The sequence below is a fragment of the Priestia sp. ST2 genome (genome assembly GCF_055810735.1).
Genome location: NZ_JBVVNT010000008.1, coordinates 115,343 through 158,169 on the forward strand (window position 1 = coordinate 115,343; position 42,827 = coordinate 158,169).

Annotated in this window: 45 protein-coding genes and 1 riboswitch (1 of these 46 cut by a window edge); of the genes, 29 read left to right on the plus strand and 16 right to left on the minus strand. The window is 38.0% G+C overall.

Annotated elements, in window-relative coordinates:
• Together AC0KUU_RS26085 and AC0KUU_RS26090 are read right to left on the minus strand one after the other, a co-directional pair.
• Positions 1 to 1,128 carry the 5' portion of a heavy metal translocating P-type ATPase gene (locus tag AC0KUU_RS26085; protein ID WP_043975683.1) on the minus strand. Its footprint begins 792 nt before the window's first position, so only the first 1,128 of its 1,920 coding nucleotides appear in the window; the start codon lies at positions 1,126 to 1,128; the stop codon falls past the left edge of the window.
• A 224-nt stretch (positions 1,129 to 1,352) separates the two neighbouring features.
• Entirely contained in the window at positions 1,353 to 1,502 is a 150-nt protein-coding gene (locus tag AC0KUU_RS26090; RefSeq protein WP_013055132.1) for a BH0509 family protein, read from the minus strand.
• Positions 1,503 to 1,710: 208 nt separating this feature from the next.
• Between AC0KUU_RS26090 and AC0KUU_RS26095 the strand changes: the two genes are divergently transcribed.
• The gene (locus AC0KUU_RS26095; protein WP_097824770.1) at positions 1,711 to 2,028 is read left to right on the plus strand and encodes an ArsR/SmtB family transcription factor; all 318 of its coding nucleotides are present in this window, start codon (positions 1,711 to 1,713) and stop codon (positions 2,026 to 2,028) included.
• A gap of 15 nt (positions 2,029 to 2,043) precedes the next feature.
• On the plus strand, positions 2,044 to 2,967 hold the full coding sequence (locus tag AC0KUU_RS26100) for a cation diffusion facilitator family transporter (RefSeq protein WP_043975671.1): 924 nt from the start codon (positions 2,044 to 2,046) through the stop codon (positions 2,965 to 2,967).
• Positions 2,968 to 2,982: 15 nt separating this feature from the next.
• On the opposite strand, the gene AC0KUU_RS26105 is transcribed toward AC0KUU_RS26100, so the two are convergent.
• Positions 2,983 to 4,167 (minus strand): MFS transporter, encoded by a 1,185-nt coding sequence (locus AC0KUU_RS26105; RefSeq protein ID WP_013081525.1) that lies wholly within the window; start codon positions 4,165 to 4,167, stop codon positions 2,983 to 2,985.
• Between the two features lie 375 nt (positions 4,168 to 4,542).
• Between AC0KUU_RS26105 and AC0KUU_RS26110 the strand changes: the two genes are divergently transcribed.
• Both AC0KUU_RS26110 and AC0KUU_RS26115 read left to right on the plus strand, forming a co-directional pair.
• A complete protein-coding gene (locus tag AC0KUU_RS26110; RefSeq protein ID WP_043975666.1) occupies positions 4,543 to 5,031 on the plus strand; it encodes a phenolic acid decarboxylase in 489 nt (162 codons plus the stop codon).
• A 189-nt stretch (positions 5,032 to 5,220) separates the two neighbouring features.
• A complete protein-coding gene (locus AC0KUU_RS26115; RefSeq protein ID WP_016762854.1) occupies positions 5,221 to 5,604 on the plus strand; it encodes an OsmC family protein in 384 nt (127 codons plus the stop codon).
• Between the two features lie 146 nt (positions 5,605 to 5,750).
• Here the strand turns inward: AC0KUU_RS26115 and AC0KUU_RS26120 are convergent, their stop codons facing one another.
• Positions 5,751 to 6,167 carry a pyridoxamine 5'-phosphate oxidase family protein gene (locus AC0KUU_RS26120; protein WP_237075123.1) on the minus strand — a complete coding sequence of 139 codons (417 nt, stop codon included), beginning with the start codon at positions 6,165 to 6,167 and terminating at the stop codon, positions 5,751 to 5,753.
• A 200-nt stretch (positions 6,168 to 6,367) separates the two neighbouring features.
• Here AC0KUU_RS26120 and cax point away from each other — a divergent pair, with 200 nt between their 5' ends.
• Together cax and AC0KUU_RS26130 are read left to right on the plus strand one after the other, a co-directional pair.
• Positions 6,368 to 7,423, plus strand: a complete 1,056-nt coding sequence (cax, locus tag AC0KUU_RS26125) for a calcium/proton exchanger (protein ID WP_016762856.1) — start codon at positions 6,368 to 6,370, stop codon at positions 7,421 to 7,423.
• Positions 7,424 to 7,601: 178 nt separating this feature from the next.
• Entirely contained in the window at positions 7,602 to 8,402 is an 801-nt protein-coding gene (locus AC0KUU_RS26130; protein ID WP_043977853.1) for a YfkD famly protein, read from the plus strand.
• Positions 8,403 to 8,438: 36 nt separating this feature from the next.
• Here the strand turns inward: AC0KUU_RS26130 and yfkAB are convergent, their stop codons facing one another.
• Entirely contained in the window at positions 8,439 to 9,557 is a 1,119-nt protein-coding gene (gene yfkAB / locus AC0KUU_RS26135; RefSeq protein ID WP_322551681.1) for a radical SAM/CxCxxxxC motif protein YfkAB, read from the minus strand.
• 203 nt (positions 9,558 to 9,760) lie between these two features.
• On the opposite strand from yfkAB, the gene AC0KUU_RS26140 reads away from it, so the two are divergent.
• The 7 genes from AC0KUU_RS26140 (at position 9,761) to AC0KUU_RS26170 (ending at position 20,074) form a co-directional block, all read left to right on the plus strand.
• Complete coding sequence (locus AC0KUU_RS26140; protein WP_013081532.1) at positions 9,761 to 9,946, plus strand: SE1561 family protein; 186 nt, start codon at positions 9,761 to 9,763, stop codon at positions 9,944 to 9,946.
• 163 nt (positions 9,947 to 10,109) lie between these two features.
• Positions 10,110 to 11,651 carry a fumarate hydratase gene (locus AC0KUU_RS26145; protein WP_165575621.1) on the plus strand — a complete coding sequence of 514 codons (1,542 nt, stop codon included), beginning with the start codon at positions 10,110 to 10,112 and terminating at the stop codon, positions 11,649 to 11,651.
• Between the two features lie 94 nt (positions 11,652 to 11,745).
• Complete coding sequence (gene pdaA, locus AC0KUU_RS26150; RefSeq protein ID WP_043977856.1) at positions 11,746 to 12,555, plus strand: delta-lactam-biosynthetic de-N-acetylase; 810 nt, start codon at positions 11,746 to 11,748, stop codon at positions 12,553 to 12,555.
• Between the two features lie 162 nt (positions 12,556 to 12,717).
• Positions 12,718 to 14,103, plus strand: coding sequence for a 23S rRNA (uracil(1939)-C(5))-methyltransferase RlmD (gene rlmD, locus AC0KUU_RS26155; RefSeq protein ID WP_322551682.1), 1,386 nt, complete (start codon positions 12,718 to 12,720; stop codon positions 14,101 to 14,103).
• Positions 14,104 to 14,459: 356 nt separating this feature from the next.
• Positions 14,460 to 15,809: an FAD-binding oxidoreductase gene (locus tag AC0KUU_RS26160; RefSeq protein ID WP_322551683.1), complete on the plus strand. Its 1,350-nt coding sequence runs from the start codon at positions 14,460 to 14,462 to the stop codon at positions 15,807 to 15,809.
• Positions 15,810 to 16,008: 199 nt separating this feature from the next.
• Positions 16,009 to 16,089, plus strand: a riboswitch (glycine riboswitch).
• A 158-nt stretch (positions 16,090 to 16,247) separates the two neighbouring features.
• On the plus strand, positions 16,248 to 17,600 hold the full coding sequence (locus tag AC0KUU_RS26165; protein ID WP_043977862.1) for an amino acid permease: 1,353 nt from the start codon (positions 16,248 to 16,250) through the stop codon (positions 17,598 to 17,600).
• A 332-nt stretch (positions 17,601 to 17,932) separates the two neighbouring features.
• Positions 17,933 to 20,074 carry a PAS domain-containing sensor histidine kinase gene (locus tag AC0KUU_RS26170; RefSeq protein ID WP_043977864.1) on the plus strand — a complete coding sequence of 714 codons (2,142 nt, stop codon included), beginning with the start codon at positions 17,933 to 17,935 and terminating at the stop codon, positions 20,072 to 20,074.
• Between the two features lie 425 nt (positions 20,075 to 20,499).
• Here AC0KUU_RS26170 and AC0KUU_RS26175 read toward each other — a convergent pair whose 3' ends face one another.
• The 4 genes from AC0KUU_RS26175 to AC0KUU_RS26190 form a co-directional block, all read right to left on the minus strand.
• Positions 20,500 to 20,616 carry a YfhE family protein gene (locus AC0KUU_RS26175; protein ID WP_013055148.1) on the minus strand — a complete coding sequence of 39 codons (117 nt, stop codon included), beginning with the start codon at positions 20,614 to 20,616 and terminating at the stop codon, positions 20,500 to 20,502.
• 102 nt (positions 20,617 to 20,718) lie between these two features.
• Positions 20,719 to 21,279 (minus strand): GNAT family N-acetyltransferase, encoded by a 561-nt coding sequence (locus AC0KUU_RS26180; RefSeq protein ID WP_013055149.1) that lies wholly within the window; start codon positions 21,277 to 21,279, stop codon positions 20,719 to 20,721.
• 255 nt (positions 21,280 to 21,534) lie between these two features.
• The gene (locus AC0KUU_RS26185; protein ID WP_043977865.1) at positions 21,535 to 22,662 is read right to left on the minus strand and encodes an amidohydrolase; all 1,128 of its coding nucleotides are present in this window, start codon (positions 22,660 to 22,662) and stop codon (positions 21,535 to 21,537) included.
• A 61-nt stretch (positions 22,663 to 22,723) separates the two neighbouring features.
• Positions 22,724 to 23,626 (minus strand): TIGR01777 family oxidoreductase, encoded by a 903-nt coding sequence (locus AC0KUU_RS26190; RefSeq protein WP_043977868.1) that lies wholly within the window; start codon positions 23,624 to 23,626, stop codon positions 22,724 to 22,726.
• Positions 23,627 to 23,723: 97 nt separating this feature from the next.
• Here AC0KUU_RS26190 and recX point away from each other — a divergent pair, with 97 nt between their 5' ends.
• Positions 23,724 to 24,533: a recombination regulator RecX gene (gene recX, locus AC0KUU_RS26195; RefSeq protein WP_028410123.1), complete on the plus strand. Its 810-nt coding sequence runs from the start codon at positions 23,724 to 23,726 to the stop codon at positions 24,531 to 24,533.
• Positions 24,534 to 24,815: 282 nt separating this feature from the next.
• On the opposite strand, the gene AC0KUU_RS26200 is transcribed toward recX, so the two are convergent.
• On the minus strand, positions 24,816 to 25,469 hold the full coding sequence (locus AC0KUU_RS26200) for an SDR family NAD(P)-dependent oxidoreductase (RefSeq protein ID WP_043977869.1): 654 nt from the start codon (positions 25,467 to 25,469) through the stop codon (positions 24,816 to 24,818).
• Positions 25,470 to 25,551: 82 nt separating this feature from the next.
• Here AC0KUU_RS26200 and AC0KUU_RS26205 point away from each other — a divergent pair, with 82 nt between their 5' ends.
• Positions 25,552 to 25,866 carry a YfhH family protein gene (locus AC0KUU_RS26205; RefSeq protein ID WP_013055154.1) on the plus strand — a complete coding sequence of 105 codons (315 nt, stop codon included), beginning with the start codon at positions 25,552 to 25,554 and terminating at the stop codon, positions 25,864 to 25,866.
• A 78-nt stretch (positions 25,867 to 25,944) separates the two neighbouring features.
• On the opposite strand, the gene AC0KUU_RS26210 is transcribed toward AC0KUU_RS26205, so the two are convergent.
• Complete coding sequence (locus AC0KUU_RS26210; protein WP_016762865.1) at positions 25,945 to 26,100, minus strand: small, acid-soluble spore protein K; 156 nt, start codon at positions 26,098 to 26,100, stop codon at positions 25,945 to 25,947.
• Between the two features lie 135 nt (positions 26,101 to 26,235).
• Here AC0KUU_RS26210 and AC0KUU_RS26215 point away from each other — a divergent pair, with 135 nt between their 5' ends.
• Positions 26,236 to 26,505, plus strand: a complete 270-nt coding sequence (locus AC0KUU_RS26215; protein ID WP_013055156.1) for a YfhJ family protein — start codon at positions 26,236 to 26,238, stop codon at positions 26,503 to 26,505.
• Between the two features lie 63 nt (positions 26,506 to 26,568).
• Here the strand turns inward: AC0KUU_RS26215 and AC0KUU_RS26220 are convergent, their stop codons facing one another.
• Positions 26,569 to 27,549, minus strand: a complete 981-nt coding sequence (locus AC0KUU_RS26220) for a metal-dependent hydrolase (RefSeq protein WP_080781581.1) — start codon at positions 27,547 to 27,549, stop codon at positions 26,569 to 26,571.
• A 239-nt stretch (positions 27,550 to 27,788) separates the two neighbouring features.
• On the opposite strand from AC0KUU_RS26220, the gene mutY reads away from it, so the two are divergent.
• On the plus strand, positions 27,789 to 28,883 hold the full coding sequence (gene mutY, locus AC0KUU_RS26225) for an A/G-specific adenine glycosylase (RefSeq protein WP_043977872.1): 1,095 nt from the start codon (positions 27,789 to 27,791) through the stop codon (positions 28,881 to 28,883).
• A gap of 34 nt (positions 28,884 to 28,917) precedes the next feature.
• Here the strand turns inward: mutY and AC0KUU_RS26230 are convergent, their stop codons facing one another.
• Entirely contained in the window at positions 28,918 to 29,142 is a 225-nt protein-coding gene (locus AC0KUU_RS26230) for a hypothetical protein (protein ID WP_043977874.1), read from the minus strand.
• 116 nt (positions 29,143 to 29,258) lie between these two features.
• Between AC0KUU_RS26230 and fabL the strand changes: the two genes are divergently transcribed.
• The 5 genes from fabL to AC0KUU_RS26255 all read left to right on the plus strand — a co-directional run bounded on the left by fabL (position 29,259) and on the right by AC0KUU_RS26255 (position 33,502).
• Complete coding sequence (fabL, locus tag AC0KUU_RS26235) at positions 29,259 to 30,008, plus strand: enoyl-[acyl-carrier-protein] reductase FabL (protein ID WP_013055160.1); 750 nt, start codon at positions 29,259 to 29,261, stop codon at positions 30,006 to 30,008.
• 97 nt (positions 30,009 to 30,105) lie between these two features.
• Complete coding sequence (locus tag AC0KUU_RS26240; RefSeq protein WP_013081547.1) at positions 30,106 to 30,399, plus strand: gamma-type small acid-soluble spore protein; 294 nt, start codon at positions 30,106 to 30,108, stop codon at positions 30,397 to 30,399.
• A 189-nt stretch (positions 30,400 to 30,588) separates the two neighbouring features.
• Positions 30,589 to 30,849, plus strand: a complete 261-nt coding sequence (locus AC0KUU_RS26245) for a YgaB family protein (RefSeq protein ID WP_013081548.1) — start codon at positions 30,589 to 30,591, stop codon at positions 30,847 to 30,849.
• A gap of 195 nt (positions 30,850 to 31,044) precedes the next feature.
• Positions 31,045 to 31,581: a nucleoside tri-diphosphate phosphatase gene (gene ntdP / locus AC0KUU_RS26250; RefSeq protein WP_043977877.1), complete on the plus strand. Its 537-nt coding sequence runs from the start codon at positions 31,045 to 31,047 to the stop codon at positions 31,579 to 31,581.
• A 169-nt stretch (positions 31,582 to 31,750) separates the two neighbouring features.
• Positions 31,751 to 33,502, plus strand: coding sequence for an ABC transporter ATP-binding protein (locus AC0KUU_RS26255; RefSeq protein WP_016762869.1), 1,752 nt, complete (start codon positions 31,751 to 31,753; stop codon positions 33,500 to 33,502).
• 35 nt (positions 33,503 to 33,537) lie between these two features.
• Here the strand turns inward: AC0KUU_RS26255 and AC0KUU_RS26260 are convergent, their stop codons facing one another.
• Both AC0KUU_RS26260 and AC0KUU_RS26265 read right to left on the minus strand, forming a co-directional pair.
• The gene (locus AC0KUU_RS26260; RefSeq protein ID WP_013081550.1) at positions 33,538 to 34,626 is read right to left on the minus strand and encodes an FUSC family protein; all 1,089 of its coding nucleotides are present in this window, start codon (positions 34,624 to 34,626) and stop codon (positions 33,538 to 33,540) included.
• A gap of 549 nt (positions 34,627 to 35,175) precedes the next feature.
• A complete protein-coding gene (locus tag AC0KUU_RS26265) occupies positions 35,176 to 36,474 on the minus strand; it encodes a glutamate-1-semialdehyde 2,1-aminomutase (protein WP_114897219.1) in 1,299 nt (432 codons plus the stop codon).
• 202 nt (positions 36,475 to 36,676) lie between these two features.
• Between AC0KUU_RS26265 and AC0KUU_RS26270 the strand changes: the two genes are divergently transcribed.
• From AC0KUU_RS26270 to perR, 6 genes are all read left to right on the plus strand, one after another.
• Positions 36,677 to 37,690, plus strand: coding sequence for an ABC transporter ATP-binding protein (locus AC0KUU_RS26270; RefSeq protein ID WP_043977883.1), 1,014 nt, complete (start codon positions 36,677 to 36,679; stop codon positions 37,688 to 37,690).
• Positions 37,683 to 38,474 carry an ABC transporter permease gene (locus AC0KUU_RS26275; protein ID WP_043977886.1) on the plus strand — a complete coding sequence of 264 codons (792 nt, stop codon included), beginning with the start codon at positions 37,683 to 37,685 and terminating at the stop codon, positions 38,472 to 38,474. Before AC0KUU_RS26270 ends, AC0KUU_RS26275 begins: the two co-directional genes overlap by 8 nt.
• A gap of 9 nt (positions 38,475 to 38,483) precedes the next feature.
• Positions 38,484 to 39,269: an ABC transporter permease gene (locus AC0KUU_RS26280; protein WP_013055169.1), complete on the plus strand. Its 786-nt coding sequence runs from the start codon at positions 38,484 to 38,486 to the stop codon at positions 39,267 to 39,269.
• 93 nt (positions 39,270 to 39,362) lie between these two features.
• The gene (locus AC0KUU_RS26285) at positions 39,363 to 39,755 is read left to right on the plus strand and encodes an ion channel (protein ID WP_013081554.1); all 393 of its coding nucleotides are present in this window, start codon (positions 39,363 to 39,365) and stop codon (positions 39,753 to 39,755) included.
• Positions 39,756 to 39,824: 69 nt separating this feature from the next.
• The gene (bcp, locus tag AC0KUU_RS26290; protein WP_043977888.1) at positions 39,825 to 40,295 is read left to right on the plus strand and encodes a thioredoxin-dependent thiol peroxidase; all 471 of its coding nucleotides are present in this window, start codon (positions 39,825 to 39,827) and stop codon (positions 40,293 to 40,295) included.
• A 254-nt stretch (positions 40,296 to 40,549) separates the two neighbouring features.
• The gene (perR, locus tag AC0KUU_RS26295) at positions 40,550 to 40,984 is read left to right on the plus strand and encodes a peroxide-responsive transcriptional repressor PerR (protein ID WP_013055172.1); all 435 of its coding nucleotides are present in this window, start codon (positions 40,550 to 40,552) and stop codon (positions 40,982 to 40,984) included.
• Between the two features lie 22 nt (positions 40,985 to 41,006).
• On the opposite strand, the gene AC0KUU_RS26300 is transcribed toward perR, so the two are convergent.
• Positions 41,007 to 41,366 (minus strand): YgzB family protein, encoded by a 360-nt coding sequence (locus AC0KUU_RS26300; RefSeq protein ID WP_013055173.1) that lies wholly within the window; start codon positions 41,364 to 41,366, stop codon positions 41,007 to 41,009.
• Between the two features lie 222 nt (positions 41,367 to 41,588).
• On the opposite strand from AC0KUU_RS26300, the gene AC0KUU_RS26305 reads away from it, so the two are divergent.
• Positions 41,589 to 42,455, plus strand: coding sequence for a nucleotidyltransferase-like protein (locus AC0KUU_RS26305; protein ID WP_322551684.1), 867 nt, complete (start codon positions 41,589 to 41,591; stop codon positions 42,453 to 42,455).
• Positions 42,456 to 42,827 lie beyond the last annotated feature (372 nt).

Genomic DNA, 42,827 nt, shown 5'->3' on the forward strand with positions numbered 1-42,827 from the left:
ATGATTGGACTGACGTTCAATTGATGCGATTTTAACAAGAAATTCCTGTTCGTTTATATCAGAACGGACAATGACATTTGTTACTTCTGGCTTTCCTTTTGTTAACGTTCCTGTTTTATCAAAAGCAATTGCGCTTAAATGGCTTAACCTTTCCAAATGCACGCCGCCTTTGAACAAAATTCCTTTTTTTGCTCCGTTTGAAATAGCAGACAGCGAAGCAGGGGTGATAGATGCAACCAGAGCGCAAGGAGACGCTACAACTAAGAGAATCATTGCACGGTAAAATGTCTCGGTCCAGCTCCATCCAAGCACATAGTGTGGGAGAAATAGCATAACTGCCACAACCGATAGAACAATTTTTACGTATGTGCCTTCAAATCGTTCAATAAACAATTGAGAAGGAGACTTTTCACTTTGAGCCGTTTGAACAAGTTGAATGATCTTTTGAAACAGCGTCTCAGCACTTGGCTTTGTCATTTTAATGGTAATGGCGCCTTTCACATTCACCGTGCCCGCGAATACTTCATCATCGAGCTGTTTTAGTACAGGAACAGATTCCCCTGTAATAGCAGCCTGATCAATCGTTGTTTGACCTGAGACAACAATCCCATCGGATGGCACTCGTTCACCCGGCTTAACTAACAGCAAGTCACCGATTTGTAAATCCGAAATGGATACAATTTCTTCTTGATCTCCAATCAGACGCGTTGCTTCTTGCGGCTGTAAATTCATCAAGGCGCTAATTTCTCGGTTGCTTTTATTCATGGTGTACGTTTCTAATGCACCGCTTAATGCAAAAATGAAAATAAGCATAGCACCTTCTGTCCAGTAGCCAATTACAGCCGCTCCAATGGCTGCAATAATCATTAACATTTCGACATTCAATTCTTTATTTTCAATCGTTTCTTCAATGCCTTCTTTTGCTTTAGCAAATCCGCCTATCACGTAAGCTAATACAAAGAGCGTAATAGATACAGCAGTATCCTGCTGTTTTGACAGCAGCCAGCCGGCTAAAATCAGCACGCCGCTTAACAGTGCAGCAATGAGTTCACCATGTGTTTTTAATCCGTTGACAGCAGAAGATGTTTGAGGCGTTTGTTCTTGTTTTTTAGGTAACGCATTTTCCATACAAATCCTCCTTGAACGATAATTGAGAAGAATAATCACAATCATTACCCCTAAAAAAACACGAAAGCTGCCATCTCAGCGATAGCAGCACATTTTTTCAGTTCTTCTCTTTTAAATTGGGATATTTAGTATAGTATAGCACGGAACAAGCAAGGAGGTAACGACTAACGCCTAAAAAATAAAAACAGAATGCAGCTGGACGTCTGCATTCTGTAAAAAACGTACTACATATCTAAATGTTCTTCATAATATTTATAAGCGGAAGTGTAAATGTGCTCGATATCGGCATCCGTCATGTACATTAAGGTTTCACGGTCAATCCCCTTCATCGTTTCAATAAATGTAATCATGTTTTTGCGTTCTTGTCTGCTCATTTATTATTCTCCTCTCCATCTGTTTTAATACAGTTTATTATATTTAATTGTATTATATAACAGAAAAAGTATTTTGTGTGGATTTTTTTTAAAAATAGGCAAAAAAATTTAAAAAGACGTAAATAATTGACTATATAGAAAAAGGTGTTTTATAATTTATATATGAACATATGCTCATATACTTGCATATAATGAACGGAGAGATGTTATGAAAAAAGATGAACATTCGTTTTTATCGCCTCAAACAGTAGAAGAAGCGTCAAGAATACTAAAAGCTATTTCAGATCCTACGAGAATGAAAATTCTTTATTTGCTATTTCAAGAAGAGTGTTCAGTCGGTCATATGGTTGAAGTGCTTGGTGTTTCACAATCAGCTATTTCACATCAGTTAACTCACTTGCGTCATTTACGTTTAGTAAAATATCGCCGTGAAGGGAATACGTATTTCTATACGTACGATGATGAACACGTTGTTGGAATACTGCATCAAGTAATTCAGCACGTAGAATGCTCACATAACGAATAAAAGGAGGGGCTTTGCATGAGTCATGATCATCACCACCATCATGGTCACCATCACCATTTTGATACACAGCGTGAAGGCAACAAAAAAGGTCTGTTAATTGCACTCATTATCACCGCCGGTATTATGGTTCTTGAGTTTGTTGGAGGGCTTTTTACAAATAGTTTAGCGTTATTATCCGATAGCGGACACATGCTTTCTGATACAAGCTCACTTGCTCTTAGCCTTGTAGCGATATGGTTTGCTAACCGAGCTGCATCGGCTAAAAAAACGTACGGTTATTATCGTTTTGAAATATTAGCGGCTCTTTTTAACGGAGTGGCACTGTTTGTAATAGCAGGATTTATCATCTATGAAGCCTATCAGCGCGTATTAGAGCCGCAGTCTGTAGCAAGCGGCAGCATGATGCTGATTGCTACTGTTGGTTTACTCGCTAATTTAATCAGCGCATGGTCACTTATGAGACAAGGCGATGTAAAAGGAAATGTAAATTTACGCAGCGCTTACTTACACGTACTGGGAGATGCTTTAGGATCTATTGGAGCTATTGTAGCTGGACTTCTTATGATGCTGTTTGGATGGTATATTGCTGATCCTATTATTTCTGTAGTTGTGTCTGTATTAATTTTAAAAAGCGCTTGGGCCGTGCTTGCCCATAGCATTCATATTTTGATGGAAGGCTCTCCTGAAGGGGTAGATCACAGTGAAATAAAAAACCTTCTTGAAAACATTGAAGGAGTCAAAGATGTGCATGATTTACACATTTGGACGATTACTTCAGGACTGGACTCATTGAGCTGTCATATGCGCGTAGAAGATGAAAAAGATTGTCAGCAAATTTTGCAAAAAGCCATTGATTTAGTACATGATCACTGCGGCATTGAGCATACCACGATACAAATTGAAAAATCAGCTCTTCAGCATCGAACGCTAAAAGTTTAAAGAACGAGCGAGAACCTATAGGTTCTCGCTCGTTTTTTGTTGCATAGGCATCTTTTGTCCGAATACAAAAAGAATAATAAAAATAAAGCCAAGCATCCCGCTAATAATATTAAAAAAGCTGATATGGTGAAAGAACTGAATAAACGTGCCACCTATGTAAGGGCCGGCAAGGCTTCCGATACTAAAAGCAATGCCGCATAGTAAATTACCTGTAGGCAGTAGACGAGCAGGAATCAAATCCGTCATATAGCTGATTCCTAAACTAAACGTCGAGCCTACAACCATGCCAGCTATAAATAAACAAGCTACTAATGGAATAGCGGTCTCTTCCAAGAGACTTGCTGTAAAAAATGTAACGGCTCCAATGGATAAAATCCATCCTAATACCAATTTCCGTCCAAATTTATCGCTCAATATTCCGAGAGGAAGCTGAAATACAATAGCTCCAACTGCAAAGGAAGTCAGCAGCAGTGAAATAAACTCTACTTGCAAACCAATTCGTAAGCCATATACAGGAAAGCTTCCGTTCAGTGATGATTCTAAAAATCCATATCCAAAAGGCGGCAAAAAAGCAATCCAAGCATACTTAGCCGCCTTAGAAAATCGCTTAGCCGTTTCTTTTAACGAATTAACCTCCACTTCCTGTAGGGGAAATTCATTTTTTATCAAAAATAAAAACACCCATGTTATGAGGCAAAGAGCTGAAGAAATCATAAAAGGAAGCGCTTGGTTAATTTCAATTAACGGCGTCATTAAAGGGCCAACAGCAAAACCAATACCGAAAAAAAGCCCGTACAATGAAATGTTGCGACCTCGTTTATCAGCAGGTGAAGATGATGTAATCCACGTTTGAGTACCAAAGTGCAGCGCGTGATCTCCTATTCCAATAAATAAACGGAGCACAAACCAAAAAACAACAGATTTCCACAGGGGAAACAAAGCTAAAGATACAATAACTAAAAGTCCCCCTGCTGCGATAATTGGTTTATATCCGTATCTGCGAAGCGGCCCTTCCATGAAAGGAGAAATAAATAAAATACCTAGATACAATCCAGTTGCGTTTAATCCGTTTATAGTAGAAGAAAGACCATCTTTCTCAAAAATAATAGCGATTAAAGGCAGCAGCATACCTTGGCTGAATCCAGAAATGGCGACAAGGCTAACTAAAATCCAGAAACGTTGTTTATGAGTAGCACTCACAGCATTCAACCTCTTTTTATCTATATTTTGTCAATCCAACTGTTTAATCGTACAAGGAAAACGCTTTATTGACAAGGATGTAGACGTGCTGTGCTATTAATTTGACATCTTTTTATAAGGAAAGTAGAATAAAACATGTAAATAGTTACATGTTTTAATTTACAATTAAAAGGCGATCGCTAGAATACAAACAGTGCTTAAGAAAATAGCGACATTCACAATCAATGTCGGTACAACGAGTGTCATTGGTCATACAGGAAGTGCAAAATATAAACGCTTACACAACTGCGTTTTTCTAGGCACTGCTGTGAGACACTTAGATCGCGTTGTGTCAGACATATACGAAGTGTTATAAATCAAAGGAGCGATATAAAAATGGAAAAATTTATTGGGAATCATATGATTTACACATACGAAAACGGATGGGAATATGAAATTTATATCAAAAACGAAAATACAATCGATTACCGTATTCATAGCGGAATGGTGGCAGGACGATGGGTTCGCGACCAGAAAGTTGATATTGTGAAATTAACAGAAGGTGTATATAAAGTATCGTGGACTGAACCGACTGGAACAGATGTATCTTTGAACTTTATGCCTGATGAAAAACGGATGCACGGCATTATTTTCTTCCCAAAATGGGTACATGAACATCCTGAAATTACCGTGTGCTATCAAAATGATCATCTTGATTTAATGCATGAATCCCGTGAAAAATACGAAACATATCCTAAATACGTTGTACCCGAATTTGCTGACATTACATTTATCAAAAATGTCGGAGCGAATAATGAGGAAGTTATCGCTCAAGCGCCTTACGAAGGAATGACAAATGATATTCGCGCCGGAAAATTAATTTAACACAGAGTCATAAAAAAGACTGAGACAAAAGTATTTTAGCTGAAGGAAGATCCGAACGATGAATCGAGATTCTTGATGGAGAATCAAATTCGTTCGGATCTTTTTATGGTGATGGTGTAACAAGTATCCGTATTGAGAGTAGTTGGTTATATAAAAAGCGGTTTATAATGAAGTAAAGGAGTGAAGGAAATGGAATTTAACATGAAAAAAGAGGCGGGATTTACAACAAATCTTCCTTATGGAGAGCTACATATCGCCGGAGATGAAGAATATGGCTTTCGTCCGTATCAGCTAATGGTATCGTCCATTGCTGTTTGCAGCGGAGGCGTGTTAAGAAAGATTCTAGAGAAAAAAAGAATTGCTTTTTCTGATTTACGCATCCAAGCTGGCGTGACGCGAAATGATGAAAAAGCGGGGCGAATCGAAAAAATTCATTTGCACTATATCATTACAGGAGAAGAGCTTCCATTAGACAAAATTGAAAAATCAATTGAGCTAGCACGAAAAAATTGTTCAATGCTACAGTCGGTTATTGACAGTATTGAAGTGACAGAAACCTTCGAAATTAAATGAGGTTGGGACAAAAGTATTTTAGCTGAAGAAGTTCCGAACGATGAATCAAACTCGTTCGGATTTTTTATGGTGTTGTTACAAGCGGTTCAGCTCTTTGCTCCCATTTGTTCGTCTTTAGATGGAATGGACTTAGCTACGTCTCAATCTCATATTTCCTTCGGTTTGCTGCCGGCTTTATCAAAATAGCGGATGCGTTCAGGAGTCAGCTGAAGAAGCAAATAATTTGGGTCATCTGGACTTTTAATCCACTCTTTTAACTTTTTATTCCAAAATTTCTTTTTTAACTCTTCGTTTGTTTCTACATTTACTTTGGCTTCTACCTCTACATACGGATCACTCCAACCTTGCCCATCATAGCCTAACAAAATATGAACGTAAGGGTTTTTTTCTAGTTCTTCGACTTTATGGGTATCTTTATTGGTGGCGGTGTAGAGCACAAGATCTTCATGAAAAAACATCATAAAGCGTGAATACGGCTTTCCATCTTGAATTGTAGCTAACGTTCCAATTGTATAGTCATCCAGTACGGATAAAATTTGATTTTTCACATCATTATTGCTCATTTTTTCACTCCTTATTATATCTTTTTACCCTTGGTAGTTTGGCTGATTTTTAACTATCTTAATCAAAAATCAATTAAGGGTTTATCATTTATAAAAATAGGTTAAAAATACTAACATTGACGGTGAGTCTATACAAATTCCATTAATTTGATATGATTGATTTTGTTGTCAAAAAATGAATAAGGTAGGTGTACATATCGATGATCAATCGGATTTTTCTTATAGCGGTTATTCTTGGGGTGCCGCTATCTGTTATTGGGCACATGATGCACTGGTCAGATGTTCTTATGTTTATTATTTACTGTTTAACAATCATTGCCCTCGCAGCTTTTATGGGGAGAGCAACAGAGAGTTTAGCTGTTGTAGCTGGTCCTCGAATAGGCGGACTATTAAACGCTACGTTTGGTAACGCTGTAGAATTAATTATTTCTATTTTTGCTCTAAAAGAAGGTCTTACAGCGGTGGTGCTTGCATCGTTAACCGGTTCTGTATTAGGAAACCTCCTTCTTGTAGGCGGTCTTTCATTCTTCATTGGGGGATTAAAATTTAAGCGTCAAGAATTTAATGTCTATGATGCAAGACATAATTCTGGATTATTGATCTTTGCCGTTATCGTTGCGTTTGTTATTCCTGAAGTGTTTGCTAGTGAAATGGACGAAGCGAAGACCATGTCCCTGAGTGTCGGAATCTCCATTATTCTCATCATCTTGTACTTAGCGGCGTTATTTTTTAAGCTGGTAACGCACCGAGGGGTGTATCAGCATAAAAGTGAAGAAGTGGAAGAACATGAGGAGCCAGAATGGTCAATGTGGAAAGCGATTACTGTTCTCTTTTTGTCTACGTTAGCTGTAGCTTACGTATCCGAAAGCTTGGTTAGTACAATCGAAATTGTATCGGAAAGTTTTGGGTGGAGTGAGCTGTTCATCGGGGTCATCATTGTAGCGATTGTTGGAAACGCAGCAGAGCACGCTTCGGCTATTATTATGGCCGTTAAAAACCGCATGGGTGTAGCTGTTGAAATTGCTGTTGGATCCACTTTACAAGTCGCGATGTTTGTAGCACCGATATTAGTGTTAGTTTCGCTGATGTTCGAAAACCAAATGTCTCTTGTCTTTACTTGGCCTGAGTTGATTGCGATGGTAACGGCCGTATTTTTAACTATTGCTATTTCTAATGACGGAGATACAAACTGGTTCGAAGGTGCAACTCTTTTAGGTGCTTATATTATTATGGGAATTGGTTTTTATCTTATTTAAAAAAGAAGAGGCTGGAACAAACCTGTTTTAGTTGAAGGAAGAATCCGAACGATTAATCGTTCGGATTCTTTTTGTGTAAGTGAATAGAAGAATTTCCCTTTTGGTATTCAGGATAAAACAGGAGATGTTTGAAAAAACTATGGTTGCATTCATTAACGATATTGAAAGGAGTTTCTAGATGTTACGTAAATTGCTTTTATTTGTGTTTACCATCATTATTTCATTTTCATGTTCAACGAAGATCGCCATTGCGAAAACAGCTCAGCCTACCATCAACGTGCCTTCTTCAGCTTTAAATATTTCAAAAGAAAATACGTATCCAAATGCTAGTCAAGATACGCCATATTTGCAGCCGAGTGAGTTTACAAAAGAGCTCATTGAAACATCAAATGTAAAAATTGAAAACCCTGATTTAATTCGTATATTAAATGAATCAAACATTTCTAAAACTCCATGGGCAATTGGTTTTAGAGCAACCGTCTTTTTAGGACAGTGGCCATTAAATTACGAATCAACAGAAACAAACGTTAACTGGCAACACCAGCGAATCAATACAAATCATTATGATAACAGAGCAGGAAAAAATCAGTACAAAATGATGTACAGCCAGGAAAATCAAAGTCATGTAAAAGGCGGATTAACAGCAAAAGTGCCTCAGCCTGATCATGTGAAACAAATGATGCTAATTGAAGCAGCTAAAAAAACAAAGCTCACTTTATCATTTCAAACGTTTGTAGGTGCCGGAACGAAAAAAGACCAGGTCTATAACGTAGCTCCTAAAAAAGTAGGTTATCTGTATGCGTATACGCCTGCTGTAAGTGAAAAGGGAAAAGTAACATATGGAGAAGTGTATGTTACAGTAAAAGGCAGCAAGCGCTCAATTGTGGTGAGAAATGTAACGTCTCAAGGAATTGGAGCATGGATTCCAGTACAAGATTATGTTTCCTTAAGCTTTGGAGCTTATGACCAGCCGAGATAACAAAAAAGAGATTCCATCGTGGGAATCTCTTTTTTGTTATTTTGTAATGCTCGCTTGGAGTTTGCTAAAATCAGTATCTTGATAATAGCTGTTTTTCACCAAAATATTAGGTCCTAAACAAGACACTGCTGAACAATGACAGCTAAGTTCTTTAGAAATCGTGCTTTGCTGCCACGTATCAAAAGCGTCCGTAAGCTTTGTATCTTGAATGTTGCCAAGAGGAGGCGTATCACCAAAATCGGTTACGATAATATCTCCGTCAAAAATATTGACATTTAGGCGAGAGCGCCCGTCTGGATCGTTTCGAACGGTTACATTTTTACTGCTATACAAGCGCTGTAAAAGCGATAAGTCTTCCTCATTATTACTGCATGCATAAAACGGCAGCGTGCCGAATAGCATCCACACATTTTCATCTCGAATATCAAGAAGGTGATGAATAGCTTTACGCATTTCAGGAAGAGATAACGTTTCTAGAGTGCTAGCAAAGTCACTTGGATACATAGGGTGTACTTCGTGACGCTGACAAAGCATTTCATCAACAATTTGACGATGAATCTTTTCCATGTGAGGAAGCGTACGTTTATTTAACATCGTTTCAGCTGATACGGTTACACCCGCTTTTACAAGCGCGCGGCTGTTTTCAATCATACGGTCAAAATATTTGGCGCGCTGCTCATAAGTAGGCTTTCGCTCCATCATTGCAAAGCCAGCTTCCACAAAGTCGTCCATCGTTCCCCAGTTGTGAGAAATATGTAAAACATCTAAATAAGGAATGATTTGTTCGTAACGTGCAAGATCCAATGTTAAATTTGAATTAATCTGTGTACGGACACCTCGTTCATGTGCATACTTTAATAAAGGCACCACATAATTTTTCACAGAAGATAGAGACATCATCGGCTCTCCGCCCGTAATGCTTAAAGCTCGAAGAGTTGGAATTTCATCGAGACGTTTTAAAATTAAATCAAGCGGCAGTGCGTTTGGGTCTTTTGGCTGCAGCGTATATCCAACTGCGCAGTGCTCACATCGCATATTACAAAGCGTCGTTGTGGTAAATTCAACGTTTGTAAGCGTCGGTTTGCCATATTGTTTCATATCTAAATACGCTTCCCACGGATCGAACTCCGGGGTAATTCGTTGTAAAGTGGCCATAAAAAAACTCCTTTTATTTTTCCGTAAAGTGAAATGATGATGAAAACATCTCACGGTCCGTCCTGCTAGACTAAATTATACGTCTCATTCAAAACGGACACCAGTGACTATTATGGATTTTATTGCTTTTAGTTGTCAAATATGAAAGTATTCGTTAGGATATAAAGAAATACGAATGAAAAGCTATATCAGGAGGGTTTAAAATGGGAAACGCCGTTCGAGATAAAGATTCACAAGTACGTTATTTAAAAGATCGTTTAAATATGTTTGTACACGTATTAGACTCCATGGAGCCTGAAAACACAGACCTAGAAGACATTGATCGTTTGATTACAATGATTGATGACCTCGAAGCAAAATGTGAGCAGTTTAAAAAAGATAAAGAATGAACAAAGGAAAAAGCGCTAGAAAAACTAGCGCTTTTTTGCTTGAAGTGGAAATCCTCCTATAAAGGTCTTTCGAAACAATTTTTGAAGGAGTATAATAAATTTTGAAAGTTGTACGACAGATAGATAAATACATACATTAGCGGGATATGGGAGGAATTAAGTGATGATTGAAGCTTTAAAACAAAGCATGTACGATTTAATTGTTGAAACATCTACAAAATTGCCAAAAGACGTTCGACGTGCTATCGCAAAGGCAAAAGCGCGTGAAAATGCAGGAACGCGTGCGGCAATGTCTTTAGCGACCATTACCAATAATATTAAAATGGCGGACGATAACTTGTCGCCAATTTGTCAAGATACGGGTATGCCAACATTTAAAATTAAAACCCCTGTAGGAGTGAATCAGCTTCAAATTAAAGAAGCGATTTATTGGGCAATTGAAGAAGCAACAAAGCACGGAAAGCTTCGCCCTAACTCCGTAGATTCGTTAACGGGAGAAAACAGCGGTAATAATTTAGGCGGCGGCACGCCGGTTATTAAGTTTGAGCAGTGGGAAAATGACTATATTGATGCGCGTCTTATTCTAAAAGGCGGCGGCTGTGAAAATAAAAACATTCAGTACAGCCTGCCTTGTGAAGTAGAAGGTTTAGGTAGAGCTGGCCGTGATTTAGACGGCATTCGTAAATGTGTGATGCACTCTGTGTATCAAGCACAAGGTCAAGGCTGTAGTGCCGGCGTCATTGGTGTTGGAATCGGTGGCGACCGTACAACAGGCTATGAATTAGCAAAAGAGCAGCTGTTCCGAAACTTAGATGACGCAAATCCAAATGCTCAGCTGAAAGAATTAGAAGAGTATGTAATGGAAAATGCTAATAAGTTAGGAATCGGCACGATGGGTTTTGGCGGAGAAACGACATTACTTGGCTGTAAAGTCGGCGTAATCAATCGTATTCCTGCTAGCTTCTATGTGTCAGTTGCGTATAATTGCTGGGCTTACCGCCGCTTAGGTATTAAAATCAACGCCGATACAGGAAGTGTTCAAGAGTGGCTGTATCAAGAAGGCGAAGAAGTAGATTTTAATAAAAATGCAGGCGCCGAAGAGAAGCAAAATGCGGATGAAACAAAAGAAGTTGTATTACAAGCACCTATTACAGAAGAGCAAATTCGTGAATTAAAAGTTGGCGACGTGGTGCGCATCAACGGCATGATGTATACAGGACGCGACGCTATCCATAAACATTTAACAGATCACGATGCACCAATTGATTTAAATGGACAAATCATTTATCACTGTGGTCCGGTTATGTTAAAGGACGAAGACGAAAAATGGCACGTAACCGCTGCAGGACCAACAACAAGTATCCGTGAAGAACCTTACCAAGGGGATATTATGAAGAAATTTGGTATCCGCGCGGTTATCGGTAAAGGCGGTATGGGTCCTAAAACGCTTGCTGCTCTTCAAGAGCATGGCGGTGTATACTTAAATGCGATCGGAGGAGCTGCACAGTACTATGCTGATTGTATCAAGAGCGTAGAAGGCGTTGATTTGATGCAGTTTGGTATTCCTGAAGCAATGTGGCATTTAAAAGTAGAAGGCTTTACAGCTGTAGTGACGATGGATTCACATGGAAACAGCTTGCATGCAGATGTAGATAAGTCTTCATTTGAAAAGCTTGAGCAATTTAAAGAACCGGTATTTAAATAAACATACATCAAAAGCGTATGGTAAAAAGTAACGTTCATGAACGAGAAAATTGAGTGGATACTAAGCGTAAAATGACTTCCGAAAGGAGCTTCTTATGCGCCGGTTCACCTTTTTTCTCGTTTTTTTATTCGTGATGTCAATAGGCATAGCATCTGTTGAAGCACAAATGTATCCAAACAATCCGATCAGCTGGGGATTTCAAAAAAGTAAAAATCACAAGCCTGCATCCGCAGGTACAGCTTATGAACAAATTCTTGCTAAGTATGATGCTTTTTACCTCGGAGATACAAATAAAAAAAATATTTACTTAACGTTTGATAATGGTTATGAAAATGGTTATACACCGCAGGTATTAGACGTGCTCAAAAAAAGAAAGGTTCCTGCCACATTCTTTGTAACAGGACACTATTTAAAAGAAGAGCCTAAGCTTATTAAGCGAATGGTAAAAGAAGGGCATATTGTCGGGAATCATTCATGGCATCACCCTGACTTAACTCAAGTGGATGACGCACGTTTTAAAGAGGAATTGCAAAAAGTAAAAGATGAATACAAGAATATTACTGGTCGTGATGAAATGAAATACCTTCGCTCACCTAGAGGGGTATTTAGTGAACGAACGCTAGCTCTTTCAAAGCAAGAGGGCTATACGAATGTATTTTGGTCACTTGCATTCGTTGACTGGAAAGTGAATGAACAAAAAGGCTGGCGCTACTCATACGACAATATGATGGCTCAAATACATCCAGGTGCGATCATGCTTTTGCATACCGTTTCAAAGGATAACGCAGATGCGTTAGATCAAGCGATTGTGGATTTGAAAAAGCAGGGCTATACGTTTAAAAGTATTGATGATTTAATGAACGAACGCAAACAAATGAAGAAAAGTCCTTCTAAAACGAAATAAAGATAAAAACCGATGGGAATGTTTCTCCTGTCGGTTTTTTGCTGTTGAAGTGTTATAATATGCGTTGATGTCTTTTTTAAAGCGATACGGTCTAATAGGTTTTAAGCAGATAAAGACCGTTAATAACTATATAAAGAATTTAAACTAATCGGAGTTGGTCTCATGAATAAACCAAAAACTGAAATGAAAGTTCAAAAAGGACAAACGTTTCCGTTGACGATAAAAAGACTCGGTATTAATGGAGAAGGCGTAGGATATTTTAAGCGCCAAGTCGTCTTCGTGCCGGGAGCATTACCAAATGAAGAAGTGGTTGTAGAAGCAACAAATGTCCAGCATAAGTTTGCGGAAGGGAAAATCAAGCGAATTCGCAAAAAATCTCCTCATCGCGTAGATGCGCCCTGTCCTATTTACGAACAGTGCGGAGGCTGTCAGCTTCAGCACTTATCCTATGAAGGTCAGCTAGAATCGAAGCGTGATATTGTTCTGCAAGCGTTCGAACGTCACAGTTCATTAAAAAAAGTAGAGGAAAAAACACGCCAAACAATTGGCATGGAAAATCCTTGGGGCTATCGTAATAAATCACAATTCCAAGTAGGTGTGGATAAACAAAAAGTCATCGCTGGTTTGTATGGACTGAACTCTCATCGACTGATTGACATTGAAAACTGTCCTATTCAGCATGGAGCCACGAATCACGTGACAAAAGAAATAAAACGAATTTTACAAGATCTTCAAATTCCTATCTACAATGAACGCAAACGCCGTGGTATTGTACGTACCATCGTATCTCGAGTAGGCTTTGAAACGGGTGAAGTGCAAATTGTCTTGATTACGGCTAAAAAAGACATTCCGAAAAAAGAGCTGCTGATTAAAGAAATTCAGCGCCGCCTACCGGAAGTGAAATCACTTGTACAAAACGTAAACGGTCAAAAAACATCGCTTATTTTTGGAGACGAAACGTTTACACTTGCTGGAAAGTCGGTGATTCAAGAAACGTTAGGAGATATCTCGTTCGAACTTTCAGCGCGTGCATTCTTCCAGTTGAATCCTCTTCAAACCGTGAAGCTATACGACGAAGTAAAAAAAGCAGCTGCGCTAACAGGCAGTGAAAAAATTGTAGATGCTTACTGCGGAGTAGGGACAATTGGCTTATGGCTTGCTAAAGATGCCAAAGAAATTCGCGGAATGGATACGATTGAAGAATCGATTGCAGACGCAAGAAAAAATGCCCAAGATCATGGGTTTGAGCATGCTACGTACGTAACGGGTCCAGCTGAGAAATGGATGCCGCAGTGGGTAAAAGAAGGCTGGAAGCCAGACGTTATCGTCGTTGATCCGCCGCGAACAGGCTGTGATGACAAGCTTCTAAAAACGATTTTACAAGTGAAGCCAAAGAAAGTGGTTTACGTTTCTTGTAATCCATCCACATTAGCCAAAGATGTGCAGCAGCTGTCGAAGGCTTATTATGTTGATTACATTCAGCCTGTTGATATGTTCCCTCATACGGCGCACGTGGAGAATGTGGTGAGTTTGACGTTAAAGAAATGAATAGAAAAAGAGTAAAGGGCAGATTTGATTCTGCTCTTTTTTCTTTGAGCTGTACTCTTATTAATGGAGAAAGGTGTTAAAATTCCACATCTGTTCTTTTAGTGTAAAAATATCTTAGTATAGTGAGATGAAATTCTCATAAAGTCTAGTCTTGGAAAGTGTTACATCGCTAAAGAGAGATTACATAAGAGGGTTAATTCCTTTAATATAAACTATAATGACGTCTTTTATACAAATAATAAACGCAAACTCTATCCCAAAACCCAAACCTTTAACCACCTCGATAATACTATAGTAATAAAACTACTAAAACTACTAAAACTACTAAAAAGTATGTACAAAGGAGCAGAGGTCAGATGGACTCAATGTTTTTAAAAGGGCTTACGGGAGAAGTGGTAACGCCAAAAGATCCCATTTATGAGGAGGCTCGTCAGGAATGGAATCGCGCTGTTAATAAATTTCCGCTTGTGATTGTGTACTGTGAAAAAAAGCAGGATGTTGTGAATGCGATCCGCTGGGCGCGCAAGCATCGTGTTGAGATTCGTATTCGATCTGGCGGTCATCATTATGAAGGATATTCTACAGGTGACTGTGTAGTAGTCATTGATATTAGTCGATTAAATAGGTTGAAATTAGATAAAAAACGGAACATTTTAAAGATGGAAGCAGGAGCGAAAAATACGGAAGTGTATGATTTCATCGGTTCGAACGGATATGTGTTTCCAGGAGGAACGTGTCCGACTGTTGGCGTGTCGGGCTTTACGCTCGGAGGAGGCTGGGGACTTTCGAGCAGACTTTACGGGTTAGGATGCGACAGCTTGATAGAGCTAGAATTAGTCAATTATGAAGGAAGGCTCATCAAAGCAAACGAATCGTGTAAAGCTGATCTTTTTTGGGCATGCCGCGGTGCCGGTGGCGGTAACTTTGGCGTTGTAGTAAGCATGACGTTTCAGCTTCCAAAGCCAACGAACAACTCTGTGACGCTCGTTCGATTCTTTTATGTAGGTACTACAAAAGAAAAGCAGACACAAGTGATGAATATATGGCAAAACTGGCTGCCCGAACTGGACAAACGTATGACGCTAGTTGCAAGCTTTTATAATGCAGAAGGAGAAGGGTTAGGCATATTTGCAAACGGATTCTTTTACGGCTCCCCAGAAAGAGCTCGGAAGATTTTGCAGCCTTTTGCAGAAGGAGAAGGGTTTCGAGTAGAGCTGAAATCATTATCTTTTCTTGAAGCGGTAAAAAAAATAGAAGCAACCTATCCTCCGTCTGAAAAATTTAAGTCAACGGGAAGATTTGTGCACAGAAGCTATTCACGTGGTGAGCTTGAAAATCTTACAGATCTCATACAGCGTCCGGCAGAAGGGTCCGTTTATGCCGCGATTTCTCTTTATGCACTAGGAGGAGAAATCCGCAGTGTTGGTAAAAGAGAAACGGCTTTTTTCTACAGAAACGCCAGATATATTATGGGGTTTCAGTCTGTATGGACAGAAGATGCATTTGCAAGAGCAAACAGAGATTGGCTTCGCAAGCGATTTGAATATATTAAAAGTATTACGATAGGCTCCTATGTGAATTTCCCTATCAGTAACCTTAGAAACTACGAGCATGAGTATTTTGGAGAAAACGCAGAGAGATTAGAAAGAGTGAACAAAAAGTACGATCCGTTTAATGTGTTCAGGTTCGCGCAAGGACTCAGGTAGCGTGAGGAAAAGGATACTAAGTTGACGATTGAAAATGTTCGATTACCTTTTTTCGAAGAAGGTAAATAAATGAAAGTAATCTTTCCTGTTGACAAAGTATCCAACTGGTATTAGAATAAACAACTATTCGACAGTCATTCTATTGATTGAAAAATTTAATACGTAGAAAGCTATGATTGCTATGGATCACACTATAGCAGGAGCAGCTTCTGGAGAGATCGCGATAGTTTCGCGACGCCGAAGGGTTCACAATCTCAGGCAAAAGGACAGAAGAGTACCGGATATTTATTTGGCATGTTACTAATTGGTAGCATGTACTTTAATATTTGTTATTCTTATGACCATGAGATTGGAGCGCATCCAATCTCTTTTTTTATTGGACTTTATTTGTAGTCCGCACGATCGCATCAAAGGTTTTATTGTTAGGAGGAGTTAGAGTTGGAACAACGAGAATTAAAGAGGGATTTATCCAATCGTCATGTTCAGCTAATTGCGATTGGGGGAACCATTGGTACGGGCTTGTTTTTAGGTTCTGGTAAAGCAATACAGCTTGCAGGTCCCTCTATCATCTTTGCTTATTTAATTGTTGGTATTGCGCTTTTTTTTGTGATGAGAGCGCTAGGAGAACTACTGCTGTCTAAAGCAGGTTATCAATCGTTAACTGATATTGCTGAAGAGTATCTTGGACCATGGGCGTCATTTGTAACGGGATGGACCTACTGGTTTTGCTGGATTATGACAGCTATGGCTGATGTGATTGCAGTTGGCGTATATGTGAAATATTGGTTCAATATTCCTCAGTGGATTCCGGCACTTATTTGTGTAATCATTTTATTAGGTCTTAACTTATTAACCGTAAAATTATTTGGAGAATTAGAGTTTTGGTTTGCTTTAATAAAGGTTATTACGATTCTTGCATTAATTATTATTGGCGTTATTTTGCTGGTAATGGGATTTAAAACAGATGCGGGATCTGTTACTGTTCAAAACCTTTGGAATCATGGAGGGCTGTTTCCAAATGGGGTTTCAGGTTTCTTACTTTCATTCCAAATGGTTATATTTGCATACGTCGGGGTTGAATTGGTAGGGGTATCGGCAGCAGAAACATCAAACCCCAAAAAAAATATTCCATCGGCCATTAATAAAATTCCGCTGCGAATCTTATTTTTCTATGTTGGAGCGCTTATCGTTCTGTTGTTTATTAACCCGTGGATGGAATTAAATGCAGCAGAAAGCCCATTTGTTAAAACCTTTAGTTTAGTCGGAATTCCGCTTGCTGCTGGAATTATTAATTTTGTTGTACTAACTTCAGCCGCTTCTGCCTGTAATAGCGGAATGTTTTCAACAAGCCGTATCTTATATAATTTAAGTAAAAATGACCAAGGGCCATCTAAGTTTGCAAAACTGAACAAAAACCACGTACCAAGCAACGGATTGTTCGTATCTACGCTAGTCATCTCAGCGGGAGCTCTTTTAAGCAAGCTTATACCAGACCAAGCTTTCGGCATCGTCACGACCATTAGCGCTATTTGTTTTATTTGGGTGTGGAGTATCATTCTCATTTGCCATCTAAGGTATAAAAAGACGCGTCCGCAGCTGCATGCAGCATCAGCATTCAAAGCACCGTTAACACCATTCATAAACTATGTTGTGTTAGCTTTGTTTGCGGTGATTCTTGTTATTATGCTGTTTTCTGACGCGACGCGCCCAGCCTTATTGTTGACGCCCGTTTGGTTTATTCTCTTATTTATTTTTTACTGGACTAGAAGGAAAAAGAAAATAAATCTTTAAAGGCTAGAAAATCAGCAGGGAACAAACATGATTTTTTATAAAAGAATATAGTAAATTTCTGACCTCATCACTCCGTGATGAGGTCTTTTTAGTGGAGAATAAATAATTGATTTCTCCTGCATGAATAAAATGCAGGAAGCAAAGTTTATAGAAGAAAACTAAAAATTTGTTCTAACAGAAAACACAGCGAGAAAGCTCGTAGTTTTCTGATAGGAATGTAGAACAAATTGCTTTTCTTCTGTGTCTAAAGATGGAATTCCGTCATTTATATGGAAAAGTTTTCATTTTGCAGTACAATGGAGGTAGACTTCATTAGATTAAGGTGAACAAACATGAAATGGTTTAAATCTCATACGTTTTGGAAAATCTTCACGATTAATGTGCTTCTTATTTGTACCGTACTGACGCTAATGTTTATTGTTTCAAGAGTGATGCTGCCTAATATTTCTCAAGATCAATATCGGCAGGTAACTGATAAAACCGTCAAGAGAATGAAAGAGCAAATTAACGTCGTCATTAAAGATATTTGGAGCCTAGGCGACGAGGTACAGCAAGATCCTATTTTTTTATCGGATGATGAACAAGAAATAGACAAAGAATTGCAAAAAATAGTTAATATTTCACCGTATATCGATAGCGGAACCATTTTTAATGTAAAAGGGTATGTTGAGCATTATTACCCGAATGATTTAAAGAATATGAAACATGTGAACTTAAGTAAAAGAAAATATTTTCAAGAAGCGCTGCGAACCAAAAAAATATATTTAAGCGATGTTGTTTCAGCAGATACAAAGCACTACATTGTGGTGATGGCGATTCCTATTTTGGATGGGCAGCAAAATGTAAAAAAGGTCGTAAATTTAGCGCTGCGAATTGAAGAAAATAAAAGTTTTCAATCCATCTTTCAAACGTTCGATATAGGAGAGAACGGCTATACATTTATTGTAGACCGCAATGGTAGAATTATTTCCCACCCAGAGAAACAGAGAATCGGTGAAAATGCTAAGAAAAACGAAATCGTTCAGAAAACGATGAATCATAAATCAGGATATCAGCGCGTGGTGAACACCGAAGGTAAGTATTTCTTTGCGTCTTTCGAATATATTCCTGTTTTAGATTGGGGAATTGTCGCTGAATTACCCGTTGAAGAAATTTACAGGCCTTATGAAATGTTTGAAAAAACGCTTTGGATCGTTTCAGGCGTTACGATTTTACTGCTTTCTTTTTTTACTGCGTTATATGCAAGGCAAATTGTGAATCCAATTCATAAACTATATGAATTGGCGGGACAAGTAGCGCGCGGGAATTTTAATCAAAAAATTCCGGAACGAGAAATTGAGCGGGGCGAAATCGGTATTTTATCTAAACAGTTTAATGAAATGATTAGCTATATACGCCATTCTAAAGCGAATTTACAGCAAAAAGAAAATCAGCTGCAGGAACAAAAAACGTTTTTAAGACAAGTTATTGACATTAATCCAAGCTATATTTATGCTATCAATCAAAAAAGGGAATTCATTCTCGTTAATGAATCTTTTGCAATGCTCTTAGGTGAAAAATCTGATGACTTAATTGGACAATCAATTGATAAATATCAGTTCAACCTTCAATCAGATCTTTTATATAAAGGGGCGTTTTCAAACTGTACCCAAAAAGGAATGGTATTAGAAGAACAGTTTAAAGATTCGAAAGGAAACCGGCGCTGGGTCGAAACAGCAAAACTTCCTATCATGAATGAAAAACAGGAAGTGATTCAAATGCTGTGTGTATCGACGGATATTACGGAGCGTAAAAAGGCAGAAGAGAAGCTTAGAACTTCTGAGAAGCTAGCCGTGGTAGGAGAACTTGCAGCTGGAGTGGCTCATGAAATCAAAAATCCTTTAACTTCTTTAAAAGGTTTTGTTCACTTATTAAAAGAACAACATCCTAAAGATGCTTTGTATATAGATATCATGGAAACTGAATTAGAACGAATGAATGGAATCGTAGAAGAATTTTTGATGTTAGGAAAACCTCAGGTAATGAAGGTTGAATCTTTGAATATGCAAGCGCTTGTTCAAGAAGTGTGCTCACTTCTTGAACCTGAAGCAGTAGAAAAGGAAGTAGCTTTCATATTTGAAAGAGACGACCAGTTACCAAAGGTGTATGGAGATAAAAATCAGTTAAAACAAGTATTCATTAATATTATTAAAAATTCTATCGAAGCAATGCCTGAAGGAGGAGCTATTCATATTACGATTAAAGTAAAAGAAAACCACCTTTGGCTGCAGCTTGCTGATGAAGGACAAGGTATTCCTCCTGAACGGTTAGCGAAGATAGGTGAGCCTTTTTATAGTACAAAAGAAAAAGGTACAGGTTTAGGACTGATGGTCAGCTATCGGATTATTAAAGCTCATCACGCTCAGATGACGTTTTCTAGTCAGTTAGATAAAGGAACAAGTGTGGATATATTGTTTCCAATCATAAAAAAGTAGGGGAAGTTTCCCCTACTTTTTATTATTATACTTATAATATATCGAAAGCCTTGATGGTACTAAAATCAATGAAAGTACTAAAGAAGATATCCACAGGTTAACAAGAAGTTAACTGCTGAATTATATCGGATATTCACAACTTTATCCACACTATTCACATTTTTTCAGAAAATTTACATAAAAATTACCCACTGTTATTTCAAGTTATGAAAGCGGTAATATGCATATTCAGTAAAGTTATACACATTATCCACATAATTGTGGGTAAACTTTGTGGATATAGTAGAGTTGTAAAAAAACTTCAATAACATCTATAAAATCTTCGTATTATTATGTCTACATAATATAAAAACGTCCTTCCGATACAAACTGTACAGAAAGGACGTTGAGATGATCAAGCGTTGGATAGAGATGTTTTGCCTCACTTATTTTTTCGTGTAGCCGCCTGCACGGTCTGCTTTTTTAAACTCGCGGCCGTAATAGATTTCTTGAGCGCTACTTAACGTATTTTTTGCGTTTTCTTTTCGTTTTTTTTCAGACATAAAAAAACCTCCAATTAACGTTTTTCGATCATGCTACTTATTTTTTCCAGAATCTCTCGTTTTTAATCATAAAAAAAAGCTCTCCGTTACACGGAGAGACTCTTACGCTTCTTTAAGCTGGTGATCTTCTTGAACGTCTTGTTCGTGACGCAAGTAGTATAATGTATACAAGTCTTTTGGAATTTCGTATAAATCATATACGTCTTCATGTTGATTAATTTCATCGTATAAAGCTTTGTGTGTTTCATTCGCAAGTACTGCATAAGGCAGTTTTTCTGCAGCCTTAATAGACCTAATATTAATTTTGCGAATTCGCATAAAAATTCGTTCTATATTTAACTCAAAGAACAGTTCATTAAAGAACGCTTCTTTTGCAATTTGATTATATCCTTTTCCATGAAACGGTTTGCCAAGCCAAGTGCCTAAAAAGCCAGCTTGGTCCTGTACATCAAATAAATTAATGGTGCCGATAGGGTTACCCCATTCGTCTAAAATCGTGCGAGAAATAATTTCTCCATGATCTTCTGCTTCCATCGTTTGTTTAGTCACAAATAAAAATTCTTCATAGGAATGGGCTTTATGACGAACAAAAGGGAAGACATCAGGATGTACCATGAGTTCGTATAGAGATTGACAGTCATTTAGGTCACGTTTTTTTAACATAACTTTTCCCTCCTGATCGAGGGTATATACAGACTCCAATCAAGTCCCCACCCTCGAAATTTTTTAATAATTAAAAAAATTTCGGGGTGGGAATCGAACCCACTAGAACCAGTTACCTGGTGGCGCACCATTTGCCTTCCCATTACAAGTCAACAAACATAAAAAGTCAACGTGTGATGTTTATGCTTTTGTGAAATTCACATGCTTCTAAACGTATCATACTAAAAAAAATTAAAAAAGAAAATAGGTAAAATGTTAATTTTTTTTAAATAATATTTTACCATTTATCATGGTGAAAATAGGCTTTGCTAAGTAGTGAAAAGGATGATGGCTCCATAGCACCAAATCAGCGTCTTTTCCTGCTTCGATACTGCCGATTCGCTGATCAATACGAAGATTTCGAGCAGCAGCAATCGTGATGCCTTCTAATGCTTTTTGTTCTTCGAGCCCTTCACGTACGGCAATGGATGCACAAATATTTAAGTACTGAATGGGCGTATAAGGGTGGTCTGTTGTAATGGAAACTTCTACTCCTTCATTGCAGAGAGCTTGATAGGTTTTCCACGTTTTATTCTTCAGTTCAACCTTTGAGCGCCGTGTTAAAGTTGGTCCCACGCTTACTTTTAAGTTTCTTCCACCTAGCTCTTTAGCAATTAAGTGACCTTCTGTACAGTGTTCAATACGAACGTCTAAATTAAATTCATCTGCTAAGCGCAGAGCTGATAGAATATCATCGGCTCGGTGAGCATGAATTCGAACGGGAATCTCTCTATTCAGCGCTTGAATGAGTGGTTTAATTCGCAAATCATCTTTATTGTCACTGCTTTTTGCATGATAAAAGGCTTCTCTCAGCATCCCCATAATACCCATTCGTGTAATGGATTCTTTATTGCCATGGCTGTGGATTCGTTTTGGATTTTCTCCTAGCGCAATCTTAAGTCCAGCTGTCTCTTGAATCAACATTTGAGAAATACTTGTTCCGGCTGTTTTAATAACGGATGTTGTGCCTCCGATCACATTTGCACTTCCAGGCATAATGTGTACAGACGTAATACCCGCTTCAATGGCATCTTTAAACCCAGGATCTAAAGGATGTACGCTGTCAAAAGCTCGGATATGGGGAGTCATAGGCTCGATTGTTTCGTTAGCATCATTTCCGGCCCAGCCGGTTCCTTCATCATATAGTCCTAGATGTGTATGAACATCAATAAATCCAGGGAATAAATAGCGCTGTTTGCAGTCAATGACTTCTACTTGAAGAGGAGGCTGCAAGTTTGACCCAATCAAAACAATTTTTCCATCTTGAATGAGCACATCATTATTATAAATAGGTTTTGACGTAATAGGATAGAGCGTTGCATTTTTCAAGAGAATGGTTTTCATAAAGGATGCTCCTATCTATCGGCAGCTTAGTCACCTGTTTTAGGTAAATATCAGAAAATAACTAGAGTAAATCTCGCAATGCATCTTCTAATACAGTATATGTAAAAATGTAATTCTGTTGAATCAATTTTTCAGGTAAAACACGCTGTCCTTTCAAAATAATCATACTCATTTCTCCCATCAGCAGCTGAAGGCCAAAGCTAGGTACGGGCATCCAGTGAGGACGATTTAACACTTTTCCAATCGTCTTTCCAAACTCTTTCATTTGAACAGGATTTGGGGCAGTTACATTAACAGGTCCTTCTATTTGTTCGGTATGAATACAATAATCAATAATGTTGACGACGTCTTGAAGATGCACCCAAGACATCCACTGCTCTCCCGAACCAACTGTCCCTCCTGCAAATAATTTATAAGGAAGGGCGGTAGAAGGGAGTGCCCCGCCATCTTTGCCTAATATAACGCCGAACCTTGTTAAAACAGTACGAATATTGAGTTCCGTCGCTTTTAGCGCTTCATTTTCCCACTTTTTTACCGTTTCAGCTAAAAAGTCTGTGCCGATGGATGGAGAAGCTTCTGTGAACGTTTCTGTAGTCGATGTCCCGTAATAACCAACCGCACTTGCATTTACATACAGGGACGGTTTTTCGGGTAAGGCAGCCATAATACGAAGGATTTCTTGAGTAGAAGAAAGGCGACTTTCCACAATGGCTTTTTTGCGCTCGTCCGTCCAGCGGCCGCTGTTAAGTGAAACGCCAGCTAAATTGATAAAAACGTCTGCTTCTTCTACATGCTCTTCAGGTTGGCTGTTTTCTTGCATCCACTCTACATATTTAAGTTTCGGATCTCTTGCAGCTTTATCTGCATTGCGTGTTAAAATATATACATAATGTTTTTGTGTTAAAAAATGTTTTGTTAAAGCTTTACCTACGAATCCAGTTCCTCCAGCAATAACAATTTTCATACGAACTTCCTCCTTTGTTGAGATAAATAAAAATGTGTATGATACGTTTGGCGGTTCTTCAGCCATTAATTTAATAAGAAATATGAGGTGAAGGTGTATGCCTGTTGTCACAAAAATCACAACGCAAAAGAATAGCGGTGAACGTTATAATGTGTATTTAGATTATGGTAAAGGTGAAGAGTTTGGCTTTGGTGTTGACGAAAATGTCCTCATCAAATATGACTTGAAAAAAGGTCGTGAGCTTGATGAATTTGAATTAACGGAAATTCAGTACGCAGATGATGAGAAAAAAGCTTATAATTTAGCAATCACTTACTTATCTTATCGAATGCGCTCTGAAAAAGAGGTACATGATTATTTAAAGAAAAAAGAAATTAACTCTACTATTATTCAACAAGTTATTCAGAAATTAGTCAGCCACCGTTATTTAAATGATGAAGAGTTTGCAAAAGCATTCGTGTTAACTCAAATGAACACGACATCAAAAGGACCAAATGTGATTCAAAGAGAATTAAAAGAAAAGGGAATTTCTGATTCCATTATTACCCTTAGTTTATGTGAATACCCCGAAGAACAGCAAATTCAAACTGCTGTGAAATTAATTGAAAAGTTAAAAGGGAAATATAAAAAATTATCTCAAGTAATGATGAAACAAAAAATGGAACAAGCATTGGCAGTGAAGGGCTATTCATTTTCTATTATTCAAGAAGCATTTCAGCGCACCAATACAGAAAAAGAAAGCGATGAGGCATGGGAAGCTCTGCAATACCAAGGAATGAAAGCTCATCGTCGTTTTTCAAAGTATGAAGGCTGGGAATATCAGCAAAAAATGAAGCAGGCTCTTTATAGAAAAGGATTCTCTATTGACCAAATTCAATCATTTCTAGATTCCATTGAAGAGGAATAAAGGCGGGACAAAAGTATGTTAGTTGAAGAGAAATCCGAACGATGAATCGAGATTCTTGATGGAGAATCCAACTCGTTCGGATTTTTTATTGTGATGGTAAACGTAAACTTCATGTATTTAGCTGCTTCTAGCGGTTGATGATTGGAGGGCAAGACGAAGACCCCTGCGGAAAGCGAAGTCCTGCACGGAAATCAACCGCCGTGTCATAAGCAATTCCTATAAGATCATTTATACAATGTGTTTATCTTTAGATTAGATTGATGCAGTTATGTTTCAATCTTTTTAAAACAAAATATCTTCCAAGTCATTCTGCTGTTTATAAATAATCTCAGCAATTTCGGAAGCCGAGCGCAATCGGCTTTTATCTTTAATGTGATTGTTATGATCCCAAAAAGGAGTATTCATGCCTCCCATGTAAGCTGCAATCACATGAAGGTTGGTATCTTGATACTCCACTTTTAAACTTTCTGTAAATCCCCTTACGCCAAACTTACTTGCTACATAGACGCTTTCATTAGCTTTCCCGCGAAGTCCTGCAGTTGAAATGATATTCATAACTTTAGGTTCAGGTCTCGTCAAGAGATGAGGCATAAGCGCTTGTGTTAAAAAAATAGTTCCTTTTACATTTGTATCGATGACTTCATCAATGGCTTGTTTTGTATAATCGGTCAAAGGGCCAAAATGTCCAATGCCTGCATTGTTGATAAGGATATCTACTGAATGGTTCATCAGCAGTTTTTCTACAGATTTTCCTACTTCTTCATATTTTGTAATATCTACAGACATCGTATATACGTTGTCTCCTAGCTCATGCTGCGCCTCTTTTAATTTATGGTGATTGCGTCCAGCCAGAATGACGTTGTAGTCTTTTGCGTAAAATTTAGCGAGTTCTTTTCCAAGACCCGTCGCACCGCCCGTGATTAGCACTGTTTTCATTCCCAAAACTCCCTTTTCATAGTCTCCCTTTAGTTATACCTTTTGTTATAATAAAATGAAAGCAAACAAGGGGGAAAACAGCATGTCTGAAAAACGTTACAGCGATATGACGACGTATGAACTTCAACAAGAAATTGGGTCTCTTCAAGAAAAAGCACGAAAAGCTGAACAGCTTGGCATGGTCAATGAGTATGCAGTATTAGAAAGAAAAGTAACAATGGCTAGGTCATATTTATTGGATCCCGAAACGTTTAAAGCAGGGGAAGTATATGAAATTCAAGGAGATCCGGGTTCATATTTTAAAATTGATTATATGAACGGAGTTTTTGCGTGGGGATTTAGGCTTGGCTCACCGCAAAACGAAGAGGCACTGCCTATTTCTATGTTGAAAAAATAAAGGGATGAACAAGCAGCACGAAGTGTGCTGCTTGTTTGATTTCTATATTCACTCTATTTTTAAACGTAAAGCAAGCGGTTATTCTTCGCGCTCATTAGAAGCATGCATACGTTCTTGAGGATGCGTGTTAATAGTTCCATTTGCACGTTTTGAAGCGTACTCAGCTTTTGCTCGAGGTTCGCCTTCAAGCTTAGTATGATGTTGGTTTGTAAAATCTTTTGCTTTATTGCGCATCGATACCTCTCCTTTTACAACAGAAAGCGTTGCGGTTATGATATAGTACATGAGGGAGTGAATAACTCCACATTTATAGTGTAAGTTAAAAGTGCAAACATACTCATAAAGAATTTTGGTAATCGAGGTGTTCTTATGAACGATATATTTGAAAGATTAACGAATCAGCTCTTAAATAAAAACAGTTCGCTCTCATATGCTCAAGCACGTACGTGGGTCGAGCTTTTCTGGGAAGATTTTGAGTCATCTTACGCAAAAGCCGGATATGATTATAAAGGTAAAGAAGCGACGGAAAAGGTTGTTACGATGTATATCAACAGCTACGGAGACAAACTTCATGAAATCGCGGTTAAAAACCCTAAATATCAGCATTTATTAAATAACGATGACTATTTAAAACATTAAATAAAAACGAACCGTCTTGAGCAGACGGTTCGTTTTTGGGTTTCATATTTGTTCTTGTTATGATTAGTGTGGGAGATAATCAAGCTTTTTACGCAATTTTTTCTCACTGAAAATCCAACCTGTGTACGAACAAATGATATTTAAATCGTAATCAAGCTGAACTACGGCTACAAATGGATAGTAGTCCTTGCTGCGGTAGCGTAAATCAATAAAGCGCACTTCAATGTGGTCGTTATATTCATCCAGTTCCCATCTATAAATAGGTGAAAATGAAAGAAAAGCAGATAAATTTTCATCTTTTTTCGCTACTTCAATTACGGCTGATTCGGGAATAGGAACTTTATCAAACGTATCATAAATAAAAATTTCTTCTCCAATTGCTCTTCCTACATGAAAATACTTTTCGGTCGTCACAGCTAAGTGCCAGTGAGTGAAACGCAGCGTAGGAGAGATATTGAGCTTGATAACATCAGGAAACTGTTTTCGAAGCCTCTTGGCAATTTGGTGGCGCATATAAAAGCGCAATCCATAGTAAAATGCCAATAACACATACAGCGTAATAAATGTTGGTCCTGGTTCTGCTCCAATAAACCAGATTAAAATCGCAAGTACGTGAGCTGAGAAAATCACGTAATCAAACGTGTTGATTACGCCAAGCGCAATCCATTTATTTGTGAAAGGCCGTAAAGCTTGCGTGCCATAAGCGTTAAAGATATCAACAAAAACGTGAATAATGACGCCTGCAAAGGTCCACATCCAGAGATGCAGCAAGTTAGCTCCTGGCAGCAGAAGCGAAAGAATGAGCACGATAAGCAAAGGCCATAAAATAACAGCCGGAATAGAATGTGTAATTCCACGGTGATTGCGGATATACTGTGCATTGTTTCGCAACTTTAAAACAGTGTCTAAATCAGGTGCTAATGACCCGGCCATTACGCCAATCATTACAGCATCCATTGTGGCTGTATTCGCAGATACAGTGGGGTCTAATGTTGCAAGGCCGCCTAAAGCGATTCCCATTGCAATGTGTGTACCAGTATCCAGAGCGAACTCCTCCTTTGTAAAATGACAATCTTAGATTATCCTAATTCAGCATGGAAGCTGGATTTAGGGCGAAAAATCTCGCTTTATTACTAACGCAGCAAATTAGCTGTTTTTATTCATTATTTGAACAATTCATTTTACTATTCATATTTGTAGTTGTTATAAGGTTATCATAAAGTTACTAAGATTCAAAAAGCAACACATTGTATATGTATAGTTAATACCTCGGAGGCTATGACGTGAAACAAAGTAAAGATATTGTACAAAATTTCGATATTCGAGCATTTCAAGATGACTTAATCTCTTGGTTTGAGCAGGAACAGCGCATTCTACCTTGGCGTCAAGATCAGGACCCTTATAAAGTGTGGGTATCTGAAATTATGCTTCAACAAACGAGAGTAGATACGGTCATTCCGTATTTTAATAATTTTATTAGCAAATTTCCCACTATTAAAGATTTAGCTTATGCGAATGAAGATGATGTGTTAAAAGCGTGGGAAGGATTAGGCTATTATTCCCGTGCCCGTAATTTACAAACCGCCGTTCGAGAAGTTCACGAACAATACGGGGGAGAAGTTCCAAATACGCCAGCAGAAATCTCTAAACTAAAAGGAGTAGGCCCTTATACAACAGGAGCCATTTTAAGTATTGCATACGGAGTGCCGCAGCCTGCTGTAGATGGAAATGTCATGCGTGTGCTATCGCGCATTTTATCCGTTTGGGATGATATTGCAAAACCGAAAACAAGAAAGCTGTTTGAAGATATTGTGCATGAAATTATTTCAAAAGATAATCCTTCCTATTTCAATCAAGGCATGATGGAACTTGGTGCCATTGTCTGTACGCCAACTTCTCCTTCCTGTTTGTTATGTCCAGTTCGCGAACACTGCCGCGCGTTTGCAGAAGGAGTGCAGAATGAGCTTCCTGTCAAATCAAAGAAAAAAGCGCCGCGTGCTCTTCAGCTTGCTGCAGCGGTGATTAGAGACGAGGACGGAAATTATCTGATTCATAAACGTCCAAGCAAAGGACTTTTAGCTAACCTATGGGAATTTCCAAATATAGAAGTCGATCTTAGTATAGCGCCAGATCATCAGCAGCTTCAGGCATTTATTCAAAATGAGTACGGAGCCGATATTAAAATTCATGCGCCGTTTACCACAATTCAGCACGTGTTTTCTCATATTGTCTGGAACATCACAGTATATGAAGCAGAGCTTGCAAGTGATATCAGTGCATTAAAAAATTTGAAAGTGGTTTCTGAAAAAGATTTAGAACAATATGCATTTCCTGTTTCCCATCAAAAAATCTTAAAAGAATATTTACTTGTTAAATAAAAGAAGCGTGGATAAACTCCGCGCTTCTTTTTATTCAATCATATGATACATGCGTGCCGTGTGTGTAATCTGCTTCGTGGCGCTGTAGCCCGCCCCGTGCTTCAATTTCTTTAATAATTTGCTGATGAATACCTTGTCCTTCAGCATTTAAATACGGCGTCATTTGCTGTAAAGAGTGATGAAAAAACGCAAGCTCGCTGTCTTTCCACTCGCTTTTAGAAATCATTGAAAGAGCCGTCATGTCTCTACCTACATACATTCTATTCACCTCGTTCATTTCATCAAGTTTTATCTATTTTCCCTATATTACTTGTTTCTTATGCGATAAAATCAGTACAATGTAAAGATAATACGATACATAAGGGAGATGACATCATGTCACAAAAGGTAGCACTAGTTACGGGAAGCAGCAGAGGTATTGGTAAAGAAATTGCCTTACGTCTGGCTAAAGAAGGATACGATATTGTATTAAACTATGCACGAAGCAAAAGTGCAGCGCAGGAAGTAGCAGAAGAAATCAAAGCACTAGGCAGAGAAGCATTAGTTGTTAAAGCAAACGTAGGAAAAGTAGAAAAAATTAAAGAAATGTTTGAGCAAATTGATGAAGTATTCGGTCGCTTAGACGTATTTGTAAGTAATGCAGCGTCAGGAGTTCTACGTCCTATTATGGAATTGGAAGAAACTCACTGGAACTGGACAATGGATATTAACAGCAAAGGATATTTATTCTGTGCACAAGAAGCGGCTAAACGTATGGAAAAAGTAGGCGGAGGAAAGATTGTTACCATCAGTTCGCTTGGGTCTATTCGCTACTTAGAAAATTATACAACAGTAGGCGTGTCAAAAGCTGCTGTAGAAGCGTTGACCCGCTATTTAGCAGTGGAGCTGGCTCCAAAGAATATTGTGGTAAATGCTGTATCTGGAGGGGCTGTGGATACAGAGGCATTAAAACATTTCCCAAATCGCGATGAGCTTCTAGATGATGCACGCAAGCATACTCCAGCTGGTCGTATGGTGGAGCCAAAAGACATGGTAGATGCAGTTATGTTCTTAGTGTCCGATCAAGCAAATATGATTTGCGGTCAAACGCTTATTATTGACGGAGGGCGTTCACTTTTAATGTAAGGTAAATGTGTTTTGTGCTCGCGCCTTAAAATATTGAAAAAAGTTTGCATACCCTATTTACCTCCCGGGCATATTAATTTTCGTGGAGGTGATTACAATGGCAAAACAAACAAACAAAACAGCATCTGGTACAAGCACACAACACGTGAAACAACAAAATGCTCAAGCATCTAAAAACAACTTCGGTACTGAATTTGGTAGCGAAACAAATGTACAAGAAGTGAAACAACAAAATGCTCAAGCAGCGGCAAACAAAAGCCAAAATGCTCAAGCATCTAAAAACAACTTCGGTACTGAATTTGCTAGCGAAACAAGTGCTCAAGAAGTGAGACAACAAAACGCACAAGCTGAAGCAAAGAAAAACCAAAACTCTGGTAAATACCAAGGTTAATACCAAAAGCGAACTTAACGTCTTTCATACGGCGATGTTAAGTTCGCTTTTTCTTATATAAAAAGCAACAAAGTATGACAAAACTTCTTGAAACTTTACACAACTCGTCAAAGGAATCTGTCTCACCTAAACAGAATGTTAACAGAAGTGCCGCGTGTATGGTTAAAGCAAATAGGGAGGAGCTATCGTATGAAAAAATTTGATCAGCTAGTGACTCAACAATTGGAGACCATGGATCAACTTCTGTTTTTGCAGTCTGAGATTGAGCGCTGTCAGGAAATCGAAGGTGAACTAATAAAACTTCATGAAGAAGCAAAACTTCATTCTGTGCAAGATGAAATTAGTGAAATGAAACTAAAATTAAAAGAGATTCAATTGACGTTTGAAGCACAAACCGAAGATATTATTCGTACATATAAAAGTGAAGGGGCTTGCTCTACACTTGCTTAATGAACATTGATGTGTCACTTCCTCTCTTTTTTAAGGCTGCCAAGCAAAGGAAAAGTAGGGGGAGTGACTTTTTTGAACTCAAGAAGGTTAGCACATTTGTGTTAAAATGAGAGAGAAACCGTTATAATAAACATAAGACAAATGGAGACGTTATATGAATTTTTTTAAGTGCTAAAATGAAAGTAGGTATTGGAGATGGGAATTCCGGTGGAAGGAGAAACAATTCAAATACACAGCTACAAGCATAATGGACATATTCATCGCGTATGGGATCGGACAACCGTATTAAAAGCAACCAATAACTTAGTGATTGGAGGAAATGATCGTACGGTCGTTACAGAATCAGATGGACGAACATGGGTCACAAGAGAGCCTGCAATTTGTTATTTTCATGCTCAGCAGTGGTTTAACGTCATTGGTATGATCCGTGAAGATGGAATCTATTATTACTGCAATATCAGTTCGCCGTTCATTTATGATGACAATGAAGCGCTCAAATATATTGATTATGATTTAGATATCAAAGTCTATCCAGATATGACATACTCCCTTCTTGATGAAGATGAATATGAGAAGCATCGAAAAGAAATGAATTATCCAGAAGTGATTGACCGTATTTTACATAATCACGTCGAGGAGTTAAAAGGTTGGATTCGACAGCGAAAAGGCCCGTTTGCTCCAGATTTCATTGACATTTGGTATGAGCGTTTTTTAACATATCGGCATTCTTGATGAATGATTTAGAGAACATTATGTTAGGCCGTCTAAAGCTGACTGTTTGATATAATGTTCTTTTTGGCGTTATGCTCACCATCTTTTAGAAGAGATAAAAGCACTAAAAAATCGACGCGTGTACATATACTAAGAAAGCTTGCCCTCATAGATAGAAAGGGGAGATTTTATGGGAAGTATAAGACGCTACATGAAGTTTGTACAGCCATACAAATGGCAAATTGTCGGCACTGTATTAATTGGTATTATTAAATTTGCTATTCCTTTATTGATTCCGCTGCTTTTAAAATATGTTTTGGACGATATCGTAAATGGACATGGCATGTCCTCCTCTGAAAAAGTTCATAAAATGGTGACGATTATGGGGATTTCGTTTGTTGTATTTTTAGTGTTAAGACCTCCCATTGAATATTACAGGCAGTATTATGCTCAGTGGGTATCGAGCAAAGTACTATATGATATACGGGATCAGCTGTTTAGCCATATTCAAAAGCTTAGCTTACGTTATTATGCAAATACGCGAGCGGGTGAAGTGATTTCACGAGTCATTAATGATGTAGAGCAAACAAAAAACTTTGTTATCACAGGTTTAATGAACGTATGGCTTGATATGATGACGATTGTAATAGCCATTGTGATTATGTTTACGATGAATGTACCTTTAACACTGGTGTCGATTATTTTGCTGCCGGTTTATGCGTTCTCTGTAAAATATTTTTACAGTCGTCTTCGCCATTTAACAAGAGTCCGTTCGCAGGCTTTAGCGGAAGTGCAGGGGCATTTACATGAAAGGGTTCAAGGGATCTCTGTTATTCGCAGCTTTGCTATTGAGCCTCATGAACAGAAGCAATTTGATAAGCAAAATTCAAATTTTCTACAAAAAGCAATCAATCATACGAATTGGAATGCAAAAACATTTGCAGTAGTGAATACCATTACCGATTTGGCACCTTTAATCGTGATTACATTTGCTGGATATCAAGTCATCACAGAAAGTCTTAGCGTAGGAACGATGGTAGCATTTGTGGCCTATATTGACCGCTTGTATAATCCGCTTCGCCGCTTGGTCAATTCATCGACTACGCTCACGCAGTCTGTTGCATCTATGGACCGGGTGTTTGAGTTCATTGATGAAGAATACGATATTACAGACAAGAAAGATGCAAAAGAATGTACTGAGCTTCATGGAAAGGTGCAGTTTGAGCACGTTTCATTTGCTTATGAAGAAGAAGAAAAACCTGTGATTCATGATATTAATTTAGATGTAGAAAAAGGAAAATCCGTTGCGTTTGTTGGAATGAGCGGAGGAGGGAAATCCACGCTTATCAGCTTAATTCCGCGCTTTTATGATGTGACAGAGGGTAAAATTCTCATTGATGACATTGATATCAAAACCTATAAAGTACGCAGCCTGCGAGATAAGATTGGAATCGTCCTGCAGGATACGGTGTTGTTTAGTGACACGGTTAAAAACAATATACTGCTTGGAAAGCCAGGAGCGACAGATGAAGAAGTAATTGCTGCGGCAAAGGCCGCAAATGCCCACGATTTTATTATGAATTTGCCCGAAGGATATGATACAAAAGTGGGAGAGCGGGGAATGAAGCTATCAGGGGGACAGAAGCAGCGTATTTCCATTTCGCGCGTATTTTTAAAAAATCCAGCTATTCTTATTTTTGATGAAGCCACTTCAGCTCTAGATTTGGAAAGTGAGCACTATATTCAAGAAGCATTAGCTGAACTAGCAAAAGACCGTACGACTTTCATTGTAGCCCATCGTTTATCTACAATTACTCATGTTGATGAAATTGTACTTTTAGAAAATGGAAGGGTAGTCGAACGAGGTTCTCATGAGGAGTTAATTAAGAAAAAAGGTCATTACTATCAGCTCTTTAACGTTCAGCAGCTTGATACAATTTAAAAACACCACCTATTGTCTAACAATAGGTGGTGTTTTTAATCTTCTTGTCGCTGATGATTAATATCAAATGAGTTAGCATCCTTGTGATAGTTTTGGAACGTATCAATCAGCTTATCAAGATGCTCTAACTCTTCACTATACTCAATGATGACAGAAATTAAAGGGAAGATATGATAAATAACCTTATTCTCTTCATCATTATCGTATATTTTGTACTGCATAAATTTATCGATTAAAGCTCGTTTTCCAACGCAGGCTTCGTTTGGTACAGTAGTGGTTGGCTGTACGCGTAATTTCCCAATGAATTTTAATAATACTTGCTCATGATACATTAACAGGCACTCAACTTCAGATTTGATTAAATCTTGAAATTGCTGCGGCATGACTTGAAGATCATTTTCCACTCGGTGAAGTAGTTTCAAGGTTGTAAGAGCTCGTGTTGTTACGGTAATCATTTGACGAAATAAAACGAGCTTGCGTGACTTAACAAAACGTTTTTTGGTTGAATAAGTGCGTTCTTCTTTGTAAAAATCAAAGATTTGATTCATTTTAGCCACATTGTCTTTCATTTTTTCAATGTCTTCTTTTAACAATGTGTGCTCAGATGCGTGATAAAGATTCATGCGAATCCATTTAATAATTTCTTCCGTTGTGCTTACAATTTTATAATACAATCTTGTTTCATACTTTGGCGGAATAAAAATAAGATTGACAATAAATGCTGAGAATACCCCAAGTAACACTGTACCAAAGCGTATAAGTGCATATTCAACGAAATTATCTCCTGGATTTTCCATGATTGCAATTACTGTCACAAGCGCAAGCCCAATTGTATTATTAATACGTAATTTTAAGTTGACTGCAATGACAACAACAGCGGTAAAACCAATAATGATGGGATGGGTACCAAAAATAAGTCCAAAACAAACTGCAGAAGCAGCTCCAATCACATTCGCCTGTATTTGCTCCAATATTGTTAAATAAGATCTGTAAATAGACGGTTGAATTGCAAAAACTGCCGCAATTGCCGCAAATATTGGAGATGGTAAACTTAGAAATTCACCTAATAACAATGAAAGTGTAATGGCAATTCCCGTTTTTAAGATGCGGGCACCAAGTTTCATGTGCGTTCGTAGTTCCTTTCTGTAAAAAAGTTTTTTCGTTATGAAGAATGTTCCCCAAAACAAATGATAAATTGCAAAAATCAATCCTTCTTTATTACATAACCTGTTGGAAATAATATAAACAATAACATACTATACAAGGTTTAAGAATGGATATCAAGAGAAAACAAGCAGAAAAATAAGGGTATTTCTCGGGATTTTTCGACAGGCTGACAAAAAGGAGATGACGCGTAAGAAATGGTTATGAAAGGTGGGAATGTTCTATAAGAAAACCCGAAGGTAAAACGAAAAAGAGGTCGAGACATAACGAAATAAATCCAATCTAAAGACGAACAAATGAGATACATGAGCTGAACCGCTTGTGACACAGCAGTTGATTTCCGCAGCAGTCTTCGACTTGCCCTTCAATCAACTGCTAGAAAGACCTATACACACGAAACCTGCGTTTACCCTAACAAAAAAAACGAACCACTAATCAAACATCTTGATCAATGGTTCGTTTTTCACTTCGTCTAAAATCCTTTTATCTCAGCCTCTTTAGAATAAGAATTAGCGTTCTTCACTTAATTGTTTAAATGCTTTTTCGACTGCTTCTAACGTGTCGGTAATATCTTGTTCTGTATGAGCTGTAGTAAGGAACCATGCTTCATATTTCGAAGGAGCTAAGTTGACACCTTGGTGGAGCATTAGTTTAAAGAAGCGTGCAAATAATTCGCCGTCTGTATTTTCTGCTTGTTCATAGTTTTTGACCGTTTCTGTTGTAAAGTAGAGAGTAAGAGCGCCTTTCAATCGATTGATAGTGATCGGCATGTTATATGTACGAGCATGTTTTAAAATACCTTCTTCGAGCATCGCCCCTAGCTTATCCAACTGTTCATAAACACCTTCTTGCTTTAGTACTTCTAGGCAAGCAATCCCAGAAAGAATAGAAGCTGGGTTTCCTGCCATTGTACCTGCTTGATAAGCGGGTCCAAGCGGCGCCACTTTTTCCATGATTTCTTTTTTACCGCCGTAAGCTCCGATTGGAAGGCCACCGCCGATGATTTTTCCAAATGCAGTGAGATCAGGTTTTACACCAAGTAAATCTTGAGCTCCACCGTACATAAAGCGAAACGCTGTAATAACTTCATCGTAAATAACAAGTGCTCCAGCTTCGTGAGTTAATTCATTAACTTGTTCTAAAAAGCCAGGTTCCGGCTCAACAATTCCGAAGTTTCCAACGATTGGTTCTACTAAAACAGCTGCAATCTGATCGCCCCATTTTTCTAATGCTTCCTTGTAAGGCTCAATGTCGTTAAAAGGAACTGTGATGACTTCGTTAGCGATACTTTTTGGTACACCAGCAGAGTCAGGAGTGCCGAGTGTAGAAGGACCAGATCCAGCTGCTACTAATACAAGGTCAGAATGGCCGTGGTAGCAACCTGCAAATTTAATAATTTTATCGCGTCCAGTATAAGCGCGTGCTACACGGATCGTTGTCATAACGGCTTCTGTCCCAGAGTTGACGAAGCGCACTTTATCCAATGCGGGCATCGCTTCTTTGAGCATTTTAGCAAATGTGACTTCATGAGCAGTTGGCGTACCGTAAAGAACACCCGTTTCAGCTGCTTTTGTAATAGCTTTCGTGATATGAGGATGAGCGTGTCCCGTAATAATAGGACCGTAAGCTGCTAAATAGTCAATATATTTATTTCCATCAACGTCCCAGAAATAAGCTCCGTTTGCCTTCTCCATTGCAATAGGCGCTCCGCCTCCTACGGCTTTATATGAACGTGAAGGGCTGTTAACGCCGCCTACAATATGCTCGAGCGCTTCAGCGTGTAATTGTTCTGATTTTGTAAATTGCATAGTATGCCTCCTAATGAAAAGTTCAACTTCTCTATTCTATCAAACTTATTTGTTTCTTGAAAAACATTCGAGAACGTGTATGATAGAAATTTGTGAGCTAACTGCTAGAAAATAGTTCCTCGTCTCTTGGAGGAGTTGCTAGCAAGGGCGCCGGAAACAATAAAAGAAACCACTAATACGTCGACGTAACGGAGGGAATACAATGAAAAATGCTATTGAGGTGAATCAACTTCGGAAAGAATTTAAAGCCTATTCTAGCCGCTCTGGCCTTAAAGGGGCATTCCGGGATCTATTTACCCGTAATTATAGAGTCATGAAAGCTGTGAACGATATATCGTTTACCGTAAAACAAGGGGAAATGGTAGGGTATATAGGAGAAAACGGAGCGGGGAAATCGACCACAATCAAAATGCTGACAGGAATCTTAACTCCTACTTCAGGCGACATTACCGTAAATGGAATGAATCCTCATAAGGAAAGAGAAAAGTTTGCCCAAACGATTGGTGTTGTTTTTGGTCAACGCTCTCAGCTATGGTGGGATATTGCCGTACAAGAATCTTTTCGCCTGTTAAAAAAAGTATACAAAGTGTCAGATGAAGATTATAACGCTCATATGGAGCACGTTATTCAAACGTTAGATATTGGACCGCTGCTAGATAAGCCGGTGCGAAAGCTTTCTCTAGGTCAAAGAATGCGCTGTGAGCTGGCTGCTGCTCTTATTCATAATCCGCCGCTTCTATTTTTAGATGAACCGACGATTGGTTTAGATGTACTAGTTAAATTAAAAATCCGCCAATTTTTAAAAGAAATTAATGAAAAATATAATACGACGATTTTGCTTACGACACATGATTTAGCAGATATTGAAGCTTTATGTGAACGCGTTGTAATGCTGGATGAAGGCAGTATTATTTATGACGGATCGCTGCAAAAGCTGCGTTCGAATTGGGGAGACCTTAAACAAGTTACGTTTGAATTTGGAACCGCGCCAAATAACGAGCAGTTGAAGCTATTGACGCAAGGGATGCCTGTTAACTGGATTGAAGGTGATCAAAAATATTTGTGGACAGCGCAGCTTCAAAATAAAGGGGACTTGATGTCACAGCTGATTGCTAAAGTGGTGGCAAAGCATGAAATCAGTGATATTAACATTGAAGAAATTTCAACGGAAGAAATTATCCGCAACATTTATGAAGAAGGTGTTGTGAATGGATAAATATATAGAGATGATACGCATTCGCTTTTTAATGATGCTGGCGTATCGGACGAATTATTACAGCGGAATATTGATTTATGCGATTAATATTGGTGCTTACTACTTTTTATGGTCCGCTATTTATGGAGGAAAAGAGAATATTCAAGGGTTATCCATTACCCAAATGACAACGTATGTAGCCGTTTCATGGATGGCAAGAGCCTTTTATTTTAATAACATTGACCGTGAAATGGCAATGGAAATTAAAGATGGCAAAGTGGCAGTAGAGTTAATTAAGCCTTATAGCTACCTTGGTATGAAAACAATGCAAGGACTGGGAGAAGGGATTTTTCGGCTGCTGTTTTTCTCAGTGCCCGGAATGATTATTGTCGCGTTTTTATTTCCAGTACAGTTCTCAGCAAATGCAGCAACATGGCTTTATTTTGGACTGTCTTTAATTTTTAGTTTCATTATTAATACACAAATTAATTTATTAACGGGTATTACGACTTTCTTTCTCTTTAACAATGATGGACTCATTCGAGCGAAGCGCGTTGTTATTGATTTGTTTTCAGGACTTCTTCTGCCCATCAGCTTCTATCCTTTCTGGGCGCAACATATTATGAGCTATTTCCCTTTTCAAGCCATTAGTTATATTCCGAGCATGATTTTCACAAATGGATTTAAAGGGCAGGAAGTAATAAATGCTCTTATTACACAAGCAGTTTGGTCAGGACTTCTATTTATCCCTATTGCATGTTTGTGGAACATAGCGAAGAAAAAAATGGTTATTCAAGGAGGGTAGTCTATGAAAATGTTTTATTTTTCGATTTTCTTTCAGTACATTAGTCAATATATGAAAACAAGGCTTCAGTACCGCACCGACATGGTAGTTGAAATCATTTCAGACTTATTGTTTCAAACAGTTAATTTGATTTTTATTTTAGTCGTATTTGGACATACTCAGTCGCTGCACGGATGGTCACGAGAGGAAATTATCTTTATTTATGGTTTCTTTTTGGTCCCTTTTGCTATTTTTTCGTCTTTCTTTAACATTTGGGATTTCAACGAGCGGTACATTGTTAAAGGAGAAATGGATCGAATTTTAACAAGGCCGATTCACAGTTTGTTTCAAGTTATTTTAGAGCGAATGGAACTAGAATCATTGTTTGGTGGTATCACAGGGATTGCAGTAATGGCTTACGCTGCTTCTTCTTTACATCTTCATTTCCAGTGGTATGATGTTTTTATTTTTCTATTATTTATTTTAGGAGGAGCGCTTGTATACGCAGGAATTTTCATCGCCTTAGCAAGCATAGGCTTCTGGTCGGATGCCAGAACCTCTATTATGCCTACTATTTATAATATTGGAAACTACGGAAGGTATCCTGTAGATATTTATAATAATGTCATCCGATATGTTTTAACGTGGATTCTTCCTTTTGCATTTGTAGGCGTATATCCAGCTGCTTATTTCTTAGGAAGATCAGAATGGTATGGATATGCATTTTTAACCCCAGTTATGGGAATCGTCTTTTTTGTAATCTCTATTTTCTTATGGAATACAGGGGTCAAAAAATACAGAGGAGCAGGCAATTAAATGCCTGCTCTTTTTCGTGGCTTCGGAGTAGTAATGAATGGACAAGAACGCGCGTATAGTGGTAGTAAGAGTATAAATTAAAGGAGTAGAATGATGGTTATTTTTCTAATCCTCGTTATCATTGTTTTTGTAATTGGTAGTATGAAGTTTCTCTTTGAAAAAGAACTTGGAGAATTTCATTTTTTCTCAATTGGTCATTTCTTTGTCTTGTTTTATTCATATATTACAGTTTTATTGGGATTTAGCCTTATTTATACAGTATGTGAGATGGGGAGTATTCCAGTATTAAGCGGAGGGTTTGAACATGAAGGTCATTATTTCTATACCCTGTTTAACAGTATGTATTTCAGCGCAGCGACGTTATTTTCAGTAGGCTACGGAGATATGTATCCGGTTGGAATTGGGAAATTATTTGCAACTTTTGAAGCGTTTATCGGCTATATTATGCCTGCAATCTTTGTGATGCGGACTGTTACCCGTACTTAAACTTGTCATCTTATCTAATATTGGGTACGCTATTCAAAGAAAATGAAAAGCGTAAAGGAGAAGATAAATATGACAGCTGTAGTTGGAGAAAAAGCACCCGATTTTGTATTGATGTCTACAAATGGAGAGCAAGTATCACTAGCGTCGATGAAAGGCAAAAACGTTGTGCTGTATTTTTATCCGAAAGATATGACGCCAGGCTGCACAACAGAAGCCTGTGATTTCAGAGATCAGCATGAAAATTTTGAAGAGCTAGATGCGGTGATTCTAGGAGTGAGCCCGGATCCAATCGACAAACACCATAAGTTTATTGATAAGCACGGCCTTCCATTCTTACTTTTAGCTGACGAAGATCACAGCGTAGCTGAAGAGTATGGAGTATGGACACTGAAAAAAAACTTTGGAAAAGAATATATGGGCATTGAACGCTCCACTTTTATCATTGATAAAGAAGGAATGCTCGTAAAAGAATATCGCAAGGTTCGAGTGAAAGGGCATGTGGAAGAAGCTTTATCATTTATTAAAGAAAAAATGGCATAAAAACAGGCAGATAACTAGAGCAGTTTTAGTCTTTGAACATACAATATCAGTGTAGGGCATACCTCCTCAGATGTTAATATATTTAAAAGTGTGGATTGAATTCCACACTTCTTTTTTTGAATAAAATATATGAAAAATTTCTACTTGTTACATAAAATAGGAATAGGCATCAAGTTGACAAAACGTGGGTAAAACATGTAGACTAATTATAAGAATTATAAAGTAATAATACTTACAGAAGAGGGGTGCATGACGTGTCCAATCATTTACAAGAAGCCCTTGAAACGTTAAAAGGTACTGGCGTTCGTATTACACCACAACGTCATGCTATTTTAGAGTATTTAATCAATTCAATGACACATCCAACAGCAGATGATATTTATAAAGCGCTGGAAGGTAAGTTTCCAAATATGAGTGTAGCGACCGTTTACAATAATTTAAGAGTATTTCGCGAAGTAGGTATTGTAAAGGAACTAACATACGGTGATGCATCAAGCCGGTTTGATTATGTTACAACAGAGCATTACCATGTGATTTGCGAAAGCTGCGGAAAAATTGTGGATTTTCATTATCCTGGTTTAGACGAAGTAGAAAAGCTGGCTGCTCATATTACTGACTTTGATATTAGTCACCACCGAATGGAAATTTACGGAACGTGTCCTGATTGTACGGCTAAAAAAGCGCATTAATAAGCTGATAGTAGTGATACTATCAGCTTTCTTTTTGTTTTTTTCTATTATACTTTTCGTCGAATTGTTTTCCTTCAAGAGACTGGTCAAGCGTAAGCGGCTCGTTGCAATACATACACATATCTACGCGCCCTAGCATTTTGGTTTGCTTTTGACATGTAGGGCAGGTTACTTGAACCGCTTTTGTAGAAAGCATGCCAATCCAGAAATAAACGCCGGTACTAGCTACGATGCACAGCAAACCCAAAAGCATAAAAATAGTCATTAGCCAGACTGAAGACCGAAAGAAAATTCCCCCATACATAACAATGAAACCAACAAAGATCAGACTGAGTGCAAACGTGCGAATCTTGTTAATTTTATTTGAATACTTTATCCCCATCAGTATCCCCCCTGTTACCAATATATCATAGAGTGAGACAATGAATGATGATAAAAATTGAATCTTCGGAAAATTATCGTTGGTTTTTGAGCTTTCTGAATGATTTCCATAATTCTGAGTGGGATATCCGTTATACATCGTATATAATAAAAAAAGAAATCTTAGTCCATAGCCTTTAAAATTTTGAAAAATATTTGTTTATTACAGTTAGGAGAGCTCAAAATGGAAGATGTTTTACGGCCAATATATCAAGAAAGAGCTAGCAATAAAGACACACTAGGTATTTTACTGATTGAAAAAAAGAAATCAGAATCTCCAGTGACGGATAATTTGGATGCTATCTTATTTATTGTGACCAAAACTACAGAAACTTCTCTTTTTATTAAACAATACGAATATGAAAATGAGCGTGCGGCACTTTATATGACTTCTGAACAGCAAATGAGTGAATGGATTATGAATGGGACGAACCGCCGTATTATTGATTGGATCTTAAATGGTAAAGTGCTATTTGATCGAAACGAATATATGGAAAACTTAAAGAAACGCTTAATTGATTTTCCTAGAGAAGATCGGACAAAGAGAATAGGTGTCGAGTTTGCTAAGTTGATTCGCCGATTTAAAGAAGGAAAAGACTTTTATGCGTCTAATCATTATTTAGATGCATTCAATCATGTCATTCATGCTCTTCATCATTTAGCACGACTGTCTGTGTTGGAAAATGGATTTCATCCAGAAGTGACAGTGTGGAACCAAGTGAAAAAAATAGAACCTGAAATTCATCGTCTTTACGAAGAGCTAATTATTAGCCAAGAAGAGGTTAGCAAGCGTTTAGAGCTGCTTTTCTTAGCGAGTGAATTTCTAGTAAATAAAAAAACTGAATTAGGTGCCAAGCATCTTGTTCATATTATGAAAAGCGAAAAGCAGGAATGGACGTTTAATGAACTGGTTCATCATCCCGAAATACGCCCTTATGCTATTGATTTAGGAATACTTCTTGAGTTTTTAATTGAAAAAGATATCATTATGGTAAAAAAAGTAGAAACAAAAGGAAAGAGTTTGTACCATAGACACTATGTGGCGAAATGATAGAGAGGATAAAGGGTATCTGATACGGTGCGGTTATGACGTGTAGATACCCTGACATATGACTTTATAGCCTTGATAAAAGGTTTTTCTAAAAAAACACGATTTATTTTAAAAAATCTATTGACGCTTTAAAATATCCGTGGTAAATTTATATACGTCGCCAATGAGCGATACTAAATTTATCAAAAACTTGAAAAAACTTCTTAAAAAAGTTGTTGACAAGAAAGAGATAAACTGGTAAGATTAAAAAGTCGCTTAAGAGCGGCGGTTGAACTTTGAAAACTGAACAAAGCGACAAACGTCAACGTTAATTTTTATTTTTTAAATTGAGCAAGTCAAACATTTCTTCGGAGAGTTTGATCCTGGCTCAGG

Coding starts and splice junctions, on each gene's coding strand:
- AC0KUU_RS26090 (WP_013055132.1), bottom strand. CDS start 1,502: ATGAGCAGACAAGAACGCAAAAACATGATTACATTTATTGAAACGATG.
- AC0KUU_RS26095 (WP_097824770.1), top strand. CDS start 1,711: ATGAAAAAAGATGAACATTCGTTTTTATCGCCTCAAACAGTAGAAGAA.
- AC0KUU_RS26100 (WP_043975671.1), top strand. CDS start 2,044: ATGAGTCATGATCATCACCACCATCATGGTCACCATCACCATTTTGAT.
- AC0KUU_RS26110 (WP_043975666.1), top strand. CDS start 4,543: ATGGAAAAATTTATTGGGAATCATATGATTTACACATACGAAAACGGA.
- AC0KUU_RS26115 (WP_016762854.1), top strand. CDS start 5,221: ATGGAATTTAACATGAAAAAAGAGGCGGGATTTACAACAAATCTTCCT.
- AC0KUU_RS26120 (WP_237075123.1), bottom strand. CDS start 6,167: ATGAGCAATAATGATGTGAAAAATCAAATTTTATCCGTACTGGATGAC.
- cax (WP_016762856.1), top strand. CDS start 6,368: ATGATCAATCGGATTTTTCTTATAGCGGTTATTCTTGGGGTGCCGCTA.
- AC0KUU_RS26130 (WP_043977853.1), top strand. CDS start 7,602: ATGTTACGTAAATTGCTTTTATTTGTGTTTACCATCATTATTTCATTT.
- yfkAB (WP_322551681.1), bottom strand. CDS start 9,557: ATGGCCACTTTACAACGAATTACCCCGGAGTTCGATCCGTGGGAAGCG.
- AC0KUU_RS26140 (WP_013081532.1), top strand. CDS start 9,761: ATGGGAAACGCCGTTCGAGATAAAGATTCACAAGTACGTTATTTAAAA.
- AC0KUU_RS26145 (WP_165575621.1), top strand. CDS start 10,110: ATGATTGAAGCTTTAAAACAAAGCATGTACGATTTAATTGTTGAAACA.
- pdaA (WP_043977856.1), top strand. CDS start 11,746: ATGCGCCGGTTCACCTTTTTTCTCGTTTTTTTATTCGTGATGTCAATA.
- rlmD (WP_322551682.1), top strand. CDS start 12,718: ATGAATAAACCAAAAACTGAAATGAAAGTTCAAAAAGGACAAACGTTT.
- AC0KUU_RS26160 (WP_322551683.1), top strand. CDS start 14,460: ATGGACTCAATGTTTTTAAAAGGGCTTACGGGAGAAGTGGTAACGCCA.
- AC0KUU_RS26170 (WP_043977864.1), top strand. CDS start 17,933: ATGAAATGGTTTAAATCTCATACGTTTTGGAAAATCTTCACGATTAAT.
- AC0KUU_RS26175 (WP_013055148.1), bottom strand. CDS start 20,616: ATGTCTGAAAAAAAACGAAAAGAAAACGCAAAAAATACGTTAAGTAGC.
- AC0KUU_RS26180 (WP_013055149.1), bottom strand. CDS start 21,279: ATGTTAAAAAAACGTGACCTAAATGACTGTCAATCTCTATACGAACTC.
- AC0KUU_RS26185 (WP_043977865.1), bottom strand. CDS start 22,662: ATGAAAACCATTCTCTTGAAAAATGCAACGCTCTATCCTATTACGTCA.
- AC0KUU_RS26190 (WP_043977868.1), bottom strand. CDS start 23,626: ATGAAAATTGTTATTGCTGGAGGAACTGGATTCGTAGGTAAAGCTTTA.
- recX (WP_028410123.1), top strand. CDS start 23,724: ATGCCTGTTGTCACAAAAATCACAACGCAAAAGAATAGCGGTGAACGT.
- AC0KUU_RS26200 (WP_043977869.1), bottom strand. CDS start 25,469: ATGAAAACAGTGCTAATCACGGGCGGTGCGACGGGTCTTGGAAAAGAA.
- AC0KUU_RS26205 (WP_013055154.1), top strand. CDS start 25,552: ATGTCTGAAAAACGTTACAGCGATATGACGACGTATGAACTTCAACAA.
- AC0KUU_RS26210 (WP_016762865.1), bottom strand. CDS start 26,100: ATGCGCAATAAAGCAAAAGATTTTACAAACCAACATCATACTAAGCTT.
- AC0KUU_RS26215 (WP_013055156.1), top strand. CDS start 26,236: ATGAACGATATATTTGAAAGATTAACGAATCAGCTCTTAAATAAAAAC.
- AC0KUU_RS26230 (WP_043977874.1), bottom strand. CDS start 29,142: ATGTATGTAGGTAGAGACATGACGGCTCTTTCAATGATTTCTAAAAGC.
- fabL (WP_013055160.1), top strand. CDS start 29,259: ATGTCACAAAAGGTAGCACTAGTTACGGGAAGCAGCAGAGGTATTGGT.
- AC0KUU_RS26240 (WP_013081547.1), top strand. CDS start 30,106: ATGGCAAAACAAACAAACAAAACAGCATCTGGTACAAGCACACAACAC.
- AC0KUU_RS26245 (WP_013081548.1), top strand. CDS start 30,589: ATGAAAAAATTTGATCAGCTAGTGACTCAACAATTGGAGACCATGGAT.
- ntdP (WP_043977877.1), top strand. CDS start 31,045: ATGGGAATTCCGGTGGAAGGAGAAACAATTCAAATACACAGCTACAAG.
- AC0KUU_RS26255 (WP_016762869.1), top strand. CDS start 31,751: ATGGGAAGTATAAGACGCTACATGAAGTTTGTACAGCCATACAAATGG.
- AC0KUU_RS26260 (WP_013081550.1), bottom strand. CDS start 34,626: ATGAAACTTGGTGCCCGCATCTTAAAAACGGGAATTGCCATTACACTT.
- AC0KUU_RS26265 (WP_114897219.1), bottom strand. CDS start 36,474: ATGCAATTTACAAAATCAGAACAATTACACGCTGAAGCGCTCGAGCAT.
- AC0KUU_RS26270 (WP_043977883.1), top strand. CDS start 36,677: ATGAAAAATGCTATTGAGGTGAATCAACTTCGGAAAGAATTTAAAGCC.
- AC0KUU_RS26275 (WP_043977886.1), top strand. CDS start 37,683: ATGGATAAATATATAGAGATGATACGCATTCGCTTTTTAATGATGCTG.
- AC0KUU_RS26280 (WP_013055169.1), top strand. CDS start 38,484: ATGTTTTATTTTTCGATTTTCTTTCAGTACATTAGTCAATATATGAAA.
- AC0KUU_RS26285 (WP_013081554.1), top strand. CDS start 39,363: ATGGTTATTTTTCTAATCCTCGTTATCATTGTTTTTGTAATTGGTAGT.
- bcp (WP_043977888.1), top strand. CDS start 39,825: ATGACAGCTGTAGTTGGAGAAAAAGCACCCGATTTTGTATTGATGTCT.
- AC0KUU_RS26300 (WP_013055173.1), bottom strand. CDS start 41,366: ATGGGGATAAAGTATTCAAATAAAATTAACAAGATTCGCACGTTTGCA.
- AC0KUU_RS26305 (WP_322551684.1), top strand. CDS start 41,589: ATGGAAGATGTTTTACGGCCAATATATCAAGAAAGAGCTAGCAATAAA.